52 protein-coding genes (1 of these 52 cut by a window edge) are annotated in these 56,545 nt (G+C 70.5%); 25 read left to right on the top strand and 27 right to left on the bottom strand.

The window, feature by feature from the left end:
- Positions 1–155: 155 nt before the first annotated feature.
- From trpS to sdhC, 7 genes are all read right to left on the bottom strand, one after another.
- Positions 156–1,160 (bottom strand): tryptophan--tRNA ligase, encoded by a 1,005-nt coding sequence (gene trpS / locus A4X16_RS08270; protein ID WP_082914364.1) that lies wholly within the window; start codon positions 1,158–1,160, stop codon positions 156–158.
- Between the two features lie 76 nt (positions 1,161–1,236).
- Positions 1,237–2,079 carry an exodeoxyribonuclease III gene (locus A4X16_RS08275; RefSeq protein ID WP_067119188.1) on the bottom strand — a complete coding sequence of 281 codons (843 nt, stop codon included), beginning with the start codon at positions 2,077–2,079 and terminating at the stop codon, positions 1,237–1,239.
- A 9-nt stretch (positions 2,080–2,088) separates the two neighbouring features.
- The gene (locus A4X16_RS08280) at positions 2,089–3,297 is read right to left on the bottom strand and encodes a YihY/virulence factor BrkB family protein (protein ID WP_067119191.1); all 1,209 of its coding nucleotides are present in this window, start codon (positions 3,295–3,297) and stop codon (positions 2,089–2,091) included.
- Between the two features lie 75 nt (positions 3,298–3,372).
- Positions 3,373–4,140 carry a succinate dehydrogenase iron-sulfur subunit gene (locus A4X16_RS08285; protein WP_067119193.1) on the bottom strand — a complete coding sequence of 256 codons (768 nt, stop codon included), beginning with the start codon at positions 4,138–4,140 and terminating at the stop codon, positions 3,373–3,375.
- A 2-nt stretch (positions 4,141–4,142) separates the two neighbouring features.
- Positions 4,143–5,969, bottom strand: a complete 1,827-nt coding sequence (sdhA, locus tag A4X16_RS08290) for a succinate dehydrogenase flavoprotein subunit (RefSeq protein ID WP_067119197.1) — start codon at positions 5,967–5,969, stop codon at positions 4,143–4,145.
- A 19-nt stretch (positions 5,970–5,988) separates the two neighbouring features.
- Positions 5,989–6,432, bottom strand: a complete 444-nt coding sequence (locus tag A4X16_RS08295) for a succinate dehydrogenase hydrophobic membrane anchor subunit (RefSeq protein WP_067119201.1) — start codon at positions 6,430–6,432, stop codon at positions 5,989–5,991.
- Entirely contained in the window at positions 6,432–6,857 is a 426-nt protein-coding gene (gene sdhC / locus A4X16_RS08300; RefSeq protein WP_082914365.1) for a succinate dehydrogenase, cytochrome b556 subunit, read from the bottom strand. Before sdhC ends, A4X16_RS08295 begins: the two co-directional genes overlap by 1 nt.
- A gap of 235 nt (positions 6,858–7,092) precedes the next feature.
- On the opposite strand from sdhC, the gene A4X16_RS08305 reads away from it, so the two are divergent.
- The 10 genes from A4X16_RS08305 (at position 7,093) to A4X16_RS08350 (ending at position 18,545) form a co-directional block, all read left to right on the top strand.
- The gene (locus A4X16_RS08305; RefSeq protein WP_067119351.1) at positions 7,093–8,208 is read left to right on the top strand and encodes a mannose-1-phosphate guanylyltransferase; all 1,116 of its coding nucleotides are present in this window, start codon (positions 7,093–7,095) and stop codon (positions 8,206–8,208) included.
- Positions 8,209–8,355: 147 nt separating this feature from the next.
- Positions 8,356–9,465: a BMP family lipoprotein gene (locus A4X16_RS08310; RefSeq protein ID WP_067119208.1), complete on the top strand. Its 1,110-nt coding sequence runs from the start codon at positions 8,356–8,358 to the stop codon at positions 9,463–9,465.
- Positions 9,466–9,573: 108 nt separating this feature from the next.
- Positions 9,574–11,088, top strand: coding sequence for an ABC transporter ATP-binding protein (locus A4X16_RS08315; RefSeq protein WP_067119212.1), 1,515 nt, complete (start codon positions 9,574–9,576; stop codon positions 11,086–11,088).
- Positions 11,085–12,395 carry an ABC transporter permease gene (locus A4X16_RS08320; protein WP_067119215.1) on the top strand — a complete coding sequence of 437 codons (1,311 nt, stop codon included), beginning with the start codon at positions 11,085–11,087 and terminating at the stop codon, positions 12,393–12,395. Before A4X16_RS08315 ends, A4X16_RS08320 begins: the two co-directional genes overlap by 4 nt.
- A complete protein-coding gene (locus tag A4X16_RS08325; RefSeq protein ID WP_067119218.1) occupies positions 12,392–13,678 on the top strand; it encodes an ABC transporter permease in 1,287 nt (428 codons plus the stop codon). Before A4X16_RS08320 ends, A4X16_RS08325 begins: the two co-directional genes overlap by 4 nt.
- Before the next feature lie 7 nt (positions 13,679–13,685).
- The gene (locus A4X16_RS08330; protein ID WP_067119220.1) at positions 13,686–14,084 is read left to right on the top strand and encodes a cytidine deaminase; all 399 of its coding nucleotides are present in this window, start codon (positions 13,686–13,688) and stop codon (positions 14,082–14,084) included.
- A complete protein-coding gene (locus A4X16_RS08335) occupies positions 14,081–15,373 on the top strand; it encodes a thymidine phosphorylase (RefSeq protein WP_067119223.1) in 1,293 nt (430 codons plus the stop codon). The genes A4X16_RS08330 and A4X16_RS08335 overlap by 4 nt, the downstream gene beginning before the upstream one ends.
- Before the next feature lie 52 nt (positions 15,374–15,425).
- Entirely contained in the window at positions 15,426–16,541 is a 1,116-nt protein-coding gene (locus A4X16_RS08340) for an adenosine deaminase (protein ID WP_067119225.1), read from the top strand.
- Between the two features lie 15 nt (positions 16,542–16,556).
- The gene (locus A4X16_RS08345; RefSeq protein ID WP_067119228.1) at positions 16,557–17,657 is read left to right on the top strand and encodes a polysaccharide deacetylase family protein; all 1,101 of its coding nucleotides are present in this window, start codon (positions 16,557–16,559) and stop codon (positions 17,655–17,657) included.
- Positions 17,658–17,684: 27 nt separating this feature from the next.
- A complete protein-coding gene (locus A4X16_RS08350; protein WP_067119231.1) occupies positions 17,685–18,545 on the top strand; it encodes a carbohydrate kinase family protein in 861 nt (286 codons plus the stop codon).
- Positions 18,546–18,562: 17 nt separating this feature from the next.
- On the opposite strand, the gene A4X16_RS08355 is transcribed toward A4X16_RS08350, so the two are convergent.
- The 8 genes from A4X16_RS08355 to A4X16_RS08390 all read right to left on the bottom strand — a co-directional run bounded on the left by A4X16_RS08355 (position 18,563) and on the right by A4X16_RS08390 (position 26,241).
- Positions 18,563–19,312, bottom strand: a complete 750-nt coding sequence (locus A4X16_RS08355; protein ID WP_067119235.1) for an alpha/beta hydrolase — start codon at positions 19,310–19,312, stop codon at positions 18,563–18,565.
- Between the two features lie 50 nt (positions 19,313–19,362).
- Positions 19,363–20,658, bottom strand: coding sequence for a flavin-containing monooxygenase (locus tag A4X16_RS08360; RefSeq protein WP_067119239.1), 1,296 nt, complete (start codon positions 20,656–20,658; stop codon positions 19,363–19,365).
- Positions 20,659–20,775: 117 nt separating this feature from the next.
- A complete protein-coding gene (locus A4X16_RS08365; protein ID WP_067119353.1) occupies positions 20,776–21,933 on the bottom strand; it encodes a mannitol-1-phosphate 5-dehydrogenase in 1,158 nt (385 codons plus the stop codon).
- Positions 21,934–21,950: 17 nt separating this feature from the next.
- Entirely contained in the window at positions 21,951–22,382 is a 432-nt protein-coding gene (locus A4X16_RS08370) for a PTS sugar transporter subunit IIA (RefSeq protein ID WP_067119242.1), read from the bottom strand.
- 64 nt (positions 22,383–22,446) lie between these two features.
- A complete protein-coding gene (locus A4X16_RS08375; RefSeq protein WP_067119245.1) occupies positions 22,447–23,970 on the bottom strand; it encodes a PTS mannitol transporter subunit IICB in 1,524 nt (507 codons plus the stop codon).
- Complete coding sequence (gene ptsP / locus A4X16_RS08380) at positions 23,967–25,652, bottom strand: phosphoenolpyruvate--protein phosphotransferase (protein ID WP_082914366.1); 1,686 nt, start codon at positions 25,650–25,652, stop codon at positions 23,967–23,969. The genes A4X16_RS08375 and ptsP overlap by 4 nt, the downstream gene beginning before the upstream one ends.
- Positions 25,649–25,927 (bottom strand): HPr family phosphocarrier protein, encoded by a 279-nt coding sequence (locus A4X16_RS08385; protein ID WP_067119248.1) that lies wholly within the window; start codon positions 25,925–25,927, stop codon positions 25,649–25,651. The genes ptsP and A4X16_RS08385 overlap by 4 nt, the downstream gene beginning before the upstream one ends.
- On the bottom strand, positions 25,924–26,241 hold the full coding sequence (locus A4X16_RS08390; RefSeq protein ID WP_067119363.1) for a PTS sugar transporter subunit IIB: 318 nt from the start codon (positions 26,239–26,241) through the stop codon (positions 25,924–25,926). Before A4X16_RS08390 ends, A4X16_RS08385 begins: the two co-directional genes overlap by 4 nt.
- A gap of 167 nt (positions 26,242–26,408) precedes the next feature.
- Here A4X16_RS08390 and A4X16_RS08395 point away from each other — a divergent pair, with 167 nt between their 5' ends.
- Positions 26,409–28,328: a BglG family transcription antiterminator gene (locus A4X16_RS08395; RefSeq protein WP_067119251.1), complete on the top strand. Its 1,920-nt coding sequence runs from the start codon at positions 26,409–26,411 to the stop codon at positions 28,326–28,328.
- A gap of 40 nt (positions 28,329–28,368) precedes the next feature.
- Here A4X16_RS08395 and A4X16_RS08400 read toward each other — a convergent pair whose 3' ends face one another.
- The 3 genes from A4X16_RS08400 to A4X16_RS08410 are packed head-to-tail and all read right to left on the bottom strand — an operon-like array spanning position 28,369 to position 31,138.
- Positions 28,369–28,632: an HPr family phosphocarrier protein gene (locus A4X16_RS08400; RefSeq protein WP_067119254.1), complete on the bottom strand. Its 264-nt coding sequence runs from the start codon at positions 28,630–28,632 to the stop codon at positions 28,369–28,371.
- Between the two features lie 5 nt (positions 28,633–28,637).
- Positions 28,638–30,308 carry a phospho-sugar mutase gene (locus A4X16_RS08405; RefSeq protein ID WP_067119257.1) on the bottom strand — a complete coding sequence of 557 codons (1,671 nt, stop codon included), beginning with the start codon at positions 30,306–30,308 and terminating at the stop codon, positions 28,638–28,640.
- Positions 30,305–31,138 (bottom strand): purine-nucleoside phosphorylase, encoded by an 834-nt coding sequence (locus tag A4X16_RS08410; RefSeq protein WP_067119260.1) that lies wholly within the window; start codon positions 31,136–31,138, stop codon positions 30,305–30,307. Before A4X16_RS08410 ends, A4X16_RS08405 begins: the two co-directional genes overlap by 4 nt.
- A gap of 48 nt (positions 31,139–31,186) precedes the next feature.
- Here A4X16_RS08410 and A4X16_RS08415 point away from each other — a divergent pair, with 48 nt between their 5' ends.
- Complete coding sequence (locus tag A4X16_RS08415) at positions 31,187–32,641, top strand: NAD(P)H-quinone dehydrogenase (protein ID WP_067119263.1); 1,455 nt, start codon at positions 31,187–31,189, stop codon at positions 32,639–32,641.
- A gap of 70 nt (positions 32,642–32,711) precedes the next feature.
- Here A4X16_RS08415 and A4X16_RS08420 read toward each other — a convergent pair whose 3' ends face one another.
- Positions 32,712–34,478, bottom strand: a complete 1,767-nt coding sequence (locus A4X16_RS08420) for an acetyl/propionyl/methylcrotonyl-CoA carboxylase subunit alpha (protein ID WP_067119266.1) — start codon at positions 34,476–34,478, stop codon at positions 32,712–32,714.
- A gap of 78 nt (positions 34,479–34,556) precedes the next feature.
- On the bottom strand, positions 34,557–35,195 hold the full coding sequence (locus A4X16_RS08425) for a Maf family protein (RefSeq protein ID WP_067119366.1): 639 nt from the start codon (positions 35,193–35,195) through the stop codon (positions 34,557–34,559).
- A 23-nt stretch (positions 35,196–35,218) separates the two neighbouring features.
- Here A4X16_RS08425 and A4X16_RS08430 point away from each other — a divergent pair, with 23 nt between their 5' ends.
- The 5 genes from A4X16_RS08430 to A4X16_RS08450 all read left to right on the top strand — a co-directional run bounded on the left by A4X16_RS08430 (position 35,219) and on the right by A4X16_RS08450 (position 40,883).
- A complete protein-coding gene (locus A4X16_RS08430) occupies positions 35,219–36,448 on the top strand; it encodes a class I SAM-dependent RNA methyltransferase (RefSeq protein WP_067119270.1) in 1,230 nt (409 codons plus the stop codon).
- Between the two features lie 53 nt (positions 36,449–36,501).
- Positions 36,502–37,164 carry a response regulator transcription factor gene (locus tag A4X16_RS08435; RefSeq protein WP_067119273.1) on the top strand — a complete coding sequence of 221 codons (663 nt, stop codon included), beginning with the start codon at positions 36,502–36,504 and terminating at the stop codon, positions 37,162–37,164.
- Complete coding sequence (locus A4X16_RS08440) at positions 37,154–38,389, top strand: hypothetical protein (protein WP_082914367.1); 1,236 nt, start codon at positions 37,154–37,156, stop codon at positions 38,387–38,389. The genes A4X16_RS08435 and A4X16_RS08440 overlap by 11 nt, the downstream gene beginning before the upstream one ends.
- A complete protein-coding gene (locus A4X16_RS08445; protein WP_067119369.1) occupies positions 38,386–39,390 on the top strand; it encodes a hypothetical protein in 1,005 nt (334 codons plus the stop codon). Before A4X16_RS08440 ends, A4X16_RS08445 begins: the two co-directional genes overlap by 4 nt.
- Positions 39,391–39,683: 293 nt before the next feature.
- Entirely contained in the window at positions 39,684–40,883 is a 1,200-nt protein-coding gene (locus tag A4X16_RS08450; protein WP_067119276.1) for an ROK family transcriptional regulator, read from the top strand.
- Positions 40,884–41,106: 223 nt separating this feature from the next.
- Here the strand turns inward: A4X16_RS08450 and A4X16_RS08455 are convergent, their stop codons facing one another.
- The 4 genes from A4X16_RS08455 to A4X16_RS08470 all read right to left on the bottom strand — a co-directional run bounded on the left by A4X16_RS08455 (position 41,107) and on the right by A4X16_RS08470 (position 44,813).
- A complete protein-coding gene (locus A4X16_RS08455) occupies positions 41,107–41,343 on the bottom strand; it encodes an acyl-CoA carboxylase subunit epsilon (protein WP_067119279.1) in 237 nt (78 codons plus the stop codon).
- Complete coding sequence (locus A4X16_RS08460; protein WP_067119375.1) at positions 41,343–42,932, bottom strand: acyl-CoA carboxylase subunit beta; 1,590 nt, start codon at positions 42,930–42,932, stop codon at positions 41,343–41,345. The genes A4X16_RS08455 and A4X16_RS08460 overlap by 1 nt, the downstream gene beginning before the upstream one ends.
- Positions 42,933–43,050: 118 nt before the next feature.
- Positions 43,051–44,040 carry a hypothetical protein gene (locus A4X16_RS08465; protein ID WP_067119282.1) on the bottom strand — a complete coding sequence of 330 codons (990 nt, stop codon included), beginning with the start codon at positions 44,038–44,040 and terminating at the stop codon, positions 43,051–43,053.
- A gap of 80 nt (positions 44,041–44,120) precedes the next feature.
- A complete protein-coding gene (locus tag A4X16_RS08470; protein ID WP_067119285.1) occupies positions 44,121–44,813 on the bottom strand; it encodes a phosphocholine cytidylyltransferase family protein in 693 nt (230 codons plus the stop codon).
- A 252-nt stretch (positions 44,814–45,065) separates the two neighbouring features.
- On the opposite strand from A4X16_RS08470, the gene A4X16_RS18265 reads away from it, so the two are divergent.
- The 3 genes from A4X16_RS18265 to A4X16_RS08485 are packed head-to-tail and all read left to right on the top strand — an operon-like array spanning position 45,066 to position 48,855.
- Positions 45,066–47,009 (top strand): ABC transporter ATP-binding protein, encoded by a 1,944-nt coding sequence (locus A4X16_RS18265; protein WP_231880311.1) that lies wholly within the window; start codon positions 45,066–45,068, stop codon positions 47,007–47,009.
- Positions 46,985–48,547, top strand: a complete 1,563-nt coding sequence (locus A4X16_RS08480) for a hypothetical protein (protein WP_067119288.1) — start codon at positions 46,985–46,987, stop codon at positions 48,545–48,547. Before A4X16_RS18265 ends, A4X16_RS08480 begins: the two co-directional genes overlap by 25 nt.
- A gap of 41 nt (positions 48,548–48,588) precedes the next feature.
- Positions 48,589–48,855, top strand: a complete 267-nt coding sequence (locus A4X16_RS08485; RefSeq protein ID WP_028503536.1) for a DUF3039 domain-containing protein — start codon at positions 48,589–48,591, stop codon at positions 48,853–48,855.
- A 30-nt stretch (positions 48,856–48,885) separates the two neighbouring features.
- Here the strand turns inward: A4X16_RS08485 and A4X16_RS08490 are convergent, their stop codons facing one another.
- Entirely contained in the window at positions 48,886–50,211 is a 1,326-nt protein-coding gene (locus A4X16_RS08490) for a nicotinate phosphoribosyltransferase (RefSeq protein ID WP_067119291.1), read from the bottom strand.
- A 75-nt stretch (positions 50,212–50,286) separates the two neighbouring features.
- On the opposite strand from A4X16_RS08490, the gene murI reads away from it, so the two are divergent.
- From murI to A4X16_RS08510, 4 genes are read left to right on the top strand one after another with little or no spacing between them, the layout of a single operon-like run.
- Positions 50,287–51,120: a glutamate racemase gene (gene murI / locus A4X16_RS08495; protein WP_067119294.1), complete on the top strand. Its 834-nt coding sequence runs from the start codon at positions 50,287–50,289 to the stop codon at positions 51,118–51,120.
- A gap of 41 nt (positions 51,121–51,161) precedes the next feature.
- The gene (gene rph, locus A4X16_RS08500; RefSeq protein WP_067119296.1) at positions 51,162–51,896 is read left to right on the top strand and encodes a ribonuclease PH; all 735 of its coding nucleotides are present in this window, start codon (positions 51,162–51,164) and stop codon (positions 51,894–51,896) included.
- Positions 51,896–52,489: an RdgB/HAM1 family non-canonical purine NTP pyrophosphatase gene (gene rdgB, locus A4X16_RS08505; protein ID WP_067119300.1), complete on the top strand. Its 594-nt coding sequence runs from the start codon at positions 51,896–51,898 to the stop codon at positions 52,487–52,489. Before rph ends, rdgB begins: the two co-directional genes overlap by 1 nt.
- A 56-nt stretch (positions 52,490–52,545) precedes the next feature.
- A complete protein-coding gene (locus A4X16_RS08510; RefSeq protein WP_067119303.1) occupies positions 52,546–53,121 on the top strand; it encodes a dihydrofolate reductase family protein in 576 nt (191 codons plus the stop codon).
- 3 nt (positions 53,122–53,124) lie between these two features.
- Here the strand turns inward: A4X16_RS08510 and A4X16_RS08515 are convergent, their stop codons facing one another.
- Positions 53,125–53,445 carry a hypothetical protein gene (locus tag A4X16_RS08515; protein ID WP_231880312.1) on the bottom strand — a complete coding sequence of 107 codons (321 nt, stop codon included), beginning with the start codon at positions 53,443–53,445 and terminating at the stop codon, positions 53,125–53,127.
- 178 nt (positions 53,446–53,623) lie between these two features.
- On the opposite strand from A4X16_RS08515, the gene A4X16_RS08520 reads away from it, so the two are divergent.
- On the top strand, positions 53,624–54,541 hold the full coding sequence (locus tag A4X16_RS08520; RefSeq protein ID WP_067119306.1) for a cation diffusion facilitator family transporter: 918 nt from the start codon (positions 53,624–53,626) through the stop codon (positions 54,539–54,541).
- A gap of 4 nt (positions 54,542–54,545) precedes the next feature.
- Here the strand turns inward: A4X16_RS08520 and ligD are convergent, their stop codons facing one another.
- Positions 54,546–56,545, bottom strand: partial view of a non-homologous end-joining DNA ligase gene (gene ligD / locus A4X16_RS08525; protein ID WP_067119309.1) — the 3' portion only. The gene runs 4 nt beyond the window's last position; 2,000 of the gene's 2,004 nt are visible here — the last part of the coding sequence; its start codon lies beyond the right edge, outside the window — the gene reads right to left on this strand; it ends in the stop codon at positions 54,546–54,548.

Consider the following 56,545-nt stretch of genomic DNA (forward strand, 5'->3'; position numbering starts at 1 on the left):
GTGCCGGGGCGTACGTCGGGGCGGCGGGCGGAGCCGACGGGTACGCGGGCGGTGCCGGGTACGGCGCCGGATCGGCGGGCTGCGCCGGAGGCACGGGAGGAACGGCGCCGGACGGGGGCAGCTGCGGATCAGTCACGCCCCCATCCTAGGCCGACTCAGACGCGTCGCAGCAGGCCCACGCGGTCGTAGACGGCCGTGAGAGTGGCGTCGGCGACCTCGTCGGCACGGGCCGCGTTCGCGGCGAGGATGCGGTCGAGCTCGGCCGGATCGTCGAGCAGGGCGAGGGCACGGGCCCGCACGGGCTCGAACTCGTTCACGACGACCTCGGCGAGGCCCTTCTTGAAATCGCCGTAGCCCCGCCCCGCATACTCGTCCTCGATCGACGGCACCTGCCGGCCGGTCAGGGCCGCGTAGATCGTGAGCAGGTTCGAGACACCCGGCTTGCTCTCGCGGTCGAAGCGCACGGAGCCCTCGGTGTCGGTGACCGCTCGCATGATCTTCTTCGCCGACTTCGCAGGGTCGTCCAGCATCCAGAGCACTCCGGCGTCGCTCTCCGCCGACTTCGACATCTTCGACGTCGGGTTCTGAAGGTCGTAGATCCGGGCGGTGTCCTTCTGGATCACAGGCCGCGGAACGACGAACGTCTCGCCGAAGCGCGAGTTGAAGCGCTCGGCGAGGTCGCGGGTGAGCTCCACGTGCTGCTTCTGGTCGTCGCCGACCGGCACGACGTCGGTCTGATAGAGCAGGATGTCGGCAGCCATCAGCACGGGGTACGTGAACAGGCCGACGCTCGTGGCATCGGCGCCGTACCGCGCGGACTTGTCCTTGAACTGCGTCATCCGGCCGGCCTCGCCGAAACCGGTGATGGTCGACAGGATCCATGCCAGCTCGGCGTGCGCGCGCACGTGCGACTGCACGTACAGAGTCGACTGCGACGGCTCGATGCCCGCCGCGATGTACTGCGCGGCCGTCCGGCGGGTCTTCTCGCGCAGCTCCGCGGGGTCCTGGGCGACGGTGAGCGCGTGGAGGTCGACGACCGAGAAGTAGGCGTCGTACGAGTTCTGCAGCTCCCGCCACTGCAGGAGCGCCCCGATGTAGTTGCCGATCTGAAGCGAATCGGCGGAGGGCTGCATTCCTGAGTAGAGACGAGGCTTGGTCACCGTCCAATCCTACGGGGCCGCGGAGGGGCGCCCGGCAGCGGCGGCAGGACGGAGCCGCGACGTGCGGGCGGGCCGCTCAGGACGTGTAGTCGACGACGACCGGCGCGTGATCGCTCCAGCGCTGGTCGTACGCGGCTGCGCGGGCCACGTGATACGCCGTGACGCGCTCCGCGAGCGCGGGCGTCGCGAGGTGGTAGTCGATGCGCCATCCCGAGTCGTTGTCGAAGGCCTTGCCGCGCATCGACCACCATGTGTACGGTCCCTCGACCTCGCCGTGGAACCGGCGGCCCACGTCGACCCACCCGAGTCCGGTGCCCGTCGATCCGTCGGCGCCCGAGACGCTGTCGCCCGCGGGGCCGAGGAAGCGATCGAAGTACGCGCGCTCGCGGGGGAGGAACCCGGCCTTCGTCCGATTGCCGCGCCAGTTCTTGATGTCGAGCTCGCGATGCCCGACGTTGAGGTCTCCCGTGACGAGCGCCAGCGCGCCGTCATCCGCTCCCAGCTCGGCGATCCGACGCTCGAAGGCATCGAGGAACTTCCACTTCTCATCCTGCTTCGGTGTGTCGGCCTCGCCGCTGTGCACATAGGCGCTGACCACCGTCAGCGGACGGTCGCCGATGAGGAAGTCCGCTTCGATCCAGCGGCCCTTCGAGTCGAAGTCGAGGTCCCCGAAGTCGGTGCGCGACGCGAGAGCCGGGATGCGGCTGGCGATGGCGACACCCGCCCTCCCCTTCGCCGTCGCCTCGTCGTGCACGAAGGTCCAGCCGGGCAGCGCGGCTTCGAGGTGCTCGTCCTGACCGCGGACCTCCTGCAGGGTGAGGATGTCGACGTCGGCGGCGTCGAGCCAGGCGCTCATGCCGTTGCGAGCCGCCGCGCGGATCCCGTTGACGTTGACCGAGGCGATACGCAGATGAGGCATGGTTCCAGCCTAACGAGGGCCGCCGACATCCCGAGACGGCCGCTGTATCTCCGCCAGGAGACGCTGCGCGAGGGGGGACCCCGAGTCGGGCGGCGGGGGAGCGGAGGCCTCCAGCCTCGCGAGCTCGTCCTCCGCGGTGCGCACCGCGCGGTCCGCGGACCAGCGCCGGTGCCACGGCGCGGCATCCCTCGCGGCGTGCGCGTCCCGCACGCGGATGCGCGCCGCCGAGACCAGGGTGCGGTGCTCCGACACCCGCTGCTCCGCCTCCGTCTCCGTGTGCAGCGGCAGATCGCGGTCCTGTGCGGCGACGGCGATCCACGACGACGCCACCAGCATCACGACGCCGTTGATCCGGAACCACAGCAGCAGCCCGATGAAGATGGCGAACGTCGCGAGCAGCGGGTTCGAGGGCGTGTAGCTCAGAAGGAAACCGGCGCCGAACTGGAGCACGGTCATCGCGCCGCCGCCGAGGAGCGACCCCGGCCAGATGGTGCGCCAGTGCAGCGATGTCCCGGTGAGGAAGCGCACCATCGAGGCGAGCGCGCCCGAGAGGAGCACGAACGAGACGACGACCGTCCCGACGCGGATGCCGAGGTTCAGGCCCGTGGACCCGGCATCCCATCCCATCAGACTGAGGAGCCAGCTCAGGACGCGCGCGCTCGCCGAGCTCAGCAGCGATCCGGCGATGAGCGCGACGCCGAAGATCAGCGCCGCGAGCAGGTCGCGTGCCTTCAGCAGCACGTAGCTGCGCGTGTCCGGCGGCAGACCGAAGATGTCCCTGGTCGCGCGCCGCGAGAAGGTCACCCACCCGATGGCGGTCCAGATGACCGTGCCGAGGGCGATGAGGCCCGTGATGCTCAGCACGCCGGTGGTGCCCGCGGCGATGTCCCGCACCTGCTCGGGCGTGACGATCCCGCCCTCGTCCCGGATCAGGTTGGGGATGTAGCTGTTGATCAGGTCGATCATGCCGTCGACGGCCTCCGCGCTGCCGCCGAGCCAGAGGCCGGCGATCGCGAAGGCGAGGTAGATCGCCGCGAAGATCGCGAAGAGCGCCTGGTAGCTGACGCCTGCGGCGAGCAGGAATCCGTTGTGCTGCAGGAAGTGACGCCACACGCGCACCGGGAACAGGCCGAGCGTGCGCTTCGTCAGGTCCGTGGCGCGCTCCACCGCCGCGTCGAGGCGACCGGTTCCGGAGGGCGCCTTGTCGGGATCTGCCACGTCCTCACCCTATCCGGGCACAGCGAAAGGGCGGGCTCCCGGTGAGGGGAGCCCGCCCTTTCTGCGCGGTCGACGTCAGGGGCGGCCGCGGAGCACGGCCTGCTTGACCTCGGCGATGGCCTTGGTGACCTCGATGCCTCGCGGGCACGCCTCCGAGCAGTTGAAGGTGGTGCGGCACCGCCACACGCCTTCCTTGTCGTTGAGGATGTCCAGGCGCACGTCGGCGTTGTCGTCGCGCGAGTCGAAGATGAAGCGGTGCGCGTTGACGATGGCGGCCGGGCCGAAATACTGGCCGTCGGTCCAGAACACGGGGCACGACGACGTGCACGCGGCGCAGAGGATGCACTTGGTAGTGTCGTCGAAGATCTCGCGATCGGCGATGGACTGCTTCCGCTCCTTGCCCTTCTCCGGCACGGAGCTCGCCACCAGGAACGGCTGCACCTCGCGATACGACGCGAAGAACGGCTCCATGTCGACGACGAGGTCCTTCTCGAGCGGCAGGCCCTTGATCGCCTCGACGTAGATCGGCTTCGAGATGTCGAGGTCCTTGATCAGCGTCTTGCAGGCGAGGCGGTTGCGGCCGTTGATGCGCATGGCGTCGGAGCCGCAGATGCCGTGGGCGCAGGAGCGACGGAAGGTCAGCGAGCCGTCGACCTCCCACTTGATCTTGTGCAGGGCGTCGAGCACGCGGTCGGTCGAGTAGAGCTCCACGTCGTAGTCCACCCAGTGCGGCTCGGCGTCGACCTCGGGGTCGAACCGTCGGATGTTGAACGTGACGATGAAGGACTGGATGCCGGTGTCCTCCGCGGCCGCTGCGGGGGCCTCGGCGAGTGCGTTCGACATTCTCAGTACTTCCTCTCCATCGGCGGGTAGTTCAACTCGCCCTGCTCGTTCTTGGTGAAGACGACGGGCTTCCAGCCGAGCGCGATGTGGTCGCTCGGGTCGGACGAGTGCGGGTCGCCCGTCAGATAGGCCATCGTGTGCTGCATGTAGTTCTCGTCGTCGCGCTTCGGGAAGTCGTCGCGCATGTGGCCGCCACGGCTCTCCTCGCGGTTCTGCGCGGCGTACACGACGACCTCGGCGATGTCGAGGAGGAAGCCGAGCTCCACGGCCTCGAGCAGATCGGTGTTGAAGCGCTTGCCCTTGTCGTCGACGTGGACGTTCTTGTACCGCTCGCGCAGCTCGGCGATGACGCCGAGCACGTGCTGGAGGGAGTCGTGGGTGCGGAACACCTGCGCGCCCTTGTCCATCTCGTCCTGCAGCGTCTTGCGGAGCACGGCGATGCGCTCGGTGCCCTGATTGTTCCGCAGGCCCTCGAGCATGTCGGACACGAATCCGGCGGGGTTCTCGGGGAGCGGCACGAACTCCGCGGTCTTGACGTACTCGACCGCGTTGCGGCCGCTGCGCTTGCCGAAGACGTTGATGTCGAGCAGCGAGTTGGTGCCGAGGCGGTTGGCGCCGTGGACCGAGACGCAGGCGCATTCGCCGGCCGCGTACAGGCCGGGCACCACGGTGTCGTTGTCGGCGAGCACCTCGCCGTTGTTGTTCGTCGGGATGCCGCCCATCGCGTAGTGGGCGGTCGGCATCACCGGCACGGGCTCGACGACGGGGTCGACGCCGAGGTAGGTGCGGGCGAACTCGGTGATGTCCGGGAGCTTCGTCTCGAGGACCTCGGCGCCCAGATGCGTGCAGTCGAGCAGCACGTAGTCCTTGTGCGGCCCGGCGCCGCGTCCTTCTGCCACCTCCTGGACCATGCACCGGGCGACGATGTCGCGCGGAGCGAGGTCCTTGATGGTGGGCGCGTACCGCTCCATGAACCGCTCGCCCGAGGCATTGCGCAGGATCGCGCCCTCGCCGCGGGCGCCCTCGGTGAGGAGGATGCCGAGTCCGGCGAGCCCGGTCGGGTGGAACTGGAAGAACTCGAGGTCCTCGAGGGGGAGGCCCTTGCGCCAGACGATGCCGACGCCGTCGCCCGTGAGGGTGTGCGCGTTCGAGGTGGTCTTGAAGATCTTGCCGAAGCCTCCGGTCGCGAAGATCACGGCCTTCGCCTGGAAGACGTGGAGCTCGCCGGTGGAGAGGTCGTACGCCACGACACCGGAGATCTGGGTCTTGCCGTCGGCGTCCTTCACCGTCAGCAGGTCGAGGACGTAGAACTCGTTGAAGAAGTTGATGCCGAGCTTGACGCAGTTCTGGAACAGCGTCTGGAGGATCATGTGACCGGTGCGGTCGGCGGCGTAGCAGGCGCGGCGGACCGGCGTCTTGCCGTGCTCGGCCGTGTGACCGCCGAAGCGGCGCTGGTCGATCTTGCCCTCGGGCGTGCGGTTGAACGGCAGACCCATGTTCTCGAGGTCGATGACCGCGTCGATCGCCTCCTTGGCGAGGATCTCCGCAGCATCCTGGTCGACCAGGTAGTCGCCGCCCTTGACGGTGTCGAAGGTGTGCCACTCCCAGCTGTCCTCCTCGACGTTCGCGAGCGCCGCAGCCATGCCGCCCTGCGCCGCACCGGTGTGCGAGCGGGTCGGGTAGAGCTTGGAGATCACGGCCGTCTTCGCGCCCGGGCCCGCCTCGATGGCGGCACGCATTCCGGCGCCGCCGGCGCCCACGATGACGATGTCGAACTGGTGGTAGTGCACGCCGTCGCGCACGACGGAATCCTGGGTCTCGGTAGTCACTTCTCGTTTGCCTTCTCTTCTACTTGCCCAGCGCCTGGCACGACTCCCACAGCGTGCTCGTCTCCGTCACGCCGAGGCACGGGTCGAACGTGAAGACGACGAGGGTGCCGAGGAGGATGAGGAGACCGGCCGCCAGGCCGAGTGCCCAGACCAGGACCTTGCGCGCTGTCGGACCGGTGACGTAGTCGTTGACGATCGTGCGCATGCCGTTGGCGCCGTGGATGAGCGCGAGCCAGAGCATGAGGACGTCCCACCACTGCCAGAACGGCGTGGCGAACTTGCCGGCGATGAACGCGAAGTCGAGGGCGCTGATGCCCTCGCCGACCATCAGGTTGATGAAGAGGTGGCCGAAGATCAGCACGACCAGGACGACCCCGGAGGCGCGCATGTAGAGCCAGCCCCACTTCTCGAGATTGACTCCCCGGCGGGCGCGGGTCGGTGCGGCGACGGTCTGGGCGCTCATCAGGATTCTCCTCCGAACGCGAGCATCAGGTGGCGCGGCACGAAGCCGGCCATGATGATGCCCCAGACGAGCAGGACGCCCCAGAACAGCTGGCGCTGGTACCTGGCGCCCTTCGACCAGAAGTCCACCGCGATGATGCGCAGACCGTTCATGGCGTGGAACACGATGCCGGCGACGAGGACGACCTCGCCGATGGCCATGACCGGGTTCTTGTAGGTGCCAATCACGGCGTTGTACGCCTCCGGCGACACCCTGATGAGCGCAGTGTCGAGCACATGCACCAACAGGAAGAAGAAGATGGCGACTCCGGTGATGCGGTGAAGCACCCACGACCACATGCCTTCGCGGCCCCGGTAGAGGGTGCCGCGCGGTGTCTTGGACGTGGTTTCCGAAATCGACGGTGTCAAGCGAGCGCTTGTGGACACGGTCGTCCTCCCTGGATCGATGTGACTCGGTCGCGTGCATCGCGTCGTCCAAGCGTGAACCCGTCTTCACGTGAGGGCACGGCCGATCGGTCCCCATCCTATTCCCGTCCGCACGCCCTGGCGACGAAGGGGACCCTAACTCTCTCGATGTCGAGACGTCTGTATCGGTATGCCGGATCCGGTCGTCGCTGCACGGTCGCGCACTGCCGTCGCGGCGCCGGGCTACCCTGGCAGGGTGAACCGACCGATCGAGAACTTCTACGCCGTGATCCCCGCGGGCGGCATCGGCAGCCGACTGTGGCCGCTCTCCCGCGCCGATGCGCCGAAGTTCCTGCACGACCTGACCGGCTCCGGCCACTCGCTCCTCCGTGACACCTGGGACCGGCTCGAACCACTGGCCGGACACGACCGCATCGCCGTCGTCACCGGTCGCGCGCACCGCGCCGCGGTCGAGGCGGAGCTCCCCGGCATCCCCGATCTCAACGTCTTCCTCGAATCCGAGCCCCGCGAGTCGGCGGCGGCGATCGGTCTCGCGGCCGCGGTGCTGCATCGTCGCGATCCCGACGTGATCATCGGGTCGTTCAGCGCCGACCACGTCATCCGCAGCACGCGGGTGTTCGAGTTCGCCGTCCGGGATGCCGTGGAGGTCGCCCGCGAGGGATACATCTGCACGATCGGCATCGCACCGACGGAGCCGGCCGTGGGCTTCGGCTACATCAGGAAGGGACCGGAGCTGGTCGTCGACGGCGCACGCGAGGCCGCGATGGTCGAGAGCTTCGTCGAGAAGCCCGACCGCGAGACGGCCGAGGCCTACTTCGCCGATCGCGACTACCTGTGGAACGCCGGCATGTTCATCGCCAAGGCGAGCGTGCTCCTCGACGAGATCGCCGCGAACGAGCCCGCACTCCATGCCGGTCTGCTGGAGCTCGCGGAGGCGTGGGACGACCGCGACCGCCGCGGCCCCGCGGTCGACCGGATCTGGCCGGACCTGAAGAAGATCGCCATCGACTACGCGGTCGCGGAACCCGCCGCGAAGAGGGGGAGGCTCGCCGTCGTCCCCGGCCACTTCGACTGGGACGACGTGGGGGACTTCGCCTCGCTCACCAAGCTCATCAACAACGGCCGCAAGAACGACCTCGCGGTGCTGGGGCCGAACGCGAGGGTGCTGTCGGACGCCGCCAGCGGCATCCTCGTGAGCCAGACCTCCCGGGTCATCAGCCTGGTCGGAGTGAAGGACATCGTCGTCGTCGACACCCCGGATGCGCTGCTCGTCACGACGGTCGCGCACGCCCAGCGCGTGAAGGGCGTCGTGGAGTCGCTCAAGCTCACCGGACGGGGCGATGTGCTCTGATGAGCGGCCGCCCCCGCTCATCGGCTGACTAGATTTCAGCTTTGTAACCATTCGTTTGCGGCTGCCGTCGCGGCATGCACAAACGTCGAAACAGTAGGTAACTTTGATCGATCCGCGATGGCCGCGGGTTCGTTGAGGAGGCATGAGTTGACCATCTCCACCACCAAGAAGCTTCTCGGCGCGACCGTCGCCGCAGGAGTGATCTTCGCGCTCGCCGGCTGCGGCCAGGCGCCGACCGAATCCGGCGACGGCGGAGGCGACGCGGCATCCGACTTCCTGCCCTGCCTCATCTCGGACGCCGGCGGATGGAACGACAAGTCGTTCAACCAGTCGGCCAAGGAGGGCATGGACCGCGCCGCGGACACGCTCGGCGTCAAGCCGCTCGAGTTCGAGTCCGCGAACGACAACGACTACGCCCCGAACCTCGAGACCGCCGTCTCGGAGGGCTGCTCGCTCATCGTCTCCGTCGGCTTCAAGCTGTCGGCCGCGACGGTCGAGTCGGCGCTCGCGAACCCCGAGATCGACTACGCGATCATCGACGACTACGCGGACAACGACTTCGACGGCACCACGGACGCCCCGAACATCAAGCCGCTCGTCTTCGACACGGCTCAGGCCGCCTACCTCGGCGGCTACGCCGCAGCGGGCTGGTCCTCGCAGGCCGGCGTCAACAAGGTCGGCACCTTCGGCGGCATGCAGATCCCGTCCGTCGCCGTGTTCATGGACGGCTTCCAGCTCGGCGTCGAGAAGTACAACGAGGACAAGTCCGGCGCGGTCGAGCTCGTCGGCTGGGACATCGCGACGCAGAAGGGCTCGTTCACGGGCGGCTTCGACGCGAACGACACCGCGAAGCAGACCGCTCAGGGTGTGCTCGACCAGGGCGTCGACGTCATCCTCCCGGTCGGCGGACCGATCTACCAGAGCGCTGCCGCGGCCATCGCGGACAGCGGCAAGGACACGCTGCTGGTCGGCGTCGACAGCGACCTCGCCGTCGCCGACGAGTCCGTCGCCGACGTCACGCTGTTCTCGATCATGAAGGCGATCGACGTCGCCGTCGAGGACGCGACCATCGCCGCGTCCGAGGGCGACTTCGACCCGGCTCCCTACATCGGCACGCTCGAGAACGAGGGCGTCAAGCTCTCCGGCTTCGGTGCGTTCGAGGGCGACCTGCCCGACGGCCTGCTCGACGAGATCGCCGCTCTGCAGGAGCAGATCATCTCGGGTGACATCACGGTGGAGTCGGAGAACTCCCCGTAAGCAGTTCACATCCATGGCGGGGCGAGTGGTGAAAGCGGCCACTCGCCCCGTGCCATGGGCGGACCATTCTCGACTCCTCCGGATGACTCTTCTGGATAAGGTGCAGATATGAAGCTCGAACTCCGCGGAATCACCAAGCGGTTCGGAACCCTGGTGGCCAACGACCACATCGACCTGGTCGTCGAGCCGGGGCAGATCCACGCGCTGCTCGGTGAGAACGGCGCAGGCAAGTCCACGCTCATGAACGTCCTCTACGGGCTGTATCAGGCAGACGAGGGCGACATCCTGCTGGACGACGTCGTCCAGCGGTTCCGCGGCCCCGGTGACGCGATGAACGCCGGCATCGGCATGGTGCACCAGCACTTCATGCTCGTGCCCGTGTTCACGGTCGCCGAGAACGTGATGCTCGGACACGAGCAGACGAAGGGCCTCGGCAGCCTCGACATCGCCAAGGCGCGGGAGCACGTGCGCGCCGTCGCCGCCCGCTTCGGCTTCGACATCGACCCGGACGCGATCGTCGGCGATCTGCCGGTGGGCGTCCAGCAGCGGGTCGAGATCATCAAGGCGCTGTCGCGCGACGCGAAGGTGCTCGTGTTCGACGAGCCCACCGCGGTCCTCACGCCGCAGGAGACCGACGAGCTGATGGGCATCATGCGCCAGCTCCGCGACGAGGGCACGGCGATCGTGTTCATCACGCACAAGCTCCGCGAGGTCCGCGAGGTGGCCGACACCATCACGATCGTCCGTCTCGGGCGCATCGTGGGGGAGGCCTCGCCGACGGCGACCAACGCCGAGCTGGCGTCGCTCATGGTCGGGCGCGCGGTCGAGCTGACCGTGCAGAAGGGGGCTCCGCGTCTGGGCGAGGGCGGACTCGAGGTCTCGGGACTCCGCGTGCTCACCCCGACCGGCGCCATCGTCGTCGACGGTGTGGACTTCACCGTCCGTCCCGGCGAGGTGCTGGCCGTCGCCGGAGTCCAGGGCAACGGCCAGACCGAGCTCATCGAGGCCATCGTCGGCCTCGCGGCGCGCGTCGAGGGCTCGATCACCCTCGACGGCACCGAGCTCGTGGGCCGCAGCGTGCGCGGGATCCTCGACGCGGGAGTCGGGTTCGTCCCGGAGGACCGCACGGAGGACGGCCTCGTCGCCGGCTTCTCGGTCGCCGAGAACCTCATCCTCGACCGGTCGACCGATGAGGCCTTCAGCCGGGGCGGCACGATCCGTCGTGCCGAGCTCGAGGAGTTCGCCCGGGCGCGCATCGTCGAGTACGACATCCGCACCCAGGGACCGCACACACCGGCGGGGACGCTCTCCGGCGGCAACCAGCAGAAGGTCGTGATCGCGCGCGAGATGAGCCGCGAGCTGCGACTCCTGGTCGCCGCGCAGCCGACCCGCGGCGTCGACGTCGGGTCCATCGAGTTCATCCACAAGCGGATCGTCGAGACGCGGGATGCCGGCATCCCGGTCGTCGTGGTCTCGACGGAGCTCGACGAGGTCGCCGCACTCGCGGATCGGATCGCGGTCATGTACAGAGGCACGATCGTCGGGATCGTGCCCGGCGACACCCCGCGCGAGACGCTGGGACTGATGATGGCGGGCGCCGCCGAGGGAGAGGTTGCCGCATGAGCGGTACGACACCGGGCGCGGACGACGCCACCACCGGCCTTCCGGCCGAGCAGCTTCCCCGCGCGTCGGGTCCTCTGACGGGCGACGTCCCGCCGGCCCCGCGCGGCAACGTGATCCTCAAGGAGATGCTGCGCGGCAGCGCCGTCACCACGATCCTCGCGATCTTCCTCGCGCTCGTCGTGGGCGGCATCCTGATCGCGTTCACCAACGAGGACGTCCTGACGGCATCCGGCTACTTCTTCCAGCGCCCGAGCGACACGTTCGCCGCGGTCTGGAACGCCGTCTACAACGGCTACGAGGCGCTGTTCCGCGGGGCGATCTTCAACGCGCGCGGTGCGGACTTCGCGGCCCAGATCCGTCCCCTGACGAACACGCTCGGGTTCGCCGCGCCCCTGATCGCCGCCGGTCTCGGCGTCGCGCTGGCGTTCCGGGTCGGCCTGTTCAACATCGGCGCCCGCGGCCAGATGCTCATCGCGGTCGGCATCGCGGGCCTTCTGACGTTCAACCTCGACCTGCCGTTCTGGCTGCACATCCCTGTCACGCTCATCGCGGGCATCGCGGGCGGTGCGCTGTGGGGCGCGATCGCGGGACTGATCAAGGCGCGCACCGGTGCGCACGAGGTCATCCTGACGATCATGCTGAACTACGTCGCGTACTACCTGCTGCTGTGGATGATCCGGACCCCCGGCCTCCTGCAGAAGCCGGGCACGAACCAGGCACTCGGCTCCGCGACGCCGGAGAGCGCGCAGTTCCCCGAGCTGCTCGGACCGAAGTTCCCGCTCCTCGACCTCGGCTTCGTGATCGTGATCATCGCGACGCTGTTCGTGTGGTGGCTCATCGAGCGCTCGTCGCTCGGCCTCCGCATGCGCGCGGTCGGCGAGAACCCGCACGCGGCCCGTGCCGCCGGCATCAGCGTCCAGCGCGTCTACGTCTACGCGATGCTGTTCGCCGGAGGTCTCGCCGGTCTGGCCGGGATGAATCAGCTGCAGGGTGCCGTCACCACCGGCATCACCGAGACGATCGACGCCGGCATCGGCTTCGACGCCATCACCGTCGCGCTCCTCGGACGCAGCCGGGCGTGGGGGACCTTCGCCGCCGGCATCCTGTTCGGCGCGCTGAAGGCCGGCTCGTTCTCGATGCAGGCGCAGGACATCCCCGTCGACATCGTGCTCGTCGTGCAGTCGCTCGTCGTGCTGTTCATCGCCGCGCCGCCCCTGCTGCGCGCGGTGTTCTTCCTGCCCAAGTCCGACGCGGAGAAGGCGGCCAAGGCCAGAGCCAAGGCCGCGAAGAAGGCGGTGACCGCATGACCTCGCTCGCGCAGACCCAGGCGGCCGACGGCACCGTCCAGCTCGCGACCGTGCGGGAGCGGCACCTCAAGGCGCCGATCACCCTCGCCGCGGTGACCGCGCTGCTCGCGCTCCTGCTGGCGCTCGTGCCCCGCACGGGCACGACCTCCTTCCGGCTCGGCGACCAGTCGCAGTCGTTCGAGCTCCCCATCGTCGAGCTGCCCACGGCGGCGACCAGCTGGGTCGTCCTCGGCATCCTCGTGGTCCTCGTCGTCGCGGCGTTCCTCCGAGCGTGGAGCTATCGCAAGGCCTCGCTGCTGCTGGTCGCGGCGTTCGGCGTGCTCGCGGTGTTCGACTTCCTCGTATGGGCGGGCGCCGGGGGACTCGTGCCCGTCACGAGCCTTCTCTTCGGCGCCGTGTCGCTGTCCGTCCCGCTCGTGTTCGGCGCTCTCGGCGGCGTGATCGGCGAGCGCGCCGGCGTGGTGAACGTCGCGATCGAGGGGCAGCTGCTCCTCGGCGCCTTCTCGGCGGCGCTGCTGTCGAGCATCACCGGCAACCCCTTCGTGGGTCTGATCGGCGCGATGGTGGGTGGCGTGCTCGTCGCCAGCGTGCTCGCGGCCTTCGCGATCAAGTACCTCGTCGAGCAGGTCATCGTCGGCGTCGTCCTGAACGTGCTCGTCACGGGTCTCACCGGGTTCCTCTACGGCGCCCTGCTGGCTCCGAACGAAGCGGAGCTGAACACCCCGGAGCGCTTCAGCCGGATCAAGATCCCGGTGCTGAGCGACATCCCGATCATCGGCCCGGTGCTGTTCAACCAGACCTTCATCGTGTACCTGATGTTCATCACGGTCGCGGTCGTCGCGTGGGGCCTCTACCGCACGAAGTGGGGCCTTCGGCTGCGCGCCGTGGGCGAGCACCCGCAGGCCGCGGACACGGTGGGCATCAAGGTCAACCCGACGCGGTTCTGGAACGTCCTGCTCGCGGGCGCGATCGCCGGCATCGGCGGTGCCTACTTCACGCTGGTGTCCGTGCCGCAGTTCGGCAAGGACATGACCGCGGGGCTCGGGTTCATCGCCCTGGCCGCGGTGATCTTCGGCCGCTGGGACCCGATCCGCGCGACGCTCGCGGCCCTGCTGTTCGGCTTCGCGACGAACCTGCAGAACCTGCTGTCGATCCTGAAGACGCCGGTGCCCAGCGAGTTCATGCTCATGCTGCCGTACGTGGTCACCCTTCTGGCCGTCGCCGGGTTCGCCGGCCAGATCCGCGGGCCCGCCGCGAGCGGCAAGCCGTACATCAAGTCCTAGGAGAGACATGACCGACATCGACTGGGACGAGCTCCGGCAGGTCGCCACAGAAGCCATGACCAAGGCCTATGCCCCGTACTCCCGGTACCGGGTGGGTGCGGCGGCGCTCGTGGGCGACGGCCGCATCGTCGCCGGCTGCAACGTCGAGAACGCCTCGTACGGCGTCACGCTGTGCGCCGAGTGCGCCCTCGTCGGAGACCTCCACATGTCGGGCGGCGGTCAGCTGGTCGCGTTCGTGTGCGTGAACAACGACGGTCAGACGATCATGCCGTGCGGACGCTGCCGCCAGCTCCTCTACGAGCACGCGATGCCCGGGATGCTGCTGGAGACCGTCTCCGGCATCCGGACGATCGACGAAGTACTGCCGGACGCGTTCGGCCCCCGAGACCTGGAGGACGCCCGATGAGCGTTGAGCCCTTCGACGCCGTCGACGTCATCCGTGCCAAGCGCGACGGCGGTGCCGTCCCCGAGGACGCGCTGCGCTGGATGGTCGACGCGTACACGCGCGGCTACGTGTCGGACGCTCAGATGGCGTCGTTCGCGATGGCGGTGTTCCAGCGGGGGATGGAGCGCGACGAGATCCGCGTGCTCACGGACGCCATGATCGCGTCGGGGGAGCGGATGAGCTTCGCCACCCTCGGCAAGAAGACCGTCGACAAGCACTCGACCGGCGGCGTCGGCGACAAGATCACCCTTCCGCTGGCGCCCCTCGTCGCCGTGTTCGGCGTCGCGGTCCCGCAGCTCTCGGGTCGCGGTCTCGGACACACCGGCGGCACGCTCGACAAGCTCGAGGCGATCCCCGGCTGGCGCGCGGCGCTCAGCAACGAGGAGATGTTCGCGCAGATGCAGAGCGACGTCGGCGCGGTGATCTGCGCCGCGGGCTCGGGCCTCGCGCCCGCCGACAAGAAGCTCTACGCGCTGCGCGACGTGACGGGGACCGTCGAGGCGATCCCGCTGATCGCCTCGAGCATCATGTCGAAGAAGATCGCCGAGGGCACCGACGCGCTCGTGCTGGATGTGAAGTTCGGCTCCGGCGCCTTCATGCAGGACATCGACCGCGCGCGCGAGCTGGCGCGCACCATGGTCGCGCTCGGCACCGACTCGGGCGTCGCGACGACGGCACTGCTCACCGACATGAACGTCCCGCTGGGCCGCGCGATCGGCAACGCGAACGAGGTGCGCGAGTCGGTCGAGATCCTCGCCGGCGGCGGCCCGGCCGACGTCCGCGAGCTCACGATCGCGCTCGCGCGGGAGATGCTCTCGCTCGCCGGGCAGCCGGATGCCGATGTCGAGGCGGCGCTCGACGACGGCCGCGCGATGGACGGCTGGAAGGCCATGATCCGCGCCCAGGACGGAGACCCCGACGCACCGCTCGCGACCGCCCGGGAGACGCACGTCGTCACCGCCCCCGTCGACGGCGTCGTCTCGCAGATGGACGCCCTCCCGTTCGGCATCGCGGCATGGCGCCTCGGCGCGGGGCGCGCGCGAGCGGAGGACCCGGTGATCTTCGAGGCCGGCATCGACCTGCACGCGAAGCCCGGCGACCGCGTCGTCGCGGGTCAGCCGCTGTTCACCCTCTCGGCGGCGGACGAGGCGCGGTTCCCCCGCGCTCTGGAGGCGCTCGAGGGGTCGTGGGCCATCGGCGACGACGCACCGGCGGCGGGTCCGATCGTCCGCGAGCGCATCACGGCCTGAGCGCCGGGCCGCTAGCCTGAACTGAGCGAATCCGCGACCGAGAGGAACTCCCATGTCGATCGACGCGAACGGCGACGTCACCATCCAGGGCGTGTCCCTGCGCAGGCTCCCGAAGGTCTCGCTGCACGACCACCTCGACGGAGCGGTGCGTCCGGCGACGATCATCGAGCTCGCCGACGCGATCGGTCTGGAGCTCCCGGAGTCCACGCCGAAGGCCCTCGGCTCGTGGTTCGCGAAGAAGAGCGACTCGGGATCACTCGTCGAGTACCTCAAGACCTTCGACCTGACGACCGCCGTCATGCAGACCGAGGAAGGGCTGAGCCGCGTCGCGCGCGAGTTCGTCCAGGACCTCGCGAAGGACGGGGTCATCTACGGCGAGGTCCGCTGGGCCCCCGAGCAGCACCTCACCCGGGGTCTCACTCCGGAGCAGGCGGTCGAGGCGGTGCAGCAGGGCATCGAGGAGGGCGAGGACGCCGCAGACCGGGCAGGGCACAGCATCCGCGTGGGCCAGCTGATCACCGCGATGCGACACACCGATCGCTCGCGCGAGATCGCGGAGCTCGCGCTCGACTTCCGCGGCCGCGGCGCCGTCGGCTTCGACATCGCGGGCCCGGAAGACGGCTACCCCGCATCGGACCACCGTGCGGCGTTCGACCTCTTGGCCGAGAACTTCCTCCCCGTCACGGTGCACGCGGGGGAGGCAGCGGGTCTCGACTCCATCCGCTCCGCTCTGCTCGACGGACGGGCGCTGCGACTCGGGCATGGCGTGCGCATCGCCGAGGACCTGCAGGTCATCCAGCAGGAGGGCGACGAGGTGCAGGTGCAGTTCGGCGACCTCGCCCGCTGGGTGCGCGACCGCGAGATCCCGCTCGAGCTCTCGCCGTCGTCGAATCTGCAGACCGGCGCGATCGCGGCGTGGGGGAACACCCTCGCCGACCACCCGTTCGACCTCCTCTATCAGCTCGGCTTCGCCGTGACGGTGAACGTCGACAACCGCACGATGAGCGCCACGTCCCTGACGAGAGAGCTCTCGCTGCTCGTCGAGGCCTTCGAGTACGACCTCGACGACCTCGAGACCTTCCAGTTCAACGCCGCGGCCGCCGCGTTCCTCCCGGTCGAGGAGCGGGAAGAGCTCGTCGAGATGATCGCCGACGGCTTCGACGTCTGATCGTGGTCATCTGACATGGCTTCCGGGGGGAAGCGCCGCATCGTCGGCGTCGTCATCAGCATCGTCGTCCTCGTCCTCGCAGGAGGGACGGCGGCGGGCGTGTGGTGGGTGACCCGCGAGCCGGAGGATCTCCCGCCGCGCGCGGGGGAGGTGCCGATCGAGCGACCCCTGACGCCCGCTCAGCAGCTCGTCGCGGATGCCGGCGACCCGGCGGCCTGCGCCGTGACGTTCACGGGGGACGGTGCGCCGGTCGATCCGATGCTGCAGTCGCAGAACGGCCTGTACGCCGGGCTGCCGATCCCCGCACAGGAGGGCAGGGTCTTCGCCGGCTGGTACTCGTCGGAGGCGGACGCGGCGGCGTTCACCGTCGCCGCCCGCGTCAACGGGGCGGACCCGGTGGTCTGCGTGGATCAGCAGGTCGAGCTGTTCGCCGGATGGAAGACACCCGACGAGAACCTCGCCGAGGATGCGCAGATCCCGATCCTCATGTACCACCAGTTCACCGCGAACCCCGACGGCGAGAGCGGCTGGCTGCGCGGCAACTACGCCTACATCGGCGACTTCGAGGCGCAGATGGATCACATCGCGACCACGGGCTTCTATCTGCCCACGTGGGACGAGCTGAGCGCGTTCATCGACGGACGGCTCTTCCTCCCGGCGCGCTCGGTGATCATCACGGATGACGACGCCGACCAGACCTGGTTCGATCTCGCGGTCCCCGTCATCGACCGGTACGAGCTGCTGTCGACCTCGTTCATGATCACCGCCTACCGACAGGATCCGCCGCCGTCGATGTTCGTCCTGCGGCGCTCGCACACGCACGACATGCATCAGGCCGGCGATAACGGCAAGGGGCGGATGGTGAACTGGACCGCCGAGGAGATCGCAGCGGACCTGAACGCCTCCGCGGAGGTCCTGGGGGTGCGCGAGGTCATCGCCTATCCGTTCGGCCACTACAACGACACGTCCAAGCAGGGGGTCGCGCTCGCGGGCTTCGAGATGGCCCGCACGATCGAGCCCGGCTACGTCGGCATCGGGACGGACAAGCTGGCGCTCCCCGTCGTTCGCATCGACTACGGCATGGGGCTGGATTCGCTGATCGCGCGCATCGGCTGACCGCCCGGACACGGCAGGATGGCTCCCATGACCGCATCCGTCTTCATCGCGGGCCCCGCATCCTGGAACTCGATCGTCGTGCTCGATCGCCTGCCCGAGCCCGTTCCGCACATGCAGTTCGCCGAGGCGACCTGGGAGACCGTCGGGGGCACGAGCGCCGGGAAGGCCCTGTCGCTGACCGCCCTCGGCCGGACGACCTCGCTCCACGCCCTGCGGGCCGCCGACGGGCCCGGAGAGCGCATCGGCGACGCGCTCTCCGCCGCCGGAGTCACGGTGCGATGGCAGCGAGCGGATGCCACCGAGCGGCACCTCAACCTCATGACCCGCCGCGGCGAGCGGGTGTCGCTCTACCTGGCCGCCCCGTCCGCGACGTCCGGCGCCCACGACGACGACCTGGCCGCCGCGATGTCAGCGGCGGATGCCGTCGTGCTCGACCTCGCGGCCGAGCCGCGGCGTCTGCTGCCCGCCGCCCGCGCCACCGGAACGCCGATCTGGGTCGACGTGCACGACTACGACGGCGAGGCGGAGTTCCACCGACCGTTCCTCGACGCGGCGGACGCGGTGTTCTGCAACGCGGACCGGCTGCCGGATCCCCTCGCGTTCCTCCGGTCGCGCGTGCAGCGCGGCGCGTCGCTCGCGGTCTGCACCCTGGGGGCGGACGGAGCGGTGGCCGTCGATGCCGCGGGCGTCGAGCACCGCGTCGCCGCGGTCCCGGTGGACGTGATCGACACGAACGGCGCGGGAGACGCCTTCTTCGCGGGCGTCCTCGATGCGCGGCTGGCGGGGCGGGACGTCCCGACCGCGCTCGCCGCCGGTGCCGAGTCGGCGTCGAGGGTGCTCGGCAGTCGGCACCTGCATCCGCTGCTGGACGAGGTTCTCGGGGGCTGAGCCGCGGCGGTGCGCCGTCAGCCGCGCTCGAGCTGTGCGACGAAGGCGTTCAGGATCTCGGCGACCTCTGCGTGCATCTCGGCGTCGGAGATCGTCGGGGTGCCGTCGCCCGCCTGGGGGCCGTAGTCGCCGAACGACGCGTGGGAGGCGCCCTCGATCTCGATCATCTCGGCGTCGGCGGGCAGCAGGTCCCGCGCCGCGTCGATCTTCTCGGGTGTCGACAGGCCGTCCTCGCTGCCCGAGATGCTCAGCACGGCGAGGTCCGTCGCCGAGACGTCCGTGGAGCAGTACGAGCCGAAGAGCAGCAGCGCCTCGGCATCCGCGGCGAGCTGGCATGCGCGCACGCCGCCGAGGGAGTGCCCGCCGACGCCCCAGTCGTCGATCTCCGGGGCGGCGGATGTGAAGGAGTCGAGACCGCGCAGGTCGAAGAACGCGAGGTTGAGCCAGGGGCGCGTGATCACCACCGTGACGCCCTCCTCGGCGAGGCTCTGCAGGATCGGGGCGTAGGCCCAGGGGTCGACCTTGGCGCCGGGGACGAACACGAGGCCCAGATCGGACTCCCCGTCGGCGGGCGTCATGACGATGCCCTGCTCCGCATCCTCGACGTGGATGGCGGTGTTCTCGCGGACGGCGGCGAGCGGGGCCGGCTCGGCCTGCATGACCCCGATCTGGCTCCAGGCGACGATGCCGCCGACTCCGAGCACCAGGACGGTGACGAGACTCCAGCCGATGATGGTGAGGACGCGGCGTCCACGCTTCTTCTGCACATTCCCACGGTACGGCGTCCGCCTGTGGACGACCTCCGGGCGACCCGTGCTCACGATCCGTCGGCCGCGAGGGCCCGGATCTCCCTCCGCACCGCGCCGCGGTACGCGTCCTTGTTCACGTAGTAGGCCATGCGGTCGAGGCTCAGGTAGTGGTAGCCCCCGGTGAGGTCGGGCCAGGGCGCGCCGACGACCCGGTCGCGGAAGAGCGCCGCCCGCGTGGGCGCGTTCTCCGTCGCGTCCAGATAGGAGGCGAGCAGCTCGGCCTGCTCGTATCGGCCCTGCCAGCCGATGCCGGAGGCCTCGACCATCCCCATCACGTAGAGGCCGTTGAACGAGGCCGGGAAGATGTGGAGGAAGAGCCGAGGCGCGGCTCCCTGCCAGTGCAGGTGGGCGCGGTCGACGAAGGGGTAGTCGAGCGTGTACCCGGTGGCGAGCAGCACGAGGTCGTAGTCGTCGGCGGATCCGTCGCGGAACCGCACGGTCGAGCCGTCGAAGCGCTCGACGTCGGGACGGATGCGCAGATCCCCCTGGCCGAGGTGGTTCAGCACCATCGTGTTCACCACCGGGTGCGACTCGTAGATCCGATGATCGGGCTTCGGGAATCCGAACCGCACCGGGTCGCCGGTGAACGCCTTCAGCACTCGGCTGTCCACGGCCTGCTTGAGTCGAGCGGGCAGCGGCCGTCCCTGGTTCAGGGTGTCGCTGGGCCGCCCGAACAGGTAGCGGGGCACGAAGTGGTATCCGCGCCGCACGCTCATGTCGACCAGGGCGGCGTGGTGCACGGCATCCACCGCGATGTCGCATCCGGAGTTGCCGGCGCCGATGACCAGGACGCGCCGTCCGTCGAGCTGGCGGGCCGACGTGTACGAACTGGTGTGCAGGAGCTCGCCGGAGAACCGCCCGCGGAAGGTGGGGACGTGCGGCTCGGCCAGGGTGCCGTTCGCCAGGATCACGCCCGCATACCGGCGCGTGCGCGCCCCCTCGGGCCCCTCGCTCGTCAGATCCCATCCACCGTCTCGCGGCTCGAGCCGTGTGACCGACGTGCCGAAGCGGTAGAGCGCCGTGAGGCCGAAGCGATCGGCGTACTCCTGGAAGTACTGCCGCACGGCCCGATGGCCGGGATAGTCGACGGCTGTGCGCATCGGGAACTCGGCGAACTCGGTCGTCGTCCGCGAGGAGATCAGGTGCGCCGACTCGTACACGGTGCTGCGCGGGTTGTCGATGTCCCAGAGGCCGCCGACGCCGTGCGACGACTCGTACCCGTCGACGACGAGCCCTCGGGCGGTGAGCGCTCTGGCGGCGGCCAGCCCCGACGGGCCCGCCCCGATCACCGCGTATCCGTTCATGCTGCTCTCCGCACGTCGTCGTGCTCGACCCGAAGCCGAAGCCCCCTGCCGATCGTATCGGCAGGGGGCGTCGTGGGTGCGGATGCGGTGAAGCGGTGCGGATGCTGTGGAGCGGCGTCAGGACGCCCGCAGCGCCGTCTGGCGCGACTCGACCGCGTCGAGGACGGCGGGGAAGAGCGGATGCTCCGGGTCGAGCCCCGTCGCGGCGGTCGTGAAGGCGAGGGCGTCCTCGGTGCGGAGCCGCTCCTGCAGCTCGACGGCCTGCTCGTCGTCGGCGTCCTCGAACTCGAGAGCGGCGATCACCGCGCCGATCAGGGCGATCGTCGGCAGTCCCCGTTCCGCCGCCATGGCGGCCGGTCCGATGAACCGCTCATGACGCGAGATCTTGCGCAGCGGCTGTCGGCCGACGCGCTGCACCGTGTCGACGAGCTCCGGGTTGCGGAAGCGGTCGAGGATCTTCGCTCGATACTCCGCGAGCTCGGCCGGATCCAGACCGTGCTCGGCGACCAGTACCGCGGAGGTCTCCTCGAGGGCCGCCGACACGCGGGCCGCGATGTCGGCGTCGGCGAGGGCGTCCGAGATCCGCTCGATGCCCGCCCGGGCTCCGAAGTACGCGGTGGCCGCGTGGCCCGTGTTGACCGTGAAGAGTTTGCGCTCGATGTACGGCGCGAGGTCGTCGACGAAATGCGCGCCGGGAATGGTCGGCAGGTCTCCGCCGAACGGCCCCGACTCGATCGCCCACTCGAAGTAGGGCTCGACGGTCACGTCGACGCCGGAGCCCTCCGGCTGCGCCGGGACGATGCGGTCGACGGCCGTGTTCGCGAACACCGCGCGGGACAGCAGCTCCTCGGCATCCGCCCCCGCCGCCTTCTCGATCTCGGCACGCAGGGTGTCCGTCGCCCCGATCGCGTTCTCGCAGGCCATGACCTGCAGCGGCGCGGACTCGGGGGAGCGGAGCCGGAGACCCGCGACGACCGTCGGCGCCACGAAGCGCAGCACCGTGGGTCCCACGGCCGTGGTCACGACGTCGGCCGTGGCGACCTCGGCCGCGACGCCGTCGGGATCGATGCGGCTGTTGACGGCTCGGAAGCCGCTGACCACGTGGTTGCGTCCTCCGGGTCCGGCCTCGCGCACCGTGTACGAGTCCGCCGCGTCGATCGCGTCGACCAGGGCGTCGGCTACGTCGGAGAACACGACCTCGTACCCGCCCTCGTGCAGCAGCAGGCCGACGAAGCCGCGGCCGATGTTGCCCGCGCCGAAGTGCACCGCCTTCATGGTGCGATCTCCCGTCATCACTCGTTCACGGCCGACAGCAGGGCGAACAGCTCTTCCGGCGTCTGCGCGGCGTTGAGCTTCTCGACGTCGTCCTCGTCGGAGAAGAGGATCGCGATCTGCGACAGGATCTCCAGGTGCTCGTCGCCCTTGCCCGCGATGCCGACCACGAACGTCGCCTGCTCGCCGGCCCAGTCCACGCCGCCGTCGTAGCGGACGACCGAGAGAGCGGATCCGAGGATCGCGTCCTTCGCATCGTTCGTGCCGTGCGGGATCGCGAGGCCGTTGCCCATGTAGGTCGACACGGTCTCCTCGCGCTGACGCATCGCGTCGACGTAGGCCGGCGTCACGGCGCCCGCCGTGACGAGGATGTCGGTCGCCTCCTGGAGGGCAGCCTCCTGCGTGCTGGATCCCGCGTGGATGCGGACCTGTCCGAGAGTGAGAACGCTCATGGTGTTTCCTTTCTGGGGAGGTGAAGGCGGGGCGGATGCCGCGGCACCCGCCCCGCCCGGTCTGTCACGCGCCGGATTCGCGCTGCTCGCGCACCATCTCGACGACCTCTTCGTACTTCGGAGAGTTCATGAAGTTGTCGACGGACACGTGGACGGAGTTCGGCGACTGCGCCTTCGCGCGATCCGTCAGCTGCTGCTGCGTGATCACCAGGTCGGCGGTGCCGTCGAGGTTCGCGATGGCCTGGTTGGTGACGGTGACGCCCTCGACTCCCGCCTTCTTGAACTTGTTGCGCAGGACGCTGGCGCCCATCGCGGACGAGCCCATGCCGGCGTCGCAGGCGAACACCACGTTCTCGATGCGGCGGTCGGTCGCGACGGTGCCGGCGGCGGCGCTCGCCGCGAGCCCGCTGAGGGCGTCGGAGGACTTGCCCTTGTTGGCCTCGGTCTGCGCGACGGCGGCGGCGAACGCGTCCTCCTTCGCCAGATCCTTCTTGCGGCTCGCGCGAAGGATGAGCATGGAGATGAGGAACGTGACGGCAGCCGACAGGATCACCGAGAGGATCACTCCGAGGTAGTCGGTCCTGAACGTCTGTCCGAGTACCGCGATGATGCTGCCAGGCGCGGCCGGTGCGATCAGGCCGGTGTCGAACAGCATGTTCGTGGTGACGCCGGTCATGCCTCCGGCGATGAGCGCCAGGATCAGGACGGGCTTCATGAGAGCGAACGGGAAGTACACCTCGTGGATGCCGCCGAAGAACTGGATGACCGCCGCACCGGGTGCCGAGGCGCGCGCGGCGCCGATGCCGAAGATCGTGAAGGCCAGCAGCAGACCGACGCCGGGGCCGGGGTTCGCCTCGAGCAGGAACAGGATCGACTTGCCGCTCTCCGCCGCCTGCTGGGTGCCGAGAGGCGTCAGCACTCCGTGGTTGATGGCGTTGTTGAGGAAGAAGACCTTCGCCGGCTCGATCAGGATGCTCGTCAGGGGGAGCAGGTTCGTCTCGACCAGCCAGTTCACCGCCGTCGACAGCACGTTCATGAGTCCGTTGACGAGCCAGGCCACGGGGTAGAACCCGATGACCACCATGACGAAGCCCCAGATGCCGGCCGAGAACATGTTCACGAGCATCTCGAAGCCCGACTTGATCTTGCCGTCCCACAGGGAGTCGAGCCACTTCATCGTGTACGCGGCCAGCGGCGCCATGATCATCGCGCCGATGAACATGTGGATCTGGCCGAGCTGGTTGTCCTCGGGGAGGGTCGCGTTCACCTGGGCGATCAGGTAGTCGGACCCCGCGATGGCGCCCATGACGGCGATGGCCGCGACGACACCGCCTCGGGTCTTGTAGACGATGACGCCGCCGGTGTAGGCGATGATGATCGGCAGCAGGTAGTGGATGATCGGGCCGACGAGGGTCGCGAGCTGCTCGTTCGGCGTCCACCCGACGGGGATGAAGAACGCGGTGATGATTCCCCACGCGATCAGTGCAGGGATGTTGGGCATGATCATTCCGGACAGGAACGTGCCGAAGCGCTGCACGCCCGTTCGGAGGCCGCCTGGCTTCGTGGCGGCCGGTGACGTCGTCGTCATGATGTCGTCTCTTTCTGGTGAGGGGGGAGGGGTGCTGTGGCGTCGGCCACGGCGAGGCGTGCACCGGCGGCGTCGTCGGCCGCCAGTGCGAGTTCGGCGAGGTGTCGGGCCTCGTCGAGGGTTCGGGTGGACAGGGTCTGGCGGACGTCCGCGAGAGCGGACGGCGCCATCGACAGGCTCGTGGCGCCGAGGCCCACGAGCACGACGGCGAGCATCGGGTCCGCGGCGGCCTCGCCGCAGATGCCGACGGGCTTCCCGAGGCGCGCGCCGGCGGCGCCGACCTCGCGCACGAGCCGCAGCACGGCGGGGTGCCAGGGGTCCTGGAACCCCGCGACGGACCCCAGGAGGCGGTCGGCGGCCATCGTGTACTGCGTCAGGTCGTTCGTCCCGATGGAGGCGAAGTCCGCGTGCGCGAGGATGCGGTCGGCCAGCAGGGCGCTCGAGGGGACCTCGACCATGACGCCGGCCGTCTTCAGACCGTACTCGCGGGCGAGGGTGGTGAAGTACTCGGTCTCCTCGACGGTCGCCACCATCGGCGCCATGACCCAGAGGTCGGCGTCGGTCTCGGCATCCGCCTCGGCGAGGGCCGTGAGCTGCTCCCGCATGATGTCCTCGCTGGCGCGCAGGGCGCGGAGGCCGCGGAGGCCGAGCGCCGGGTTCTCCTCGTGGGCGTCGTTGAGGAAGGCGAGCGGCTTGTCGGCGCCGGCGTCCAGCATCCGCACCACGACCTTCTTGCCGGGGAACGCGGCGAGCAGCTCGACGTACGACGCACGCTGCTGCTCCACGGTCGGCGCCTGCGACGACGACAGGAACAGGAACTCGGTGCGGAACAGCCCGACGCCCTCGGCCCCGCGTTCGACGGCATCGGATGCGTCTGCAGGTCTCCCCAGATTCGCCAGCAGCGGGATCAGCGTGCCGTCGGCGAGGGCGCCGGGGGTGAGTGGTGCGGAGTCGGCGCTGCGACGGGCGGCGGCGCGCTGCTCGGCGCGCTCCTTCTCGTCGTCGCTCGGGTCGACGGTCACGATGCCGGCGGCGGCGTCGACGATCACGTCGGTGCCGGTCGCGAGGTCGGATGCCGCGGCGGCGCCCACGACCGCCACGATGCCCTTCTCGCGCGCGAGGATCGCGGTGTGCGAGGTCGGGCCGCCGTCGAAGGTGACGAGCGCGAGGACCTGGTCGAGGTCGAGCAGCGCGGTGTCCGCAGGGGCGAGATCGCGCGCGACCAGCACGAAGGGATGCCCGGGATCGGGCACGCCGGGAGCGTCGACGCCCCGCAGGCGGGCCAGCACGCGCTGGGCGATGTCGTCGAGGTCCGCGGCCCGCTCGCCGAGGTAGCCGCCGACGGCCTCGAGCGTCGCGCGGAAGCCGGCGAACGCGTCGTGCACCGCCCACTCGGCGGTCGATCCGGCATCGATCCGCTCGTCGACCTCGTCCTGCAGCGTCGGGTCCTCGGCGATCATCGCCTGGGCCTCGAGCACCTCCTGCGCGGAGCCGCCCGCCTTCTCGCCGCGGGCCGTGAGCTCCTGCGCCACGGCCGCCACGGCGTCGCGGACGCGCGCCCGCTCGGCGTCGGCACCCTGCGTGCTCGCCGTGTTCTCCGGCGCCGGCAGCGCCTCCGTCATCCGGACGACCGGTCCCTGCGCGACGCCGAGACCGATGCCCACCCCTCGCAGACCGCTCATGCGGTGTCCTGGTCGTGATCGGTCGTCAGCAGTTCGGTGAGGGTGTCGAGCACGCCCTCCGCACCCTCGCCGTCGGCGGTGAGGGTGACGTAGTCGCCGTGCTCGATCGCCAGCGCGATGACTCCGAGGATGCTCGCCGCGTTGACGGCCTTGCCGGAGTCCTTCGCGATCGTGACGGGGATGCCCGACTCCTTCGCCGCCTGCGCGAAGAGCTTCGCGGGGCGGGCGTGCAGGCCGTGGGACGAGCCGATGCGGACGGTGCGGGAGACGGTCATGATGTTCCTTTCGGGGTGTTCCAGACCTCGGCGATCACCGAGCGCGCGAGAGCCAGGGTGCGGGAGCCGTCGCGGTCCGCGAAGACGTCGTCCGGGAGGACGACCACGGGGACGGGCACGGCGGCGCGGATGGCGTCGAGGCGCTCGGCGAGGTGGGGGCCGACGAGGACGAGGTCGTGGTCGCCGCCGGAGAGCGAGCTTTCCATGCCCGCCGTCGCGTCCCAGTCGAGACCGGCGTCGGACGCCGCGCGGCGAAGTCGTTGCGCGACGAACGTGCTCGACGCCCCTGCGCCGCACACCACGAGGATCCTCATCGATGCCACCTTTCCTGAGAACAGTCTGGGAAACGGGAGGGGGCGGGTGCCACCAGGATCCTTTCCGCCCCCGCGGAACGTCGGTTCCGGAGCGGCGCCTTCCTGCACCTGACATCATGGAAGGACACGTCAGGACAGTGCAGTCGGCACGGGGAGCGGGGAGGGACATGTCGCGGCAGCGCCAGGACCAGCTCCTCGCCACCCTTCTGCGCCGGGGATCCTGGGCGACCGCCGCGAGCCTCGCGGATCAGCTCGGCGTGACGCCGCGCAGCATCCGCTCCTACGTCGCGGCCCTGAACGCCCGGACGTCCGCATCCGACGCCGTGGAGTCCGGCCCCGCCGGCTACCGGGCGGGAGCAGGGGCGCGCGACGCGCTGCGCACGCGTCAGTCCGGCGAGTCCGCCCCGCGCGACCGCCTGCACGCGCTCGTGCGCGCTCTCCTCGACGCGCCGGACGGCGTGGACGTGTTCGACATGGCCCAGAGGCTCCATGTGAGCGAGGCGACGCTCGAGGCCGACCTCGCCCGCGTCAGGGTGCTGCTGGAGGGCGGCGACCTCGTGCTCGCGCGCGATCGCGAGATCGTGCGCCTGACCGGCGGCGAGGCGGCGCAGCGGCGTCTGCTGAGCCGGCTCGCGCACGACGAGATGGACGCCGCGTCCTTCCACCCCGAGACCTTCCGCAGGGCCCTGGCCGGGAGCGCCGTCGCGGCGCACGCCGTGGGGCCGTTCAAGTCGGAGCTCGTGCGCGAGCTCGGCGAGCTCGGGTACTACGTCAACGAGCTGGCGATCTCCGACGTCCTCCTGCACATCGCGATCGCGGCCGACCGCGTGGCCGCCGGGCACTCTCTGGACGCGGTGCCCTCGGGCACGCGTCCCGAGATCCCCAGGGTGGGAGCCGTGATCGCCCGGCTCGCCGCGCAGCACTTCGCCGTCTCGCTCGGCGAAGGCGACAGTGGGCACCTGGCGTCGCTCGTGCTCACGCGCATCGTCGCGCCCGGACAGGACGCGATCCGCGAGGTGGCGCGCAGCGGAGTGGATCCGTCGGTGGAGGAGGCCGTGCGCACCGAGCTGGCGCGGGCGGCCGACGACTTCCAGGTGGACCTCGTCGACGAGGCGTTCGTGCTGCGCCTGGCCCTCCACGTGCAGAACCTGCTGCGCCGCGCGGAGGAGAGCGCGCTCACCCGCAACCCGCTCACGCGCTCGCTCAAGACGACCTATCCGATGATCTTCGAGGTCGCGGTGTCGATCGCGAGCGGGCTGCACGACCGGCTCGGCACGCCCATCCACGACGACGAGATCGCCTACATCGCGATGCACGTCGGCGGACGGCTCGAGCGCAGCCGCAAGGCCGAGTCGATCCTCACCGCCACGATCGTGTGCCCGGGGTACTACGAGCTGCACGAGCTCCTCCGCTCCAGCGTCGACCGCTCGCTCGGCACGTCGATCGAGGTGACGAGCGTCGTCACCAACGTCGATCCGGACTGGAACTCGTTCGAGACCGACCTGGTGCTCAGCACGATCGAGCCCGCGACCGGCGATCGCTTCGTCCGCATCCAGCCGTTCCTCACCGATGCCGACGTCGACCGCATCCAGCAGGCCGCGGCCCGCGTGCGCAGGGCGCGCCGGCTCACCCGGCTGCGCGGTGAGCTCGCGCGCTACTTCGACGCCGACGCGTTCGTCCATCCGCTCCCCGACGAGGGCGAGGAGGCCATCATCCGGCGCCTCGGCGGCCTGCTCGTGCAGGCCGGCCTCATCGGCGAGGACTACGTCGAGAACACGATCGTGCGCGAGCGGATGTCGTCGACGGCGTTCACCGACGCGCTCGCCGTCCCGCACGCCCTGCAGATGACCGCGAGCAGGACGGCGATCGCGATCGGCGTCGCCGACGGCTCGGCCGCCTGGGGCGAGGGGCGCGTGCAGGTCGTCGCGCTCGCGGCGTTCAGCGAGAGCGATCGCGCCGCGTTCCAGACCGTGTTCGAGCAGCTCGTCGAGGTGTTCAGCGAGCGCGACAGCGTGCAGCGCATCGTGCGTCGCGGGTCGACGTTCGAGTCGTTCCTGGACGAGCTCGTCGCGGTCATCGACGGCTGACCCTCGCCCGCGCGGTCCGGGTCCGGGAGGGGGGCGCGTCTCAGCGTGGCGGGTCGAGCACGCCGGCCAGCGTGTCGAGCACCGCCTCGGCCTCCGCCGACTCCGGGGTCTCCAGCACGACCGCGTCGCCGGCGGCGAGGCCGAGGTCCATGACCGCGAGCACGCTGCTGAGGTCCACGACCGCGCCGCTCGACGTCTGCAGCGTCACCGCGTGCGGATGCGCCTGGACGACCCGGACGAGCTCGGCGACGGGGCGCGCATGCACCCCGTTGTGAGCGCTGATGACGACGTGTCTGCGGGGCATGACGCCTACGAGCGCTCGTCCAGCAGCGAGCGGACGGCGGCCTCGAGCTCGCCGACGACGGTGGCGGCGCGGTCGGCGGACGCACCCGCCGCATCGATGTACACCTTGAGCTTGGGCTCGGTGCCCGAGGGGCGCACGATGATGCGCGATCCGTCGGCGAGGCGATAGCGCAGCACGTCGCCGGAGGGTCGCCCCGCCTCGGCGTGCAGCAGGTCCTCCGCGGAGGCGATCGCATGCGCGCCGAAGTGGGTCGGCGGCAGGGTTCGCAGCGACAGCATGACCCTGCCGATCACCGAGAGGTCGTCGACGCGCACCGACACCTGCGCGCTCGCGTAGTGCCCGTAGGTGTCGCCGAGCTCGGCGAGGAGGTCGGACAGCGTCGCCTGACGCTCGTGCGCCTCGGCGGCGAGACCGAGGATCGCGATCGCCGCGGAGATGCCGTCCTTGTCGCGGACGGTCTCCGGATTCACCAGGTAGCCGAGGGCCTCCTCGAAGCCGAACACGATCCCGGGCGCCCGCGAGATCCACTTGAACCCGGTGAGCGTCTCGTGGAAGTCCAGCCCGTGGTGCTCCGCCACCGCGCGGAGGCCGGGGGAGGAGACCAGGGAGCACGCCAGCGAGGCGCCGGGGGTGCCGGCCGCGGCTCGCGCCGCCCTGGCACCGAGGAGCAGCCCGACCTCGTTGCCGGTGAGGCGGCGCCACCCGCTCTCCGACGAGGAATCGGGGATCGCGACAGCGAGGCGGTCGGCGTCGGGGTCGTTGGCGAGGATGAAGTCGGCCTGCACGCGGCGTCCGCGGGCGAACGACAGATCCATCGCGCCGGGCTCCTCGGGGTTCGGGAAGGAGACGGTGCGGAAGGTGGCGTCGGGCTTCAGCTGCTCGCCGACGACCATGGGCTGCGGATAGCCGGCAGCGGCGACGATCTTCGACAGCGTCTCCCAGCCGACGCCGTGCATCGCCGTGTAGACCCATCGCAGACCGGATGCCGTCTGCGGGGCCGGTGCGACCGCCGCGGTCGCCGCCACGTAGGCGTCGACCACGTCCTCGCCGGCCTTCTCGTAGCCGGTCGCGCGGGGGAGCGTCGACACGTCGCCCCGGTCGGCGATCCGCTGGATGTGCGCGGCGATCTCGGCATCCGCCGGCGCGACGATCTGCGACCCCTGGTCGCCGCCGCCCAGGTAGACCTTGTAGCCGTTGTCGTCGGGCGGGTTGTGCGATGCGGTCACCATCACCCCGGCATCCGCGCCGAGATGGCGCACCGCGAAGGCGAGGACCGGAGTCGGGAGGAGTCGCGGGAGCAGGATGGCGCGCAGACCCGCCCCGGCGAAGAGCTCGGCGGAGTCGGTCGCGAACACGCGGGAGTTGCGGCGGCCGTCGTAGCCGATCACCACGGTCGGGACGCGGTCGCCGGCGCGCTCGCGGAGGTAGGCGGCGAAGCCCGCGGCGGCCTGCGCGACGAGCACGCGGTTCATGCGGTTGCTGCCGGCGCCGAGGCGTCCGCGCAGGCCGGCGGTCCCGAAGGCGAGGCGGGAGCCGAAACGGTCGTCGAGCTCGGCGACAGCCCTCTCCTCGCCTGCAGCGGCGCGGGTGATGAGGCCGGCGAGCTCGTCGCGGGTCTCGTGATCGGGGTCCTGGCGCATCCAGGCGCGCGCCTGCGCGAGGCGCTCGTCGCTCACAGCGCCTCGACCACTCGCGCGAGCAGCGCCGAGATCACGGGTTCGGCCTCGCGTCCGGCCTCGATCACCTCCGCGTGACTGAGCGGGGTCTTCTGGATGCCGGCGGCGAGGTTCGTGATGAGCGAGAAGCCGAGGATCTCCATGCCGGCCTCGCGGGCGGCGATGGCCTCGAGCGCCGTCGACATCCCGACGATGTGGCCGCCGATGTGCTTCGCCATCTGCACCTCGGCGGGCGTCTCGTAGTGCGGGCCGCGGAACTGCGTGTAGACCCCCTCGTCGAGGCTCGGGTCGACGCTGCGGGCCACGTCGCGCAGCCGCGACGAGTACAGATCGGTGAGATCGATGAACGTCGCGCCCTCGAGAGGCGAGTCGGCGGTGAGGTTGATGTGATCGCTGATGAGCACCGGCTGACCGGGGGTCCACGTCTCGCGCACGCCACCGGCGCCGTTGGTGAGGACCATGATCTTCGCCCCCGTGGCCGCGGCGGTGCGGACGGAGTGCACGACACGGCGGACGCCGTGCCCTTCGTAGTAGTGGGTGCGCGCACCGATGACGAGCACGTTCTTGCCGTCCGGCGTGCGGATGCTGCGCAGCGTGCCGACGTGTCCTTCCAGGGCGGGACGGGAGAAACCCGTCACCTCGGTCGCGGGGACGGTCGCGATCGTCTCGCCGATGAGGTCGGCGGCCTTGCTCCAGCCGCTGCCGAGCGTGAGGGCGATGTCGTGCTTCTCGACTCCGGTCAGACGCGCGATGTCGGCGGCTGCGTCGGCCGCGACCTCGAACGGGTTCGCGTTCGGGTCGTCGAGGGGGTTGCTGTGTGTTTCGGACATGGATCCACTCTAGGAAGGTGCAGGCTCCGGGGCCAGGATTGCGGAAGAATGGAAAGCATGTCTTCCACCCCTTTCGAACGCACTCAGCGCGTCGTCGTCCTCGGCGGCGGTCCCGGCGGATACGAGGCGGCCATCGCGGCCGCCCAGCTCGGAGCCGAGGTGACCCTGGTCGAGCGCGTCGGCGTCGGCGGGGCGGCCGTGCTCACCGACGTCGTGCCGTCGAAGAGCCTGATCGCCACGGCGGACGCCGCGGTCGCGATCGCGGAGGCCTCCGACCTGGGTGTGCAGTTCTACGCCAAGGGCGAGAAGGGCAAGCCCCTGAAGCCCGAGATCGCGATCAACCTCGCCGCCGTGAACAAGCGCCTCGTCGCGCTCGCGGGCCAGCAGTCCGAGGACATGCGTGCGGCTCTCCTCGATGCGGGCGTGCGCATCCTGTCCGGGCACGGACGGCTCGAGGGCCCGAACGCGATCGTGGTGTCGACCGGTCAGGGCGGCACGGACTTCGACCGCATCGAGGCCGACACGATCATCGTCGCCGTGGGAGCGTCCCCGCGCGAACTGGACTCCGCGAAGCCCGACGGCAAGCGGATCCTCACCTGGACCCAGCTCTACGACATGAAGGCGCTGCCCGAGCACCTGATCGTCGTCGGCTCCGGAGTGACCGGCGCGGAGTTCGCCTCCGCGTACATGAACCTCGGCGCCGAGGTCACTCTCGTGTCCAGTCGCGAGCAGGTGCTCCCCGGCGAGGACCAGGATGCGGCGCATGTGCTCGAGAAGGTCTTCAAGCGCGGCGGCATGCACGTGCTGTCCAAGGCCCGCGCCGAGAAGGTCGAGGTGACGGATGCCGGGGTGACCGTCACCCTGGCCGACGGTCGCACGGTCGACGGCAGCCACTGCCTCATGGCGGTCGGCTCGATCCCGAACACCGCGGGCATCGGCCTGGAGGACGCGGGCGTGGAGCTCGACGACACCGGCCACGTGCGGGTGAACCGCGTCGCGCGCACCTCGGTCCCGAACGTCTACGCGGTGGGGGACTGCACGAACTTCTTCCCGCTCGCGTCGGTGGCGTCGATGCAGGGTCGCACGGCCGTGTTCCACGCGCTGGGGGACATCGTGATCCCGCTGGAGCTCATCAAGATCACCTCGAACATCTTCACCGCGCCCGAGATCGCGACCGTCGGCTACTCGGAGAAGGACGTCGAGGACGGGGTCGCGGACGGCCTCGTCTACAAGCTGCCGCTCGCGGCGAACCCGCGCGCGAAGATGATGGGCATCAAGGACGGCTTCGTCAAGCTGATCGCGCGCAAGGGGTCGGGCACCGTCATCGGCGGCGTGATCGTCGCGCCGAAGGCGTCGGAGCTCATCTACCCGATCGCCGTCGCGGTCGAGCGCCGTCTCACGGTCGACCAGGTGTCCCGCGTCTTCGCGGCCTACCCGTCGCTGTCGAGCAGCATCACGGATGCGAGCCGGGCGATGCACCTGGTCAACGCCAACATCTCCTGACTCCGAGCTCGTCCCGGAACGACGAAGGCGCCCCGCGATCCGCGGGGCGCCTTCGTCGTGCGAGAGCGTGTCAGCTGATGGTGAGCAGCTGGTGTCCGGCGGAGACCGTGGCGCCGGCCTGGGCGTTGATGCTGCCGATCACGCCGTCCTTGTGCGCCTGCAGCGGCTGCTCCATCTTCATGGCCTCGAGCACGACGACGAGGTCGCCCTTGACGACCTGCTGCCCCTCCTCGACCGCGACCTTGACCACGGTGGCCTGCATGGGCGACTTCACCGCGTCGCCGGATGCTCCGGCGCTGACCGAGGTCGCGTGGCTGCGACGCGACGGCGGCACCGCCGCCGGCCGGCCGGCCGTGCCCGCGGCGACCGCGACGCGGTCGGGAAGACTGACCTCGAGGCGCTTGCCGGCGACCTCGACCACGACCGTGTGCCGGCCCGTCGCGGCGGAGGGAGCGTCGAGCTCGCCGTCCCAGGCGGGGATGTCGTTCACGAACTCGGTCTCGATCCAGCGCGTGAAGACGCCGAACTCGCCGTTCTCCGCCGTGAACGCCGGGTCGTCGACGACCTTGCGGTGGAAGGGGAGGACGGTGGGGAGGCCGGCGACCTCGAACTCCTCCAGAGCACGACGCGAGCGCTCCAGCGCCTCCGCGCGGTCCTTGCCCGTCACGATGATCTTCGCCAGCAGCGAGTCGAACGCCCCGGAGACCGAGTCGCCGGCCGTGACGCCGGAGTCGAGGCGGATGCCGGGACCGCCGAAGGTCTTGAAGACGTGGATCGGCCCGGGCTGGGGGAGGAAGCCGCGTCCCGGGTCCTCGCCGTTGATGCGGAACTCGAAGGAGTGTCCGGTCGGGGCCGGGTCGTCGTAGTCGATCGTCCCGCCGGCGGCGATGCGGAACTGCTCCCGCACGAGGTCGATGCCGGTGACCTCCTCGGAGACCGGGTGCTCGACCTGCAGACGGGTGTTGACCTCGAGGAACGACACGGTGCCGTCGGCGCCGATGAGGAACTCGCAGGTTCCCGCGCCGACGTAGCCGACCTCCTTGAGGATGGCCTTCGACGCCGAGTACAGGAGCTCGTTCTGCTCGTCGGTGAGGAACGGCGCGGGGGCCTCCTCGACGAGCTTCTGGTGACGGCGCTGCAGCGAGCAGTCGCGTGTCGAGATGACGACCACGGTGCCCTCGGCATCCGCCAGGCACTGCGTCTCGACGTGACGGGGCTTGTCGAGGTACTTCTCGACGAAGCACTCGCCGCGGCCGAAGGCGGCGACGGCCTCGCGGGTGGCCGACTCGAACAGCTCGGCGACCTCGTCGAGCTCGCGCGCGACCTTGAGGCCACGGCCGCCCCCGCCGTACGCGGCCTTGATGGCGATCGGCAGGCCGAACTCCTCGGCGAACGCGACGACCTCGTCGGCGCCGGACACGGGACCGGGGGTGCCCGGTGCGAGCGGTGCGCCGACCTTCTCGGCGACGTGGCGCGCGGTGACCTTGTCGCCGAGCGCCTCGATGGCCTCCGGGGAGGGGCCGATCCAGGTCATGCCTGCGCCGACGACGGCTCGGGCGAACTCGGCGTTCTCGGCGAGGAAGCCGTAGCCGGGGTGCACGGCGTCCGCGCCGGCCCGGCGGGCCACCGATAGGATCTTCTCGATGTGCAGGTAGGTCTCGGCGCTGGTCGCTCCGCCGAGCGCGTAGGCCTCGTCGGCGAGACGGGTGTGCAGGGCGTCGCGGTCCTGGTCGGCGTAGACGGCGACCGAGGCGATCCCCGAGTCGCGAGCGGCACGGACGATGCGGACGGCGATCTCGCCGCGGTTGGCGATGAGCACCTTGGCGATAGCAGGCATGGTTGCCAGCCTAGCGAGAAGGCACCGGATCCTTTTGACGACTCCCCACAAGAAAGCGGAGAAAACGTCGACGGGAGTCTACGACCAGAGGTCGGTCCAGGACACGCCGAGCTCGGCGGTCAGGCGCCGCACGGTCGAAAGCGACATGCCGACCACGGTCGACGGATCGCCCTCCACCCTCGTGATGAAGGCACCGCCGAGGCTATCGACCGTGAACGCGCCCGCGACCAGGAGCGGTTCGCCGGAGGCGACGTAGGCGTCGATCTCGGCATCCGTGATGTCGTCGGCGAAGGTCACCGACGCCTGAGCCGTCGCCGTCGCCTCGACGGGCGTCTCCCCGGGCGCCACGCGGAACACCGAATGGCCCGAGTGCAGGACGCCCGTCGCTCCGCGCATCTCGTGCCAGCGCCGCGACGCCTCCTCGGCTGTGTAGGGCTTGCCGTAGACCCGGCCGCCCAGCGCGAACATCGAGTCGCCGCCGATGACGATGCCGTCGAACGACCCCTCGCCCGCGAGCGCGTGCGCGACGTCCGCGGCCTTCGCCCTGGCGAGCAGGAGCACGAGCTCATCGGGCGGCAGCTCGGCGCCGCGCTCGGATGCGGCCGCCGCGGCGACGGCGTCCTCGTCCACCGTCGGCGACTGCGTGAGCGGCTCGATACCGGCCTGTCGCAGCAGCATGAGGCGGGCGGGAGACGTGGAGGCGAGGCAGACGCGCATGTGCACCACCGTATCCTCGAAAGATGACTTCCTCCCCGGCACTGCTCGATCTCGACATCACCGGCATCGCGCACGGCGGCACGTTCATCGCCCGCGACGAGGGCCGTGTGGTCTTCGTGTCCGACGCCCTGCCCGGCGAGCGGGTGCGCGCACGCCTCACCGCCGACTCGACCGACGACTCGAAGAGCTTCTGGCGGGCCGAGACCGTCGAGGTCCTCGAGGCGTCGCCGCATCGGCGTCCGCACATCTGGGCGGATGCCGACCTGTCGCGCGCCCCGGAGGATCGCGCGGGCGGCGCCGACCTGGGCCACATCGACCTCGCGCACCAGCGGGTGCTCAAGCGGCAGGTGCTCACCGAGGCGCTCGACCGCTTCGCCGGCCCCGGACTCGACGCCCCCGAGATCGAGGCGGTGGACTCCTCGGACGGCACCGGCTGGCGGACACGCGTGACGCTGCACGTCGACGAGGACGGAACGGTGGGTCCGTACGCCGCGCGCAGCCATCGGGTCATCCCCGTGGCCTCGCACACGCTGGCGCGGCCGTCGATCGCGGAGGCGGCGCTCGCCCTCGTCGACGAGGCTCCCGGCAGCATCGACCTCGTCGAGCCGGGCGACGGCGAGGTCCGCGTGATCCGCCGTGACCGCATCGAGGGGCGGCCGGGGCGCGGCCGGGGTCGGCGACCGCGCCCCGAGGTCGTGTACGAGCAGGTCGGCGATCGGCGGTTCCAGGTGGATGCCGGCGGGTTCTGGCAGGTGCACCCGCGCGCCGCGTCGGTGCTGGATGCCGCGGTCTATGGGCTGCTCGACGACCACGTCGACCCCTCCGCCACCCACCTCGACCTGTACGGAGGGGTGGGACTCTTCTCCGCCACTCTCGCGGACCTCGGCGCGACCGACATCGTCACCGTCGAGTCGAACCGCAGGGCGACCGCGCATGCGCAGCAGAACCTCGCCCCCCTCGATGTCACGGCCGTCACCGCTCGCGTCGACCGGTATCTCGCCGCACTCCCGCCGACCGCGGCGGCGGGGGCGGTCGTGCTCGACCCGCCGCGCGCGGGCGCCGGACGAGCGGTCGTCGACGCGCTGCACCGGCTCGATCCGGATGCGATCGCGTACGTGGCGTGCGATCCCGTCGCCCTGGCCCGCGATCTCGGGACGTTCCGGGAGCACGGATGGACGGTGGGGACCATGCGCGGCTTCGACCTGTTCCCGCACTCCCACCACTTCGAGGTCGTCGCGCTGCTGACCCGCTGACCGCGCGCCGACGGCGTCGACGGGCGCAGGACCGGACTCACTAGGCTGGACGGATGAGCAGGGTCGCACTGATCGACGATCACGAATCCGTCCGTCTGGGACTGGAGGCGGCGTGCGCCCGCGACGGCTCGCAGACCGTCGTCTTCTCCGGCAGCACCGTCGGCTCCTACCTCGAGTGGCGTGCGGCGGCCTCTGCCGCATCCGCCGACGTGGTGGTCCTCGATCTCACCCTGGGCGACGGCACGACGGTGACCGAGAACGTCACCTCGCTGGTCGCCGACGGCGCCAGCGTCGTGATCCACAGCGTCGCCGATCGCCCTGCCGCGGTCCGCGAGGCGCTCGCCGCGGGGGCCGCCGGCGTCGTGAGCAAGTCGTCGGCGCTCGACGATGTGCTCGACGCGATCCGGACGGTCGCGCAGGGCGAGGCCCTCAACAACGTGGAGTGGGCGAGCGCGGTCGACGGCGATCGCGATTTCGCGGACGCCCAGCTGTCGACCCGCGAGCGCGAGGTGCTGCGTCTCTACGCCACGGGGCTGCCGTTGAAGGCCGTGGCGGAGCGCCTCGGGGTCGCCTACTCGACGGCCAAGGAGAACATCACCCGGATCAGGGTCAAGTACGTCGACGTCGGACGCCCCGCGCCCACCAAGGTCGACCTCCTGCGGCGCGCGATGGAGGACGGGATCGTCGCGGCAGACGGGGCGCCGAGTGGCCTCTGACCCCCTCAGCATCCGCGAGGCCTGGAGCAAGATCCCGTCTCCGGGCAGCGTGGAGACCGAGTTCGAGCGGTTCACCGGCAAGCGGATGGAGCGGATCCTGGCGACCGTCGTCGCCGTCGGATCCGCGGTGCTGGGTTCGCAGGCCCTGATCGCCGCGATGACAGCCATGCAGTGGTCCGATGCGCCGCACGTGACGATGCTCCTCGTGGTCTACGTCCCGCTCGCGGTCATGCTCGTCGCCTGCGTGATCGGCCGCGGGGTCCGATCGGCCTCGGGCGTGTTCGCGGTCGTGTACGTGGTCGCGCTCGGGGCGTGGCCGAGCGTCGTCGGCACCGGCGACCGGGCCGCCGCCGAGCAGCCCTGGATCTTCTTCCTCGTCAACGTGGGGGTGGTCGCGGCGATGCTCGCCTTCCCGCTGTGGCTGCAGTTCGCCTGGGCCGTCGGGCTGCCGTTCGTGTACGGCTACGTGCGTCTCGTCGAGGGGGACTTCTCGCGCGACTTCTGGGTGACCACCGCCTTCGACGTCTCGTTCACGCTGATCCTCGGCATCGTCATCATCTCGCTGGGATGGATGTTCCGGTCGGTGGCCGCGGGTGTCGACGAGGCTCGCGCGCGGGCGGTGGCCTCGTACGCCGCCGCGGCCGCCGCAGCGGCCGCCGAGGAGGAGCGCGCCGCGATGTCGGCACTCATGCACGACAGCGTGCTGGCCGCTCTCATCGCCGCGGAGCGCGCCGAGGGCGAGCGCGCGCAGGACCTGGCCGTCGGCATGGCGCGCGAAGCGCTCACGCGACTCGCCAACACCGAGGCCGCGGTCGCGCAGGAGGGGAGCGACGAGCCCGTCGCGGCGGCGCAGATCGTGGTCGAGCTGCGCAGGGCCCTCTCCGAGCTGGGGGCGGACGCGATCGTCGAGGAGCGCGGCGGCATCGGCCTCATCCCCGGCCGGGTCGCCAGGGCCCTCGTCCTCGCGGCCAGACAGGCACTCGGCAACTCCGTGACCCACGCGCACGGTCGGGGACTGCACATCATCGCCGAAGGGCGGGGCGACGAGGGCATCAACGTCACGATCTCCGACGCAGGGCCGGGCTTCGACCTCGAGCGGATCGGCGCCGACCGGCTCGGCATCCGCGCCTCGATCCTCGCGCGCATGGCAGGGGTCGCCGGCACCGCGGGGATCGTCTCGGGCGAGTCCGGGACGACCGTCACCCTCGGATGGGAGCGCGCGTGAACAGGACGGTGCGCAGCGTCGCGACCTCGCTCGCCGTCGGGTTCGCGATGTACTTCGCGGCCCGGGGGATCTGGTGGATCGAGCAGCCGACCGGTCCGCTCCTCATGGTGGGGGCCATCGGCCTGTACCTCGTCGTGGTCAACGTCGCCATCCTGTGGGATTCCGCGGTCGCGGTGCGGATGCCGCTCTGGGCCGCCCTGCTCGCGCTGGTGTCGAGCGCCGTCATCCCCGCTCTCGTCACCTTCTCGCTCGACGCGCGGACCCTCACGGCGCCGTTCGCCACGTGGTACATCGGAGCCCTCGGGCTCCTCGGGATCGTCTGCGTCGTGCGCCGCCGCTTCGTCATCGGCTGGCTCATCGTCGTGATCCTCATCATCGCCTCGGCGGCCGCGCTCGGGCTGGTCACGGCTCTCGCACTCGGCCTCGTGGGCTCGGTCATGTGGGTCGCGGTCGCTCACCTGCTCGTGATGTTCTGGGATCGTGCGGTGAGCGACACCGAGCGCCTCGCGGGCATCCAGCAGGCCGTGTCGGCCTGGCACGCGACGCAGCAGGTGCGGCAGAAGGAGCGCCGACTGCGCACGCAGTTCGCCCTTGCCGTGGCCGGCCCCATCCTCAGCAGGGCCGTCGCCGCCCGGGGTGCGCTCGACGACGACGAGCGGCTCGAGGCGCGACTCGCCGAGGGGCGGCTGCGCGACGAGCTCCGCGGGGCAGATCTGCTGAACGACGCGGTACGGGATGCGATCGAGGATGCGCGGCGTCGAGGGGCCGTCGTCACGGTGTTCGACGAGGGCGGTCTGGACGACGTCGACGAGCAGCGGAGGGCGGCCATCAGGGACGAGCTGGCGCTGGTGCTGCGGGGGGCGGATGCGGAGCGGTGGATCATCCGCGCCGCGCGCGACCCGCTGACGGCCGTCACGGTCGTCGGGCGCGCGGCGACCGGCGGAACGAGCGACGATGACGCCGTCGACGTCTGGCGCGAGATCCCGCGCACCGCTCCGTAATCGCGTCCTCGGCTCCGACCGGGGGAGGGGATCGGAGTCGAGGCAGTGAGAGGGGCGAGGGGCGGCGTGATCGCCAGCCCCTCGCCATGCGGAACAGTTACCCGAAAACCGTCCGCCGGTGGCCGATCTGCGTCTGTCTACCCTGGGACGGAGAGACCAGCCGAACGCGAAGCGTCCCCTTCAGTCTCACGGTTAGTCAAGTCGTTGTCTGTAGGTATTTTGGGGGACACGGATCTCGCCGACCTGCGAGAGGATGAGGCATGGGAATGCGTCGAGGAACCAACCTCCCCCGGATGGGTGATTTCAACCGGTCGGTGATCCTCGAGGCCATCCGCCGCTCGGTCGAGGGGCTCAGCAGGATCGAGCTCGTCGAGGCGACCGGACTGTCGGCGCAGACCGTCACGAACATCACCCGTCGTCTGCTCGACGAGGCGCTCATCATGGAGGCGGGACGGACCATCAACGGTCCAGGCAAGCCGCGGGTGACGCTGCGCCTCGTCGCCGAGAGCCGATTCTCGGTGGGCGTCCACCTCGATCCGGCCGTCATCACCTTCGTGGTCCTGGACATGTCCGGCGCCGTGGTCCGTCGCCGGATCGTCCGCGTCGCCGAGCAGGAGCCGCGCCGCGTGATCGAGACGATGGCCCGCACGATCGACGGCCTCCTCGACGAGGCCGACGTCGACCGGCGGCGCGTCGCGGGCGTCGGCGTCGCCGCGCCGGGTCCGCTGGACGCCGAGCGGGGCACGGTGATCGATCCACCCAAGCTGCAGGGCTGGCATCGGGTGGCCCTCCGCGAGGTACTGGCCGAGGCGACGGGCTTCCCGGTCATCGTCGAGAAGGACACGACGTCGGCGGCGGTCGGCGAGGTGTGGACGGCCGCGGGCGCCGTCGACGACTCGTTCCTCTTCCTCTACCTGGGCACCGGCATCGGAGCGTCGCTGGTGCGGGACGGGGAGGCCGTTCGCGGGAGCTCGCAGAACTTCGGCGAGGTCGGCCACATCGTGGTCGATCCGGACGGGCCGCCGTGCGCCTGCGGATCCCGGGGCTGCGTCGAGGTGGTGTGCACCCCGCAGGCCATCGTCGAGCGTGCGGACGCGGCGGGGGTCTTCGACGGCGACCCTGACGCGAGGGGCGCGCGTGTCGTGGAGGAGCGCTTCACCCTGCTGTCCGAGCGCGCGGGCGAGGGCGACCCCGCCGCGGGCGCGGTCCTGCGCGGAGCCGCGGCGCACCTCGCCATGCTCGTGTCGGTGCTGACGAACATCCTCGACGTCGACCGGGTGGTGCTCGGCGGACCCTTCTGGTCACGCGTGGCCGACGTGTATCTCGCGGAGATCCCGGGCAGGCTGGAGGCCCGGAGCGCGACGAGGGCCGTGCGTGAGATCCCGGTCGCCGGCACGGTCGTCGGCGACGACGTGGGAGCGGTGGGAGCGGCGTGCGTCGTGCTCGACTCGGCCCTCACTCCGCGCGCGTCGGACCTCTATCTCGATCGCTGACCGTTTGCATACTGGTATATCGGTGCCAGCCCCCAGCGAGTATCTCCAATCGATGTACTATCGAGAAGGGATGCCGACTGGGGTGGTGCCGAGGTGTTTTCTCACCTCCGCATCGATCGGCCGATACGTCTGCGTGATCCGCGAGCTGGGGGGCTCGCGGATCTCGCAGGCTTCCGCGCGTCGCCACGCGGCAGCGCATCGCCTACACACGCGCGCTCGCGGGTCAGCCCGAGAATCTGCCCCAGGGGATGTCCCGCCGCAGGGGCGCCCGCATCGAGCGCTGCGTGCGAGTCCATGCCGACACGACGGGTTCCTCCGCGACGGCGTCCGCCGCCTCCTGGGCGTACGCGTCACCGACCACCGCGATGAGCGCGGCCAGCTCCTCGTCCGTCGCGCTGCCGCGGATGATCTCGATGGTGGGCGGGGCGTCCTCCGCCTCCGGCGCTGACGGGTCGCCCATCACAGCGGGATGTTCCCGTGCTTCTTCGGGGGCAGCTCCGCACGCTTGCCGCGCAGCGCGCGCAGCGCCTTCGCGATCGAGACGCGCGTGTTGGCGGGCTCGATGATGCCGTCGATCTCGCCGCGCTCGGCTGCGAGGAACGGCGAGGTCACGCTGTAGGTGTACTCGGTCGCGAGCCGGGTGCGGACCGCGGCGACGTCCTCGCCGGCCTCCTCGGCCTTCTTGATCTCGTTGCGGTACAGGATGTTGACCGCACCCTGACCGCCCATCACGGCGATCTCCGCCGTCGGCCACGCGAGGTTCACGTCTGCGCCGAGCTGCTTCGAGCCCATGACGATGTAGGCGCCGCCGTACGCCTTGCGGAGGATCACGGTCACCATCGGCACGGTGGCCTCGGCGTAGGCGTAGATGAGCTTGGCGCCGCGGCGGATGACGCCGGTCCACTCCTGGTCGGTTCCCGGCAGATAGCCGGGCACGTCGACGAGAGTGACGATCGGCACCGAGAACGCGTCGCAGAAGCGGACGAAGCGGCTGGCCTTCTCGCCCGCCTCGATGTTCAGGGTGCCGGCCATCTGCGAGGGCTGGTTCGCGATGATGCCGACCGAGCGGCCCTCGACGCGACCGAAGCCGATCACGATGTTCGGGGCGAACAGCGGCTGCACCTCGATGAAATCGCCGTCGTCGACCACGTGCTCGATGACCGTGTGGATGTCGTACGGCTGATTGGGGGAGTCCGGGATGATCGTGTTGAGCGACCGGTCGGCATCCGTGGTCTCCCACTCGAAGCCGCTCTCATAGCCCGGGATCTCCGCCATGTTGTTGTCGGGGAGGAAGCTGAGCAGAGTGCGCGCGTAGTCGAGCGCGTCGTCCTCGTCCTCGGCCAGGTAGTGGGCGACGCCGGAGCGCGTGTTGTGCGTGAGGGCGCCGCCGAGCTCCTCCATGCCGACGTCCTCGCCGGTGACGGTCTTGATCACGTCGGGACCGGTGACGAACATCTGGCTGGTCTTGTCGACCATGATCACGAAGTCGGTGAGGGCCGGTCCGTAGACGGCGCCGCCGGCGGCCGGGCCCATGATGATCGAGATCTGCGGGATGACTCCCGACGAGCGGGTGTTGAGACGGAAGATCTCGCCGTACTTGCTGAGCGCGAGCACCCCCTCTTGGATGCGGGCTCCACCCGAGTCCAGGATGCCGATGATGGGCATCCCGTTCGTCAGCGCGAACTCCATGATCTTGATGATCTTGTCGCCCGACACCTCGCCGAGCGAGCCGCCGAAGGTCGTGAAGTCCTGCGAGTACACCGCGACGGTGCGTCCGTTGATCGTGCCGACGCCGGTGACGACCGAGTCGCCGTACGGGCGGTTGCGGTCCATGCCGAACGCGGTGGTGCGATGCCGCACGTACTCGTCGAACTCGACGAAGCTGCCAGGATCGACGAGCAGCTCGATGCGCTCGCGGGCGGTCATCTTGCCCTTGGCGTGCTGCTTCTGCTGTGCGATCTTCTCCGCGTCGACAACGGCGTCGTTGTAGCGAGCGCGGAGATCTGCGATCCTGCCGGCGGTGGTCGAGAGTTCGGGCTGTTCCGTCACGGATTCCACCCTATCGTCGGCTCTGCGCGGTCCGTTGGATGCTCGCCACAACGGCCCGCGGGATCCTTTGGCGTCTCCCGCAGAAGACTCCCCGGTGCGACACCCTTCGAGCGCGCGGTCATTCCCCCGGGCCGGGCGTGGCGGACGGTTCCGAGCCGAGTGTCCCCGGGAGATCGTGATCGCCCGTGCCGATCGCGGGGTCCTCGCGGCGTCGTCCGCGACCGATCGAGGTGATCCGCCGCCCAGCCCAGCCGACCCCGTGCGCGGCGGTGCCTGCCGCCCCGGTGACGGCGCCGCCGACGAACCGGGCGCCGTGCAGCATCCGCGACTCGAGCCGTTCCGCGCCGGGTACGGGCTCGAGCTCGGCCGGCAGCGAGAGCGGCGGGGCGCCGAATGCGTGGCGCGAGGTGGTCAGCACTCGCCGGCCGAGGATATGGTTGCCGGCTCCGCCGACCGCCGCACCCACGCCGAACGGCAGAGCCTTGCCGATGAAGGAGGCGCCGCCCTTGGCGGCGAACTGGCGGATGAAGGAGCTCTTGAGTCGATCGACGAGCGGACCCACGGCGGCGCGGGGGAGGGACTTCGTCACGAGCTCGCCCCAGTACGCCGATCGCGTGCCGCCGCGGCCGCTGGCCTGTCCGGCGAGCTGGCCGACGAGCGAGACGCCCTCCTTGCCGAGCATCAGGGTCATGACGAGCGCGCGCGCTCTGTCGGGATTGGCGATGGCGATGCCGTGCACCTCGGCGACCGACTGCGCGAAAAGGGCCGTGGACTCGACGAAGCCGACGGTCTCGACACCGGAGAGGGCGAGCGTGATCCCGGTCCCGATGCCCGGGACCACCGCGGTCGCTCCGACGGCGGCACCTCCTGTCGTCACGGCGGCGAGGTAACGGCGCTCGAGGATGCGGATGATCTCCGCGGGGGTCGCGTGCGGATTGCGGAGCCGGATGCTGCGGATGTGCGCGAGCACGAGCGGACGCTGGATCGACAGGACGCGATCGAGCCCCCGGACCATCAGCGGATGCTCGGCCGATCCGACCGGCGGCACGCCCCTGTCCCACGGAGCGTCGTCGGGGAGGGAATGGATCTTGTGCACCTTCGGAGCCATGGATCGATCCTAGGAAGGCAGGCCGCGAAAACGCCGAAAGCCCGGCACCCTTGACGGGGCCGGGCTTTCGTGGAAGCGGATCAGACGAAGAGGTTCGCGCGCTCGAGGTCCTCGGCGAAGTCGACCTCGACGGCGTACAGGTCCGAGACGTCCATCGGCTCGAGCAGAAGGCCGTCCTCGGCGATCGCGAGCTCGAGACCGCGCTCGAAGTAGTCCTGGTCCTCGACGCGCTGCAGCTGGCGCATGAACGCCTTCTTGCTGGCGGACGAGATGTAGTTGATGCCGACGGCCTCGCCCAGACCGCCCTTGACCGTCTTGGAGAGCTCGTCGATGAAGCCCTCGGCGGTGACCGTGTACTTCACCTCTTCGTCGCTGACCTTGGAGGTGTTGACCGTCACGAACGACTGATCGCGCTCGATGTACGCGGCGGCGCGGCCGAGGATCATCGGGTCGAACACGACGTCGCCGTTCATCCACAGGACGCCCGACTTGCCGGTCGCGCCGAGCGCGCGCAGCAGGCTCTTCGAGGTGTTGGTCTCGTCGTAGCGCTCGTTGTGGACGTAGTTGACGTTCGGGAAGGCCTCGATGATGGTCTCGGCGCGGTAGCCGACGACCGTCGTGATGCGCGCGTCCGAGCCGAACGCGGCGCGGATGTTGTCGTGCTGCTGCCGCATGATCGTGCGGCCGTCGCTCAGTTCGGTCAGCGGCTTCGGCAGCGCACGGCCGAGGCGCGAGCCCATGCCGGCGGCGAGGATGACGGTCTGAAGAGTCACGAGTGCTCCTAAAGGAAGTTGTGTTCACGATCGGTTCACCGATCAGACACTTCGTCGTGCCGAGAGTCATGCTAGCGAGTGAGTCTGGGAAGCCCCGTGGCGAGGGGCCTCCGTTGCTGTTTCGTGATCCACTACACACCGAACGCTCAGTTTCGTCCAGGCCTTGACAGACGCGCGCGGAAGGGGATCGCGGAGATGAGGGAATATTGCGGGGGACCGAAGAAATCGGGCACCCGTTGATACCGTAGGACGGTGACTGCTTCCCCCGAAGACCGCACCGAACAGGTGGCCGACGCCGCGTCCCCTCCTGCGAAGAAGGCACCCGCGAAGAAGGCGCCCGCGCGCACCGCGCCGGCGCGCAAGGCGGCGGCGCCGCGCACGCCGTCGGGGACGGGCACGCCGTCGGGGACGGGCACGACCGCGCGGAAGACCCCGCGGGTCGCCGCCGAGAAGGCGGCGCCGACGGTGGAGGTGGTCGCGGAGCCGGCCGTGCGCATCGACCCCGCCGAGGTTCCTGCCTCGGCGGTGACGGAGACGGCGCGCACGGCGGTCGCGAGGCGCACCGCGGCGTCGACGAAGGCCGCATCGGCCGCGCGGACGACGCCGGCCCGCACGACCGCGGCGAAGACGGCTGCCGCGAAGACGGCGGCTGCGAAGACGGCGGCTGCGAAGACCACTGCGGCGAAGACCGCCGCCGCCAAGAAGAAGACGGCCTCGACGTCCGCGGCGGACGGAGCCGCCGCGAAGACGGCGGCCGCCAAGGCCGCGGCCGAGAAGTCCGCGGCTGCGAAGTCGACGGCGCGGTCCGCCGCCGCACGCACCGCGTCGGCGAGGACCGCCGCGGCCAGGACGGCTGCTGCGAAGTCGGCTGCCGCGAAGGCGGCCGCGGCCAAGAAGGCCGAAGAGGAGGCCGCCGCAGCGGATGCCGCCGCAGCGGAGGTCGCCGCAGCGGAGGTCGCCGCAGCGGAGGTCGCCGCAGCGGAGGTCGCCGCAGGGGAGGTCGCCGCGCCGTCCCAGCCGGACATCCTGGAGCCTGCGCCCGAGGTCGCCGAGCCCGAGGCCGCGGAGCCTGAGGTCGCCGAGCCCGAGATCGCGGAGCCGGCGGTCGTCGAGCCCGAGGCCGCCGAGCCGGCGGTCGCCGAGTCCGAGTCGGAGGTCGTCGAGCAGGAGGTTGCAGAGCCCGCGACCGAGGCCGCGGATCCCGAGACCGTCGCGCCCGACGCCGAGCCGCGCGAGGCGGAGCCCGCGCCGTCGGCCGACACCGAGCAGCCCGCGGTCGCCGACATCGACGCCCCGTCCACCGTGGAAGACGCGGAGAGCGTGACGGAGTCCGCCGCCGACCCGGTCGATCGCGAGGAGCCGGTCGTCGAGACCGTGCCGGAGACCGACGGAGCACCGTCCGAGCGCCCGATCGGGGGAGCGGACTCGGCATCCGCCGTGGAGGCCATCCGGATCCGCGGTCTCGTGAAGACCTTCGGAGACCAGGTCGCCGTCAACGGCATCGACCTGACCGTGCCCGCCGGCTCCTTCTACGGGATCGTCGGCCCCAACGGCGCCGGCAAGACGACGACCCTGTCGATCGTCGCCGGCCTGCTCCGTGCCGACGGCGGCAGCGTCGAGATCTGCGGCATCGATCAGGCGGCCAAGCCGCTGGCGGCGAAGCGCATGATGGGCGTCCTGCCCGATCGCCTGCGGACCTTCGACCGCCTGACGGGACGTCAGCTGCTCTACTACTACGGTCTGCTGCGCGGTCTCGCGTCGGATGTCATCGAGAAGCGGGTCGGCGACCTCGCCAGGGCGTTCGATCTGGGCGATGCGCTCAACCGCGTCGTGTCGGACTACTCCGCCGGCATGACGAAGAAGATCATGCTCGCCGGCGCGATGATCCACTCCCCGCGCGTCCTCGTGCTGGACGAGCCGTTCGAAGCCGTCGACCCGGTGTCCTCGGCGGTGATCCTCGACATCCTGCGCGCCTATGTGGCGCACGGAGGAACCGTCATCCTGTCCAGTCACGGAATGGACCTGGTCGAGCGCGTCTGCTCGCGGGTCGCGATCATCGTCGGCGGCGACGTGCTCGCCGAGGGCACGATCGAGGAGGTCCGCGCCGGACAGACGCTCGAGGCGCGCTTCGTCGAGCTGTCCGGCGGCATCAGCGAGGTGGAGGGGCTCGAGTGGCTGCACACGTTCTCCGACTGAGGGCCGCTCTGCTGATCGGGTCGCTTCGCGGTGAACGGCGCGGCCGCACGCTCGGCGCACTCGCGGTGGTCGCGATCCTCACCGTCGTGGTCTGCTCGGCCGTGCTGAGCCTCGGCGATGCGCCGGCCCCGGTGGCCCGCACGGTGATCGTGCTCGGCAACGCGGCTCTGCTGCTCGGCTTCCTCGTCGGCCCGATCCTCGTCGGGTCCGTGGACCAGCTCGATCCGCGACGGTTCGCCGTCTTCGGCGTCGATGAGAAGCAGATGCCGTGGATCCTCGCCCTGGCGGCGTTCGTCAGCGTTCCCAGCCTGGCGCTGGTCGCGGTGCACGTCTGCGTCGCCGCCGTCGCCATCCGGTTGGGGGCGCCCTGGCCGATCGCCGTGCTGATGAGCATCCTCAGCGTGCTCTCGACGATCCTCGCGGCCCGCATCGGGATGGCGGTCAACGCCCTCCTCCTTCCCGAGCGCCGCTCGCGCGAGCTGACCGCCCTCTTCGCTCTGGCCGTGGTCGTCATCGCGTTCCCCGTCGCCGTCTTCCTCGCCTCACTGAAGTGGGACGGTCAGGTGCCGGCGGCGGTGGCCGCGCTCACCGCGACCGTGGGGCTGACGCCGCTCGCCGCACCGTCGTGGTTCCTGTTCGCCGTCATCGCCGACACGGGGGACGCGTGGATCAGCGGCGTCATCGCGGTCGCGACCGCCGTCCTGCTGTGGGCGATCTGGACCTGGCTCGTCGCGCGTCTGCTGACGACGACCGAGAGGCCGGTCGCGTCGCGGGAGCGCACCGGTCTCGGATGGTTCGGACTCCTGCCGTCCAACGCCTTCGGCGCCATCGCGTCGCGCAGCCTCGTCTACTGGCTGCGGGATCGCCGCTACATCATGAACCTCATCGTCGTCCCGATCGCCGGCGTCCTCACGGTGCTCCCGCTGCTCGTGGCCGGAGTGCCGCTGGAGATCGCCGCGCTCGTGCCCGTCCCGGTGATGGCGCTGTTCTTCGGGTGGCTCCCGCACAACGACGTGGCGTACGACTCGACGGCCCTCTGGACCCACGTCGCCAGCGGCGTGCGGGGTCTCTCCGACCGGCTCGGACGCCTCGTCCCGGTGATGCTCGTGGCGGTGCCCGTGCTCGCGATCGCCGTTCCGCTCACGCTGCTGTGGATCGACGACTGGCGCCTGCTGCTGCCGCTGACCGGCCTCGCCGCGAGTCTGCTGCTGTCGGCGCTGGGTCTGTCGAGCATCATGTCGGTGGTGGCGCCGTATGCGGTCTCCCGTCCCGGCGACAGCCCCTTCCAGCAGCCGCAGCGACCGACGTCCCGCGGAGCCTACGGACCCGCGGCCGTGTTCCTTGGCGGCATCGTGCTCAGCATCCCGACGGCCTGGCTGTTCGCGCTGACGATGATCGAGGGATCGCAGTTCGCACCCGCGACGTTCTGGGCGGGACTCGCCACCGGTGTGGGGGTGATCGTGCTCGGCGTCGCCGTCGGCGGACGCATCTTCGAGCGCGAGGGCGAGCGGCTCATGGAGTTCGTCGAGACCGCGTGACCGCCGCCCGCGGTGGGCCGCGCACGGCTAGACTTCACGGCATGAGTACTCCGCTGGACAGCCCCGATCAGGGCGGCGTGGCAACGCTTGATCGCGAACTGGAAGAGCTCCTCCGCGAGGAGAACCTCGAACCGGGCGACCATGAGCGCTTCTCGCATTACGTGAAGAAGGACAAGATCCTCGAGTCGGCGATCACCGGCAAGCCCGTCCGCGCGCTGTGCGGCAAGAAGTGGACTCCCGGGCGCGACCCCGAGAAGTTCCCGATCTGCCCCACGTGCAAGGAGATCTACGAGTCGATGGTCGGCTGACCCCGTCGCGGACGACGGGGTCGCGCCGGATCACACGGCGTCGAGGTAGACGGTCGGGATCGCCGGATCGGACTTGCTGAGCGCGAGCGCCCGCACGGGCAGCTCCTCGCGCACACGGAGGTGATGGGCCTGCGCCGCCGCCGTGCCCTCCGGACCCTCGTGAGCGGTGTCGATGTCTCCGGCTTCGACGAAGGTGGTCTGGAGCGGCCGCCCGTCCGGGTGCTCGGCTGCGGTGTCGAGCTCCTCGAATCCGTCGGACACCACGACGGTCTCGGCGGTGGCCACACCGTCGACCAGGGTGCGGAACGCGGCCTTGCGGCCGCCGTGCGAGGCCTTGTCGGTGGATGCCTTCGCGACGCCGACCCAGGAGCCTGCGGCGTCCTGCCTGGCCACCAGCTTGTAGACCATGCTCGCGGTCGGGTAGCCGGACCCGGTGACCACCGAGGTCCCGACCCCGTAGGCGTCGACGGGAGACGCGGCCAGCGCCGCGATCGCGTACTCGTCGAGGTCGCTCGTGACCGTGATCCGGGTGCCGGTCGCCCCGAGCTCGTCGAGCTGCGCCCGCACCTCGGCCGCGACGATGGGAAGGTCGCCGGAATCGATCCGGACCCCGCCGAGTCCCGTGCCCGCGACCCGGATCGCGGTCTCCACGCCGGCGCGGATGTCGTAGGTGTCGACGAGCAGCGTCGTGTCGATGCCCAGGCTCTCGATCTGCGAGCGGAAGGCGTCCTCCTCGGTCTCGTGCAGCAGCGTCCACGAATGCGCCGCGGTGCCCATGGTCGGGATGCCCCAGCGGCGTCCGGCCTCCAGATTGCTCGTCGCCCGGAATCCGCCGATGAAGGCGGCCCGGGCAGCGGCGACGGCCGACTGCTCGGCGGCGCGGCGCGAGCCCATCTCGGCCAGCGGGCGCTCTCCGGCGGCGATGCTCATGCGGGAGGCGGCGGTGGCGACAGCCGAGTCGTGGTTGAGGACGCTGAGCGCGAGCGTCTCGAGGACCACGGCATCGGCGAAGGAGCCCTCCACGGTGAGGATCGGTGATCCGGGGAAGTACAGCTCGCCCTCGCGGTAGCCGCGGATCGATCCGGTGAAGCGGTAGTCCTCCAGATAGCGCAGCGACGCGGCATCCACCACGTCGTTGTCGCGGAGGAACCGGAGCTCGTCGTCGCCGAAGCGGAACTCGCGGAGCAGGCTCAGCAGGCGTCCGGTGCCCGCGACGACGCCGAACCGCCGCCCTCCGGACAGCCGACGCGAGAACAGCTCGAACACGCTCGGTCGTGACGCGGTGCCGTCGCGCAGTGCGGCGGCGAGCATGGTGAGCTCGTAGCGATCGGTCAGAAGCGCCGTGGAGGTCGTCATGCGCTCAGCTTAGTGACGCGACCCGTGCGGGTCTCCGAGCATGACGGGGCATCGGCGCGGGTAGGCTGGGGAGTCATGAACGATGCGCCGATCGGAATCTTCGACTCCGGTGTCGGCGGGCTGACGGTGGCTCGGGCCATCCGCGCCCAGCTGCCCCGGGAGTCGTTCGTCTACATCGGCGACACCGCCCACTCGCCGTACGGTCCCAAGCCCATCGCGGACGTCCGGCGGTACAGCCTCGAGGTCCTCGACACGCTCGTCGACCAGGGCGTGAAGATGCTCGTGATCGCCTGCAACACGGCGTCAGCCGCGATGCTGCGCGACGCCCGCGAGCGCTACGACATCCCCGTCGTCGAGGTCATCGGCCCCGCCGTGCGCCGTGCGGTGTCGACGACGCGCAACGGACGGGTCGGTGTGATCGGCACCGTCGGGACGATCGGCTCGCGGGCGTACCAGGACATGCTGGAGGTCAACGAGCGCCTCGAGGTGTTCACCGCCGCGTGCCCGCGGTTCGTCGAGTTCGTCGAGGGCGGCATCACCGGCACTCCCGAGGTGCTCGCCACCGCCGAGGAGTACCTGGCACCCCTGCGCGAGGCCGAGGTCGACACGCTCGTCCTCGGATGCACGCACTACCCGTTCCTCCGTGGCGCCATCAGCTACGTGATGGGCGAGGGCGTCACCCTCGTCTCGAGCGACGACGAGACCGCAGGCGACGTGTACCGGCAGCTCGTGCGCGGCGACCTGCTCGCCTCGCCCGACGCCGCCGCCTCGTACATCTACGAGGCGACCGGCGCCTCCGCGACGGAGTTCACGGCGCTCGCCAACCGTCTGATGGGTCGGGAGGTGCGCGACGTCCAGCTCGTGCAGACCGGCGTCATCACGCTCCCCGAGCAGGCACCCTCCCTCTAGCCCACCGCATCCGCTTCACCCACCCGAATCGAAGGAAGTCCATGTCCAGCATCGTCCGCGCCGACGGCCGCTCCACCGACCAGCTCCGCGAGATCACCATCGAGCGCGGGTGGAGCAGTCACGCCGAGGGGTCGGCCCTGATCAGCTTCGGCGGCACCAAGGTGCTCTGCACGGCGTCCTTCACGAACGGCGTGCCGCGCTGGCTCACCGGCAAGGGCAAGGGGTGGGTGACCGCCGAATACTCGATGCTGCCGCGCGCCACGAACAGCCGCAACGATCGCGAGAGCGTGAAGGGGCGCATCGGCGGACGCACCCACGAGATCTCCCGGCTGATCGGCCGCGCGCTGCGCGCGGTCGTCGACACGAAGGCGCTGGGAGAGAACACGATCGTCATCGACTGCGACGTGCTGCAGGCGGACGGCGGCACGCGCACCGCGGCGATCACCGGCGCCTATGTCGCACTGGCGGATGCGATCGAGTGGGGGCGCGAGAAGAAGTTCATCGGCAGGAACTCCACGCCGCTGCTCGACTCGGTCGCGGCCGTGTCGGTCGGCATCATCGACGGTGAGCCCATGCTCGACCTGGCATACGTCGAGGACGTGCGCGCCGAGACCGACATGAACGTCGTCGTCACCGGTCGGGGTCTCTTCGTCGAGGTCCAGGGAACCGCCGAGGGCGCACCGTTCGACAAGCGCGAGCTCGACGCGCTGCTCGACCTGGGGGTCGCCGGGTGCGCCGACCTCACGAGCCGCCAGTTGACGTCGCTCGCGGGCTGATGAAGGTCGTCCTCGCCACCCACAACCCGCACAAGGTCGCGGAGTTCCAGCAGATCGTGGCCTCCGCGCGTCCCGATCTCGAGATCGTCGCGTATGACGGGCCGGAGCCCGTCGAGGACGGCGTGACCTTCGCCGAGAACGCCCTCCTCAAGGCGCGTGCAGCCTCCGCGCACACCGGTCTCGCGGCGCTCGCCGACGACTCCGGCATCTGCGTCGACGTGCTCGGCGGCTCTCCCGGCGTCTTCTCCGCGTACTGGGCGGGGCAGCGGAAGGACGCCGCGGCGAATCTCGAGCTCCTGCTCGATCAGCTGCGCGACATCGCCGATCCTCACCGGACGGCGCACTTCACATCGGTCATCGCGCTCGTCACGCCGGACGGCGCCGAGCACGTGGTGGAGGGGATCTGGCCGGGTCGCCTCGCGGCGGCGGCATCGGGCGGGGGCGGGTTCGGCTACGATCCGATCTTCATCCCCGATGACCAGCCGGCGGGCGAGGAGCGCACGGTCGGCGACTTCTCGGATGCCGAGAAGCAGGCGCAGTCGCACAGGGCGCGGGCGTTCACGGAGCTCGTCCCCCTGCTCTCCACGCTGTGAACGTCCGTCAATCACTACGCTTGACGTACTTCATTCGTAGTGATTGACTGACGAGCATGCGAGATCTCACGTACTACATCGGTGTCACGCTCGACGGATTCATCGCGGGCCCGAGCGACGAGGTCGACTTCTTCCCGGTGACCGACGGCTTCGCCGAGCTCCTCGGCACGGAGCTCGCCGACATCCAGCCCGCGTTCGTCCGCGCCGGCCGGAGCGGGGCGGACGAGCCCCTCACCCGCTTCGACACGGTGCTCATGGGGCGGCGGACGTATGAGCCCGCGCTCGAGCAGGGGATCCTCGACCCCTACTCGCAGCTGCGATCCATCGTCTTCAGCACGACGCTCGAGGATCCGGCCGACAGCCCGGTCGAGATCGTGCGCACGGATCCCGTGGCCCGCGTCCGCGAGCTCAAGGCCGAGGACGGCCTCGGGATCTACCTCGCGGGCGGTTCGCTCCTCGCCGGCGCGCTCCTCGACGAGATCGACCGCCTCATCGTCAAGAAGTACCCGGTCATCGCCGGAGCGGGGATACCGATGGTGCGGCACGGGTTCCAGCCGACGTCGTTCGGGCTCGATCGGGTCCGGACGTTCGACAACGGCTGCGCTGTGCTGGAGTACACGCGGATCCGGTGACGGTCACCCCGCGTCATACGGCTGCACCGCGTTCGCCCACACCCAGCAGCGGAGCGTCTGCCCGGCGGCGCGGAACTCGATGCCCGCCGCCTCCGGGGTCGCGCGGACCACACGGGCATCCACCCGCACGGCCTCCGGGCCGAACCGCACCCATGCCCACACGCGGCGCTGCGCCTCGCGCGGGTACGCGGTCACGGGTACGCGCTTGACGTCGAGCTCGCGGTCGGTGAGCGACTGCAGGGGGCCGCGACGCGAGGCGGCGACCACGCCGTCGCGGTAGGCGCGCACGTCATGGGCGTACTTGACCCGCTCGCCCGCTCCCACGCTCCGACCTCCTCGCAGATCCGAGGATACCAAGAGTCGAACATCCGTTCTAACCCGGTCGGAGTTCACAGCAGCACTGAGCGCGTCGGGCGCCGGGCTGATGAGACTAGTTTTCATCACCATTCCCGACTGCGCCCGACCGCGCCGCAGGGCCGGAGCGCCGGTCTAGCCTGGACCCATGCACGATCACGCGCCCTCCGGCGGCATCCGCTCGGCCAACCATCGCCGGCTCCTGGTGATCTCGCTGACGCTGACGGCGACGATCATGATCGTGCAGGTCGTCGGGGCCGTCCTGACCGGCTCGCTGGCCCTCCTCGCCGACGCGGCGCACATGTTCACCGACGCGTCCGCCCTCGTGATCGCGCTCATCGCGGCGGCGGTGGCCGCGCGGCCTGCGGACGATCGCCGCACCTTCGGGTATCAGCGCGCCGAGGTGTTCGGTGCCCTCGTCAACGCGATCATCCTGATCCTGCTGTCCGGCTGGGTCGGCGTCGAGGCGATCGGTCGTCTGGTCGACCCCGGCGAGACCGAGGTGGCGGGCGGACTCATGCTCGTGGTCGCCGCGGTCGGGCTCGTCGCGAACGCGATCTCCCTCTGGCTGCTGAGCCGCGCGCAGCGCACGAGCATCAACGTGCGCGGTGCGTACCTCGAGGTGATGGGCGACCTGATCGGCTCCGCGATGGTGATCGTCGCCGCGATCGTGATCGTGACGACGGGGTGGATGCCCGCGGATGCCATCGCATCGCTGCTGATCGCCGTGATGATCATCCCGCGCGCCGTGGCGCTGCTCCGCGAGGTGTTCTCGGTGCTCTCGGAATCGGCGCCGAAGGGGACGGCGGTGAGCGACATCCGTCGGCATCTGCTCGGGTACGAGGGCGTGGTGGGCGTGCACGACGTGCACGTCTGGCAGCTCACCCGCGGCGCGCCGGTGTTCAGCGCCCACGTCAGCGTCGATCCCGCCCTGATCGCCGACGGACGCTCGGCCCGGCTGCTCGCCGACATGCAGGCGTGCCTCGCCGAGCACTTCGACGTCGCGCACTCCACGTTCCAGATCGAGCCCGCCGAGCAGTCGGACTGCGAACCGCATCACGCCTGAGCGGTCAGCTCTCGACCACCACGTCCCCCGGCGTCTTGTCGGGACGCAGTCCGCGCCAGCGCGCGTGCCGCAGCACCCCGTCCGGCGTCCAGTTCGCGAACTCGACCTCGCCGACCAGCTCGGGGCGCACCCAGAGCGCGTCCGAGGCGTCGAGGGCGGGCACCCCGTCGAGGGGAGCGCGAGGCACGCGGAGCGCCTCCAGACGTGCGAGCAGGTCGCGCAGCATCCGCTCGGTGAAGCCCGAGCCGACCCGGCCGACGTAGCGGAGGCGGGGAGATCCGGCCGAGGGGCCGTCGGGCACCGCGAGCAGCAGCGAGCCGAAGGTGCCCTCCCTGTCGCCGCGCCCCGGGCGGATGCCGACGATCACGGCCTCCTGCATGCGCGTGTGCTTGAGCTTGAGCCACGCGGGGGAGCGCTGGCCCGTACGGTAGCGGGACGCGGGGTCCTTGACCACCACCCCCTCCAGCCCGAACTCGTCGCTCGCGCCGAGCGCGGCGTCGACGTCGTCGAACACCGGCGGCACCTGGATGGGAGCGTCGAGGTCGGCGATGACGTCCTCGAGCAGGGTCCGGCGCTGGGACAGCGGAAGTGCGGTGAGATCGTGCCCGTCGAGGCGCAGCAGATCGAACACCATGTACACGACGGGAGTGCGAACCACCTCACGCTCGATCTCGCGCGCGCGGGTCAGGTGCATCCGGTTCTGCAGCAGGGAGAAGCTCGGACGTCCGTGTCGATCGAAGGCGACGATCTCGCCGTCGATCACGGCGTCGTCGATCGGGAGGAACGGCGCCCCGTCGGCGGTCAGCTCGGGGTACCGCGCGGTGATGTCGGTGCCGCTGCGGGCGTGCAGCCGCATCCGGCCCTCGCTCCACGTGCCGATCGCGCGGATGCCGTCCCACTTCACCTCGACCCAGGACGGCGAGCTCAGCCGGCGGGCGATCGCGGGCGTGCCGTTCTCGGCCAGCATGGGAGCGAGCGTCGCGGCCGTCGCGGGTGCGACGACGCCGGTCCCCGCAGGCGCCGCGACCCGGGCCGATCGGGACGGGATGCGCGCGGTCTGCCGGGGCCGGTCCGTCGTCGGCGCGACGTGCTCGCCCGGGGAGGAGGGGGCGAGCGGCAGTCCCGCTCGCAGCGGCGCGAGCGGGTCGAGCCCGGAGGTCGCCCGCTCGAGCACCTCCTCGAACTCGAGGTGCGCGAGGTCGGGGTCGTCGAGCTCCTCCCAGGTGCGCGGCGCGGCGGCCCAGGGGCGGGCGCGTCCGCGCAGCGAGTACGGCGAGATCGTCGTCTTCTTGCCGTTGTTCTGGCTCCAGTCCAGGAACACCTTGCCGCCGCGCGCGACCTTGGCCATCGTGCTGGTCGCGAGATCCGGATGCTCGTTCTCGATGAGCCGGGCGATCTCCCTCACGACGGCGGAGATCTCATCGCTGGTCTGCTGGCCGGGGAGGGCCGCGTAGAGGTGGATGCCCTTGCTGCCGCTCGTCACCGGCACCGGCTCGAGCCCGATCCCCGTGAGCAGCGACCGGGCGAGGCGGGCCACCTCGGCGCACTGGGCGAGTCCGACGCCCGGGCCCGGGTCGAGGTCGAGCACGAGCCGGTCGGGCCTGCCGGGGAGGCCGTCGGCGGCGAACCGCCACTGCGGCACGTGCAGCTCGATCGCGGCGACCTGGGCGAGCCAGACGAGCGTCGGGACGTCCTCGACGAGCGGATACTCCTTGGGCCCGTCGGAGTGACGGATCTCGTGACGGGGGATCCAGCTCGGGGCACCGGGCTCGAGCTGCTTCGTGAAGAACGAGTCCCCCGGAGCATCCGCGGTGCCGACGCCCTCGACCCAGCGCTTGCGGGTCACAGGACGTCCGTCGAGCAGCGGGAGGATGTACGGCGCGATCGCCGTGTAGTACGCGATGATCTCGCCCTTGGTGGTGCCGGTCTCGGGGTAGACGACCTTGTCGAGGTTCGTGACGCGCAGACGACGCCCGTCGATCTGCACGTTCTGCGCCTCCGGGA

It is taken from the genome of Microbacterium sp. H83 (genome assembly GCF_001650405.1).
In the GTDB taxonomy this organism is placed as follows: domain Bacteria; phylum Actinomycetota; class Actinomycetes; order Actinomycetales; family Microbacteriaceae; genus Microbacterium.

Bases quoted from the DNA above. Each gene is read 5' to 3' on its own strand.
- A4X16_RS08415 (WP_067119263.1), top strand. From the start codon at position 31,187: ATGGAAAGCATGTCTTCCACCCCTTTCGAACGCACTCAGCGCGTCGTC.
- A4X16_RS08510 (WP_067119303.1), top strand. From the start codon at position 52,546: ATGCGAGATCTCACGTACTACATCGGTGTCACGCTCGACGGATTCATC.
- rdgB (WP_067119300.1), top strand. From the start codon at position 51,896: ATGAAGGTCGTCCTCGCCACCCACAACCCGCACAAGGTCGCGGAGTTC.
- A4X16_RS08400 (WP_067119254.1), bottom strand. From the start codon at position 28,632: ATGCCCCGCAGACACGTCGTCATCAGCGCTCACAACGGGGTGCATGCG.
- A4X16_RS08360 (WP_067119239.1), bottom strand. From the start codon at position 20,658: ATGAACGGATACGCGGTGATCGGGGCGGGCCCGTCGGGGCTGGCCGCC.
- A4X16_RS08485 (WP_028503536.1), top strand. From the start codon at position 48,589: ATGAGTACTCCGCTGGACAGCCCCGATCAGGGCGGCGTGGCAACGCTT.
- A4X16_RS08490 (WP_067119291.1), bottom strand. From the start codon at position 50,211: ATGACGACCTCCACGGCGCTTCTGACCGATCGCTACGAGCTCACCATG.
- A4X16_RS08385 (WP_067119248.1), bottom strand. From the start codon at position 25,927: ATGACCGTCTCCCGCACCGTCCGCATCGGCTCGTCCCACGGCCTGCAC.
- A4X16_RS08365 (WP_067119353.1), bottom strand. From the start codon at position 21,933: ATGAAGGCGGTGCACTTCGGCGCGGGCAACATCGGCCGCGGCTTCGTC.
- rph (WP_067119296.1), top strand. From the start codon at position 51,162: ATGTCCAGCATCGTCCGCGCCGACGGCCGCTCCACCGACCAGCTCCGC.
- A4X16_RS08350 (WP_067119231.1), top strand. From the start codon at position 17,685: ATGACCGCATCCGTCTTCATCGCGGGCCCCGCATCCTGGAACTCGATC.
- A4X16_RS08455 (WP_067119279.1), bottom strand. From the start codon at position 41,343: ATGGGCGACCCGTCAGCGCCGGAGGCGGAGGACGCCCCGCCCACCATC.
- A4X16_RS08335 (WP_067119223.1), top strand. From the start codon at position 14,081: ATGAGCGTTGAGCCCTTCGACGCCGTCGACGTCATCCGTGCCAAGCGC.
- A4X16_RS08285 (WP_067119193.1), bottom strand. From the start codon at position 4,140: ATGTCGAACGCACTCGCCGAGGCCCCCGCAGCGGCCGCGGAGGACACC.
- A4X16_RS08370 (WP_067119242.1), bottom strand. From the start codon at position 22,382: ATGAGCGTTCTCACTCTCGGACAGGTCCGCATCCACGCGGGATCCAGC.
- A4X16_RS08395 (WP_067119251.1), top strand. From the start codon at position 26,409: ATGTCGCGGCAGCGCCAGGACCAGCTCCTCGCCACCCTTCTGCGCCGG.
- A4X16_RS08330 (WP_067119220.1), top strand. From the start codon at position 13,686: ATGACCGACATCGACTGGGACGAGCTCCGGCAGGTCGCCACAGAAGCC.
- A4X16_RS08410 (WP_067119260.1), bottom strand. From the start codon at position 31,138: ATGTCCGAAACACACAGCAACCCCCTCGACGACCCGAACGCGAACCCG.
- A4X16_RS08420 (WP_067119266.1), bottom strand. From the start codon at position 34,478: ATGCCTGCTATCGCCAAGGTGCTCATCGCCAACCGCGGCGAGATCGCC.
- A4X16_RS08345 (WP_067119228.1), top strand. From the start codon at position 16,557: ATGGCTTCCGGGGGGAAGCGCCGCATCGTCGGCGTCGTCATCAGCATC.
- A4X16_RS08295 (WP_067119201.1), bottom strand. From the start codon at position 6,432: ATGAGCGCCCAGACCGTCGCCGCACCGACCCGCGCCCGCCGGGGAGTC.
- A4X16_RS08430 (WP_067119270.1), top strand. From the start codon at position 35,219: ATGACTTCCTCCCCGGCACTGCTCGATCTCGACATCACCGGCATCGCG.
- ptsP (WP_082914366.1), bottom strand. From the start codon at position 25,652: ATGAGCGGTCTGCGAGGGGTGGGCATCGGTCTCGGCGTCGCGCAGGGA.
- A4X16_RS08325 (WP_067119218.1), top strand. From the start codon at position 12,392: ATGACCTCGCTCGCGCAGACCCAGGCGGCCGACGGCACCGTCCAGCTC.
- murI (WP_067119294.1), top strand. From the start codon at position 50,287: ATGAACGATGCGCCGATCGGAATCTTCGACTCCGGTGTCGGCGGGCTG.
- A4X16_RS08425 (WP_067119366.1), bottom strand. From the start codon at position 35,195: ATGCGCGTCTGCCTCGCCTCCACGTCTCCCGCCCGCCTCATGCTGCTG.
- A4X16_RS08340 (WP_067119225.1), top strand. From the start codon at position 15,426: ATGTCGATCGACGCGAACGGCGACGTCACCATCCAGGGCGTGTCCCTG.
- A4X16_RS08390 (WP_067119363.1), bottom strand. From the start codon at position 26,241: ATGAGGATCCTCGTGGTGTGCGGCGCAGGGGCGTCGAGCACGTTCGTC.
- A4X16_RS08315 (WP_067119212.1), top strand. From the start codon at position 9,574: ATGAAGCTCGAACTCCGCGGAATCACCAAGCGGTTCGGAACCCTGGTG.
- A4X16_RS08320 (WP_067119215.1), top strand. From the start codon at position 11,085: ATGAGCGGTACGACACCGGGCGCGGACGACGCCACCACCGGCCTTCCG.
- A4X16_RS08450 (WP_067119276.1), top strand. From the start codon at position 39,684: ATGGGTGATTTCAACCGGTCGGTGATCCTCGAGGCCATCCGCCGCTCG.
- A4X16_RS08435 (WP_067119273.1), top strand. From the start codon at position 36,502: ATGAGCAGGGTCGCACTGATCGACGATCACGAATCCGTCCGTCTGGGA.
- A4X16_RS08465 (WP_067119282.1), bottom strand. From the start codon at position 44,040: ATGGCTCCGAAGGTGCACAAGATCCATTCCCTCCCCGACGACGCTCCG.
- A4X16_RS08375 (WP_067119245.1), bottom strand. From the start codon at position 23,970: ATGACGACGACGTCACCGGCCGCCACGAAGCCAGGCGGCCTCCGAACG.
- A4X16_RS08520 (WP_067119306.1), top strand. From the start codon at position 53,624: ATGCACGATCACGCGCCCTCCGGCGGCATCCGCTCGGCCAACCATCGC.
- A4X16_RS08275 (WP_067119188.1), bottom strand. From the start codon at position 2,079: ATGCCTCATCTGCGTATCGCCTCGGTCAACGTCAACGGGATCCGCGCG.